This window comes from Reyranella sp. (genome assembly GCF_044224635.1).
Taxonomy (GTDB): domain Bacteria; phylum Pseudomonadota; class Alphaproteobacteria; order Reyranellales; family Reyranellaceae; genus Reyranella.
The window spans coordinates 56228-111061 of the sequence record NZ_JBGAKA010000018.1; the positions used below are offsets into that span (position 1 = coordinate 56228).

Here is a 54834-nt window from a genome sequence, read left to right on the forward strand (position 1 = left end):
CATCATCGACGAGCTGGAGTTCGACGCCGACCGCTGGTACTCCATCATCGAGAGCCAGAAGGTCAGCGTCTGGTACACCGCTCCCACCGCCATCCGCATGCTGATGAAGGTGGGCGCCGAGGTCGCGCACAAACACGACCTCGGGTCGTTGCGCTTCCTCGCCAGCGTCGGCGAACCCCTCAATCCCGAGGCCGTCGTCTGGAGCAAGCAGACGTTCGGCCGGCCGTTCCACGACAACTGGTGGCAGACCGAGACCGGCGGAATCATGATCGCCAACTTCGCCGCATTACCCGTCAAGCCGGGCTCCATGGGCAAGCCGCTGCCGGGAATCGAGGCCGCCATCGTCGAGCGCACGGCGCAGGGCATCAAGGTCATCGGGGAGCCCGACACCGACGGCGAATTGGCGCTGAGGGCAGGCTGGCCATCGATGTTCCGCGAATATCTCGGGGAAGGCGAGCGCTATCGCAAATGCTTTGCCGACGGCTGGTACCTTACGGGCGACCTCGCCCGCCGCGACCGCGACGGCTACTACTGGTTCGTCGGCCGGTCCGACGACGTGATCAAGACCGCCGGCCATCTGGTCGGCCCGTTCGAGGTCGAGAGCGCGCTCATGGAGCATCCCGCGGTCGCCGAAGCGGCGGTCATCGGCAAGCCCGACGAGGTCGCCGGCAATACCATCAAGGCCTTCGTCGCGCTCAAGGCCGGATGCAAGCCAGGCGCTGCGCTCGAACGTGACCTGATGGCCCATGCCCGCCGGCGCCTGGGGCCAGCGGTGGCGCCGCGAGAGATCGCCTTTCGCGACAATCTGCCCAAAACGCGCAGTGGCAAGATCATGCGCCGTCTGCTGCGCGCACGCGAGCTCGGCCTGCCTGAGGGCGACATCTCGACCCTGGAAAGCGATGAGCAGAAATGACCGCCAAACCGCACCTGAACCGCAGCCACGCCCGCCATTTGCTGGGGCAGATGCTGCGCATCCGTCTGTTCGAGGAGAAGTGCGCGGAACTCTACACTCAACAGAAGATCCGCGGCTTTCTCCATCTCTATATCGGCGAGGAGGCGAACGCTGTCGGCGTCGTGGGCACCTTGTCGGCCGACGACAGCATCGTCGCCACCTACCGCGAGCACGGCCACGCTTTGGCCCGCGGCATTCCCATGGGACCGCTGATGGCGGAAATGTACGGCAAGTCGAACGGCACGAGCCGCGGCCGCGGCGGCTCCATGCACGTCTTCGACGCGGCGACCCGCTTCTGCGGTGGCAACGCGATCGTAGGCGGCGGCTTGCCGCTCGCCATCGGATTGGGCCTCGCCGAGAAGATGCGCAAGGGTTCGGGGGTGGCCGTCTGCCTGTTCGGAGAGGGAGCTGTCGCCGAGGGCGAGTTCCACGAATCGCTCAATCTTGCGGTCGTGTGGAAGCTGCCCGTGCTGTTCGTGTGCGAGAACAACCTCTACGCCATGGGCAGCGCGATCGAGCGCACCGAGTCCGAGACCGACATCCATCGCAAGGCCGAAGCCTATCGCATCGACTCGCATCGTGTGGATGGCATGGATGTCGTCGCGGTCGAGGCCGCGACCCGCAAGGCCCTCGAGCATATCCGCGCCGGCGCGGGTCCGCAATTTCTCGAATGCATGACGTATCGCTTCCGGGCCCATTCGATGTTCGATTCCCAGCTCTATCGCGACAAGGCCGAGGTCGAACGCTGGAAGGAGCGCGACCCGATAAAGCGCTTCAGCGCATGGGCCGTCTCCAGCGGGCTTCTTCACGGTGAAGACGTCGTCGAGCTGGAGAAGAAGGCATCGGCTGAAGTCGATGCCGCCGTCGCCTTCGCCGAAGAAGGTGCGTGGGAGCCGGTGGCCGACCTCTGCCGCTATACGCTCATGGATGCGGTGCCGACATGACCACGGGCGGTGATCGACAAAGGACCACCTATCGCGAAGCCATCAGGCAGGCCATCCGCGAGGCGCTGACGCGCGATGAACGCGTGTTCCTGATGGGCGAGGATGTCGGCCGCTACGGCGGCTGCTACGCCGTGACCAAGGGCCTTCTGCAGGAATTCGGAGAGGAGCGCATCCGCGACACGCCGCTGTCGGAAGCGGCGTTCGTCGGCGCCGGCATCGGGGCGGCCATGGCCGGCATGCGGCCGATCGTCGAGATCATGACCGTCAATTTCAGCTTGCTGGCGCTCGACCAGATCGTCAACAACGCGGCGACCATCCCGCACATGTCCGGCGGCCAATTCGCCATTCCCCTGGTGATCCGCATGGCCACCGGAGCAGGGCGCCAGCTTGCCGCCCAACACTCGCACAGCCTCGAGGGCTGGTACGCGCACATTCCCGGCTTGAAGGTCGTCGTCCCGGCGACACTCGAGGATGCGCGCGGCATGCTGTGGAGCGCGCTGCAGGACCCCAACCCGGTACTGATTTTCGAGCACGTGAATCTCTACAACATGGAAGGCGAGCTTGCAGCCGATGCCGGTCCGGTGCCGCTCTCCGGCGCAGTGGTGCGCCGGTCGGGGCGCGACCTCAGCATCATCACCTATGGTGCCAGCCTGCACAAATCGCTGGCGGCAGCCGAGCAGCTCGCAGCCGCCGGCATCGAGGCCGAAGTGATCGACCTTCGCTCCCTGCGGCCGCTCGACGACGAGACCATAAAGACCTCGTTGGCGCGCACGCGACGCGCCTTGATCGTCGACGAGGGCTGGCGCTCGGGAGGCATCTCCGCCGAGATCTGCGCGCGCGTGGCCGAGCAGGCCTTTTACGACCTCGACGCTCCTCCGGGTCGGCTTTGCGGCGCCGAAGTGCCAATCCCCTATCCCAAGCATCTGGAAGATGCAGCCATTCCCCAAGTCGGCACCATCCATGCTGCGGCCCTCGAGCTGGTGAGGCCGCAGGGGAGGATGGCTTGAGCGATTTCCTCATGCCGTCCCTGGGGGCCGACATGGAAAAGGGCACGGTCGTGGAGTGGCTGAAGAAGCCCGGCGATCGCGTCGAACGCGGCGATGTCGTGGCCGTCGTCGAGACCCAGAAGGGCGCCTTCGAGATCGAGGCCTTCGAGCAGGGCGTCCTGAGCGAGGTACTCGTGCCCGTCGGGACCGAAGTGCCGGTCGGCGCCGTGCTGGCCCGCATCGACGGGAAGGCGGCGCCCAAACCGGCCGCGGCCTCCCTGCCAGCGGCCCTCCCTCCAGCCGAACAGCCTGCTGGCCAGCCTGCCATGCCCCGCCAGGCGACGCCGGTATCGGTCGAGCGGCTCCGCATTTCCCCGGCGGCGGCACGTCGCGCGGCCGAGCTCGGCGTCGACGTGCGCGGCCTCATCGGCAGCGGACCACACGGGGCCATCGCCATCGCCGACGTCGAGGCAGCTGCGGCGAGAGCGCCGGGCCCGCCGCCGCGGCGCGGCTTCGACCCGGCGGCCATGCGCCAGGCGATCGCTGCGGCCATGGCACGCTCCAAACGCGAGATCCCGCACTACTACCTGTCATTGCCCATCGACCTGGGGCGTGCGACGGAATGGCTGACGGAAGAGAACAATCGGCGCGACATCGAACATCGCTTGTTGCCGGCGGCCCTCCTGCTGAAGGCTGTCGCCTTGGCCCTGCGCGAGGTGCCACAGCTCAACGGCTTCTGGATCGACGGCGCGCCCAAGCTGTCGCCGGCGATCCATGTCGGCTGGGCGATCTCGCTGCGCGGCGGCGGCCTGATGGCACCGGCGATCCACGACGCCGACCGCCTCACCCTCGATCAGGCAATGGCGGCCCTGCGTGATCTGGTCACGCGTGCGCGAACCGCGCGCATCCGCGGCTCGGAGATGATGGACCCGACCGTTACCGTCACGAGCCTTGGGGAACGGGGTGCCGAGAGCGTGCTCGGCATCATATACCCACCGCAACTGGCGATCGTGGGTTTTGGCGCGCCGCGCATGAAGGCATCGGTCGTCGACGGCGAGATCAGGCAAAGGCCGGTGGTGCAGGCGACGCTGAGCGCCGATCATCGCGCCAGCGACGGAGCCATCGGCGGCCAGCTGCTGGCAGCGATCGATCAGCACCTGCAGACGCCGGAGGCCCTATGAGCGACGCCGAGATCATCGCGAGGCTTCGCACGATCCTGGGCGAGATTGCGCCCGACCTCGACGTGGCAGCCGTCGGACCGGAGGATGATCTCCGCAACGATATCGGTCTCGATTCGATGGATTTCCTGAACTTCGTGATCGCGGTCCACAAGCAACTCGGCGTGGATGTCCCGGAGGCCGACTACGGCAAGATCACTTCGCTCCTGAAGTTCGCCCGATACGTCGCGGCACCCTGATCAACCCGCCGGAACGCCTTTGTCAGAGCATTCGGGCAAGCCCGGCCGGCTTGAACAGCATCAGCAGCACCAGCGTCCACACGACGATCCAAAAGATCCAGGTGATCACCGGATGATCGGCCTGCCATTGCAGAATTTGCCGATGGAATGTCATTGATAGCTCCTTGCTGTCTTTCTTGCCGATGAACCGCCGGTGGGGCGTTGATCTCGATCAAGGAGGCGCCGAGCCCCCAGTGGTCAGCTGCACCGTCTTCTCATGGCGGAAGAGAGGTCGATCCATGCCACGTCCTGCTCGAGAAGCCGGGGCAACGCCTCCGCCTCCTGACCTGACCATCCCGGTCGAGAAGGTCTGCTTCATCATCGTCAAGGCGCGCGAGTTCGACGCCAAGGATGCGACCACCGAACCCGATCCGGCATCGAATCCGAGCGATGACAAGGGCGTCGCCGTGCTCGAGGAGCACGCGGACGATCCCGTCGCGGAAGAGCTCGTGTCGTCCATCGAGGCGCTGTCGGAGGACGAACAAATCGACCTGGTAGCGCTTGCCTGGCTGGGGCGGGACGGGACCGGGGCGGACGATTGGCCGGAGACACGGCGCGAGGCTGCGCGGGCCCACAACAATCGAACGGCGAGCTATCTGCTCGGCATGCCGATGCTGGCCGACTTCGTCGAGGAGGGTCTTTCGATGCTCGGCCGATCGTGCGAAGAATTCGAGATCGGACGTCTTTGAGCCGACCAGAGATGAGCGATACACCGGCTATCGACCCCGAGGCGGTTCCGAAGGCCTTGCCGCCGGACAAGCTCTTCCGTCGCGCCGATCTTTCCGCCCTCGCCTTCAACACCACGCGCGAGCTCACGCCCGCGCCCATGCTTGCCGGCCAACGGCGGGCTGAAGAAGCGATAAGACTGGGAGCCGGCCTGGCGGCTCGCGGTTTCAACATCTTCGCGACCGGCCAAACCAAGGCCCGAATCTCATCATCGCTGCGCCAGATGCTCGAGACGGTGCCGCCGCCCGGCAAGCCGCTGCAGGATTGGGTCTACGTCAACAACTTCGCCGTCTCCCACCGGCCGACCGCCATCGGTCTGCCTGCCGGCCGTGCCGTGGTGCTGCAGCAGGCGATGAGGAAGATGATCGAGGACCTTCGCGTCACCCTGCCGGCCCTGTTCGAAAGCGACGACTACCAACGTCGGCGAACCGCCATTGACGAAACCTTGCGCGCCAATACGCAGAAGGTCTTCCAGGCTCTGGGAGAGAAGGCGACCTCGCGGGGATTGGCCATCATACGCACTCCCATGGGCTTCACGGTCGCCGCCATGGACAAGGGCGAGATCATAGAGGCCGAGGCGTTCAGCAAGTGGCCGGAGGCGCGGAAGAAAGCGACACAGGAGGCGATCGCAGAGATCGAAAGCGAGATGGAGGAGAGCTTGCGATCGATCCCCAAGCTCGAGAAAGAGCGTCGCGATGCGATCAACGCCCTCAGCCAGGAGACGGCGCGCTTCGCCATCAACCAGGAGATCGACGAGCTTCGCGCCAGCTTTGCCGAGCTGCCCGAGGTCCTCGATCACATAGAAGCCGTTCGGAACGACGTGCTGCAGCATGTGCAGCTCTTCCTGGGTCAATCCGAAGGGGAGTCTGTGACGCGCCTCGATGCCATGCCCCTGGGACATCCATTCGAACGCTACGACGTGAACGTTCTGGTCAGCAACGATCCCGACAACCATTCCCCGGTGGTCGAGGAGCTCAATCCGACGCTGGGCAACCTGCTCGGCCGTGTCGAGCACATGTCCTTCCAAGGCGCGCTGGTGACGAACTTCAGGATGATCAAGGCTGGGTCTCTGCACCGCGCAAACGGCGGCACGATCGTGATCGACGCGCGCAGCCTCTTCACGGAGCCATACGCCTGGTCGGCATTGAGGCGGGTGCTGGTCCGCCAGGAGATCGTGATCGAGGATCTCGCGCATATCGTCGGCCTGATGTCGACGGCGACGCTGGAGCCGAGCCCCATCCCGTTGAACGTCAAGGTGATCCTGTTTGGCGAACGGCTGATCTATTACCTGCTGGCCGCTCTCGATCCGGAATTTCAGCAGCATTTCAAGATCCTTGCCGATTTCGAGGACGAGCTCGAGCGCTCGACCGAGGGCGAGGCGCTGCTGGCACGGCTGATCGGCGGGATGGCGACCGAGGCAGGGTTGCGCGCCCTCGATCGCAGCGGCGTCGAAGCGGCCATCGAACGTGCCGCACGGCTGACCGACGACGCCTGCAAGCTGTCGTTGATGATCGAGGACATTCACGACCTGGTCATCGAGGCGGACCACTGGGCAGGCGCCGCCGGGCGCGACATCATCACCCGCACCGACGTCGAACAGGCGCTGCGGGCTCAGCGCCGGCGCGTTTCCCGGCTGGAAGAGCGCAGCCGCGAGATGATCATGCGCGAGGTCTCCCTCATCGCTACCGAGGGCAGCGAGGTGGGTCAGATCAACGGACTATCGGTGATGACCCTCGCCGGCCATGCGTTCGGCCGGCCGTCGCGCATCACGGCGCGGGTCGGGCCGGGCAGCGGCAAGATCGTGGACATCGAGCGCGAGGTCGAGCTGGGCGGGCCGATCCACTCGAAAGGTGTGCTGATCCTGTCAGGCTTCATCGCCGGACGCTTCGCCTTGGACAATCCGATGTCCCTGCAGGCGAGCCTGGTGTTCGAGCAGTCGTACGGTGGCGTCGAAGGGGACAGCGCGTCGGTTGCCGAGCTTTGCGCCCTGCTTTCTGCGCTGGCCAACCTGCCCCTGCGCCAGGAGCTCGCCGTCACCGGCTCCGTGAATCAGCGCGGCGACGTCCAGGCGATCGGCGGCGTCAATGAGAAGATCGAGGGCTTCTTCGACATCTGCGTCGCGCGGGGACTGAGCCGCGGCCAAGGTGTCCTGATTCCGGTTGCCAACGTACAGCATCTCATGCTCCGCCAGGACGTGGTGCAGGCATGCAGGGACGGCGATTTCAACGTCTATGCGGTTCGCACCATCGACGACGCGATCACGCTGCTGACCGGCCACCCTGCCGGAAGCCGTGGTCGAGACGGGCATTATGCCGAGGGCAGCGTGAACCACGCCGTCGAAGCGTGCCTGGCGCGGTTCGCTGCCGCCCGCAGGGCATTCACGGCCGACGGCGAGGAGCGCAAGCGTTGACGTCGAAAGCTTCATCCCGATATCGCCGGGCGGTGCTCGGATTGGGAACCGGCAGCATTGACCGTCACCTGCTGAGGGCGGCGGGCGAATTCGCACGTTTGCTCGAGCTGGAGATGCTGGGCGTCTTCATCGAGGACAGGTCGCTGCTGGGTCTTGCCGCCCTGCCCTTCTCCCGCGAGTTGCGCCTGCCAGGCCATGACTGGCAGACGCTGAAGCCGCAACGTGTCGGGGACGAGCTGCGCGCAGCCGCGCAGCAGGCGCAACAGCTTTTCCGGCAAGAGATCGCCTCGCAGGGCGTGGCGTGTCGGTTCGAGGTGCGTGCTGGCGATCCAGCCACGGCAGCGAACGAGGTCGCGCAGACCGGCGACATCCTCATCGTCGTGGAGCCGACGGCGATAGATGCGCTCGCCTCCAGAAGCAAGCCGGCGCGGCGTGCCGCCCTGTCGTCAGCCGCCGCCGTCCTGCTTCTGCCGCGCTCGGGGATGCCACGACGGGGCCCTGTGGCAGCCGTGGCGACCGGACCTTCAGACTCCTGCTTCGAGCTGGCCTCGCGCATTGCCGAAGCAGCAGGTGAACAGGCCGTCACCATACCTGGGGAGCCGTCCTCGGCAGCCACGTTGCTGCATTCGCTGCAGCGTGTGCTTGGCCCCCATCGCGAACGCCTGCTCATTCTGCCGCGCAGGCTTGCAATGAACGACGACGTGCCACAGGAAGTAGCCAGCCTGCGCAAGGTGCCGGTTCTGGTCGTCGCTGCCGAGCACGGTCAGCCGGCGACAGTTGCATGATGGCTCAGGATCCTGCGTACGTCTTCATCGCCGACCTGTGAGAAATCGGCGTAGTGAACGCCGATGGCGAAGAGATCGTCGCACTCCTCGAGGCAGACCACCTTGTCGAATTCACGTCGCAGGTCGGCGGCGATCTCCGAGCTCGCCACAGGAGCGGCGACTACGACCCGGCTTGGCCGCTGCAAGGCTGTCGCCCGACCGGCGGCGCGCATGGTCATGCCTGTTGCGATGCCGTCATCGACCAGTATTGCGACGCGCCCGGCAACATCGACCCGCGGTCGGTCGCCAAGATAGGCCCGGCGGCGCCGCTCGATCTCGATCAGCTCCCGATCCCGGACCGCTTCGAAGTCGCTGTCGGCAATGCCAAGGGCATGGACGACCGGCTCGTTGCGCAGCGTGACCAGCGGTGCGCCCTCGGCGACGGCACCCATGGCGAACTCCGGCTGTCCGGGCACGCCGATCTTGCGCACGAGCACCAGATCCAGCGGGGCGCCAAGGCTGTCGGCGACTTCGCTCGCGACCGGCACGCCACCACGTGGCAGCGCCAGGATCACCGGCCGTTCCTTCCTGAAGGAGGCCAAAGCCGCGGCGAGCCGCCGACCCGCCTCCTGCCTGTTGCGGAACATCACCGAGTGTTCCCGGGCAACCGGCCTCACCTGTCGGGTCCTTGCTCCTCGTCCGCCAGCAGCTCGATGATACGCGCGGCCGCCACCGGAACATGATGACCGCTCTTGGCCAGGACGTCATGGTCCCCTGCCATGCAGACGGCGACGTCATCCAGGTCGGCCAAGCTCGGCCTCAAGGCCAGGATCTCGGCAATCCTGGCGTCGTCGAGATCGCCCAGGATCTTGCGGATGTCGGTCGAGGTCGCAGGACGCGCACCGTCGTTTGTCGGTTGCCTGTTCATGATCATCCTCCATGGCCGACGATAATGCGAGCCGGCATCGCAACCTTGATCAAGATCAACGGTGATCTTCCGCAAGCCCTTTAGATTTCGTCATTCGAGGAGGTATACGATGTTTCAGCACATTCTTATCGCCACCGACGGGTCGCCGCTGTCGGAGTCGGCCGTCGATCAGGCGATGACCCTCGCGCGCGAAGCCGGCGCGAAGGTCACCGTCGTCACCGTGACCGAACCCTTCCACGTGATGGCAACGGACTCGAAGCAACTGTCCGAAACCAGGGAAACCTACGACAGGCACATGAAGGCCGAGGCGGGCCGCCATCTCGCCAGTGCCGAGCACAAGGCCAAGGCGCAAGGCGTGCAATGCCACGTGATCCAGGTCGAAGACGAGCATCCCTACAAGGCGATCATCGATACGGCCAAGAAGGCCGGTTGTGATCTGATCGCCATGGCGTCGCACGGGCGACGGGGCGTTTCCGCTCTTGTCATCGGCAGCGTGACGAACAAGGTGCTGACGCACAGCTCCATACCGGTCCTGGTCTATCGCTGAATGGCCACCGCGGCGCGCGATCTCCGTTGCGGACGGGATGAGGACGCCGTCGCGAGCGGGGCGCGGGACGTGCCGCTCGATGCCAAGGTGGCCTTCCTGGCGACGCCCCGAGCATTCGGCTGCGTGTCGGGCCCCATCCGCTGTCGCGAGACGCACATGTCCTGGCTCTTCTCGACGGCGGATGAGGTTTACAAGCTGAAAAAGCCGGTTCGCCTTCCCTATCTCGACTTTTCCTCCGTGGAGCGCCGGCGGGTCGCCTGTAGTGCCGAGCTCGTTCTGAACAGGCGGCTGGCGCCGGATGTCTACAAACGCCTGGTGCCCCTGACATGCCGCTGCGACACGCTGGCGATCGGTGGTCCCGGCGAGGTCGTGGACTGGCTGGTCGTCATGCGGCGACTCGACGAAGGCCGCACGCTGGAGCGCCTTCTCATGGCGGGCGGATTGACCTTTCGGCAGCTCAATCCGCTGGCCATCCTGCTGACGAGGTTCTATCGGCGTGCATCCCCGGTCGGGGTTGCTCCGGCCACCTACCTCGAGCGTTGGCATCGCAACCTCGCCGTCAATCGATCAATCCTCCTCGACTCGAGGCTCGGCCTGCCGGCCCCCTTGGTGCGGCGCATCGACCGGCAGCAGAGGGAGTTCCTGCGGCGTCACGCGGATCTACTGTCGGCGCGGGCGCGCCGCCACCTGATCGTCGACGGACACGGCGATCTTCGGCCGGAGCACATATGGCCCGAGCCCCCCGTCATGATCATCGACTGCCTGGAATTCGACGCCACGCTCAGGGCGATCGATCCGCTCGACGAGCTCTCCTTCCTCCATGTCGAATGCCGCCTGCTGGGTGCCGCTCGACACGGCGCTTATGTCGTGCGGCGAGTGGCAAATTCGCTGCCCGGCGGATTCGTGCCCGCACTCTTCGCCTTCTACTCCGCCTACCGCGCCACGTTGCGGGCACGCTTGGCGATTGCCCACCTCCTGGAGAAGACGCCGAGATCGCCGGCGAAGTGGCGACCGGTCACCCTTCGCTACCTGCAGATGGCGGATCACGAAGCGAGGAGGCCATGAGCAGACGACCGTTGGCACTGTTCGGCCTGGAGGGTTCCCGGCCGTTTGCCGAGCAGGTCGCCACGCGCCTTGCGACGGCGCTGGCGCCGCACGAAGAGCGCAGCTTCGAGGACGGCGAGCACAAGGCTCGTCCGTTGCGCGACGTGCGCGGAACGGATGCCTACGTGTTGCATTCCCTGCACGGCGACGATGCTCAGAGCGCAAACGACAAGCTCTGCCGCCTGCTGTTCTTCTGCGGCGCCTTGCGCGATTCGGGCGCCGCCAGCGTCACGGCCGTGACGCCCTACCTTTGCTATGCCCGCAAGGATCGCCGCACAAAGCCCAATGATCCGGTTACCACCCGTTATGTCGCGTCGCTGCTCGAGGCGGTCGGCGTCGGTCGCGTCATCACGGTGGAGGTCCACAACGTCGCCGCGTTCGAGAATGCCTTCCGCTGCCCGACCTGGCACGTCGAGTGCGCCCCGATCCTCGCCGCGCATTTCGCGCCGTTGGTTCGTGACCTTCCGGTGGTCGCCGTTTCTCCGGATGCCGGCGGCGCCAAGCGGGCCCAGCGTTTCCGCGAGGAACTGCAAGCCCTGACCGGCCAGGAAGTGGGTTCGGCTTTCATGGAGAAGAGCCGCAGCTCGGGCGTCGTCCGGGGCGAGGTGCTGGCCGGCGACGTGCGCGATGCGACCGCCATCATTGTCGACGACCTGATCAGCACGGGCGGAACCCTGGTGCGGGCCGCGCGAGCCTGCCGCGCCGCCGGCGCCAGGCGCATCTTTGCCGCGGCGGGACACGGGCTCTTCATGGGCGGGGCGCGGGAACTCATGACTGAAGATGCGTTCAGCGGCATCGTCATCGCCAACACCGTTCCCAGCTTTCGCCTCTCGCCGGAACACCTCGGGCGACTCACGACAGTCGACGCCAGCAACGCGGTGGCAAAGGCCATCGCTGCCTGCCACGAGGCAAGCTGAGCGACGCGCATCCTGGCCGACGCCGACAAGGTGGCGCAAAAGCCCGACGCCCGCCTATGCCACGGCAGGCGCACTTCCACCTGCCTGCGAGCATCCTGGGCCTCGAAGCCACGGCGACCTTCGCATCCGATCCAGCAACCCCGCTCACCGCTTCGTACGTCGGTCTCAGATGCCAAGGCCGCCTGCGCCCTCCGCGGCTGGCGGGCCTTGACGGGAGCCGACGCCGCGGACAGGGGCGTCGACCTGCACGGTGAACGACCCGCTTGGATCTGCTTCCCCGCAAGGCGGTTCAAGACCGGGGGGCTCGCGATTGGCCGCCCCCACCGCGCTGGCCAGCCTGCATACAGCCGAGGCGAATGCACAAAGCGCATCGATCGCGCCGTCATTCTGGCTGAAGGCCGTGCGAATGAAGTCGAACGCGGCGCCTGGCACGCGGTCGGGCCGCTCCAGGCAAAGAGCCTCGACGATGATCGCCATCAGACCGGCAACGGGAATAGGCTGTCCACCGGGCAACGGAACGTCGTGCTGCAACCAGACGTCGAGATCGACGCCGAGCTGGTGCCCCTCATCGCGACCGAGCGTCACATCGAAGGCCGACGTCACCCAGGTCACCGGCTCGCTGGTTCGCGCAGGGGGCGCCATAGGAGCGTAGACGACAAGAGGTGCATCGACCAAGCCGGCACACCATTGCAGCAGCGGCTCGTTGCGTTGGCCGCCGGCAACCAGCCGCGCAAGCTCGGCGACCAGGCCGGCCAGGTGATGGCGTCGTCCCTGGCGCACCATCTCGGCGAGATCGGCAATGACCCGACCTGCCGTGGCGAGCGAGGTGAACCAGCTCTCGACCCGGGCCTTCCCGGGGCCCAGCCGGGCACACATCAGCTCGACCCGTTGGAGCCGGGACGCACGTGCTCGCTGGTTGTCGACATGGTCCGCCAGGGCTTCCGTCCGCTCGATATCGGCTGGCGTCACGACCCCTTCGGGGAAGACGTCGCTGCTCGTTCCGATGATCTGGCCATTGGCTGCCACGGCAGCTTCCGTCCCGCGCCATACGACGTTCAAGCGCAACAGGGTGGGCGTACGGACATAGAGATGCTTCGATCGAATCACCAAAGGCTGGTAGCCTTGGCGGGTGAGCTCGACGCGCAAGCGTCCCGAAGGCTTTGCGCGTATCGTGAGGTCGAGCCGCCCGTCACTCTTGCGCAGAACCGTCTGGGTGACTGGCGGTGGCCAGGACGACACTTGGAATTCAGTGAAGACGCTGCCGTCGTCCAAATCGTTCGCCATGTGCGAGCCCTTGCTGCGATTAGCCAGGACGATACTTGGAGGAGCCTGATCATCGGACCTTGATCTGGCTCAACCCAAGGAAGACGCCGCTTCCGGCAGCTTGCCAGCTGAGCTTGCGCGCAGCTGCGGCGAGATCCAGCACGGGCGCGATGGAAGGAATGAGCGCAATGGCCCGCGCACTGCCGACCGCTCTTGCGCCAGGTTTGGCTGCCGTCGCCTTGAGCCAAATCAAGGTTAAGCTTTCGCGGAACCTTAGAATCTCTCGCAGGCACACACGTACTTCCGCGACGCATCGCTCTGCGTGAGGCATCATGTCGATCCTTGCATCTCTTCGTTTGGCGATGATCCTCGCGGCTCTCTCGGTCGGCGCCGCAACTGGCAGCGCCCGTTCCGAGCCGGTGCCGGAACTGACCAAAGTCGATGAGATTGTCATTCGCGGCACCATCCTGGCCATCGATCCGGCCAAGCGCACGCTTGTCGTCCAGAGCCCGGAGCGCGACACACTCGCGTTCAAAGCGATTGATCGCGTCACCAATTTCGCGGGCCTGAAACCGGGCCAGCTGGTCGACGTGCGCTATTACCGCATCACCGACTACCTCATTGCCAAGACGACGCCCGAGGTGATCGACATGGCGCGCGAGATGGTTCGCGATCCTGCCCGTGGGCCCGGCCTCCCGGGCACCGAGATGCGGGCCAAGCTGTGGTTGCTCGAAGGCATGGTGGTACGCACCGACTTGGCGGCCAGGAAGGTCGACATCGTCGATCCCAACGGCGGCGCCATCGTCCGTTCGCCATGGATCAAGACGCCCGAAGGATTGTTCGAGCTGGAAAAGCTCAAGCCCGGCGACATGGTCACCATGGTCTTCAGCGAGCGCTCGGCGTACGCGGTCACGCCCATTCGCTAAGTCGGCCGAACCCCACCCTGCCTTGTGGCGCAGCGACCGCTGCAAGGATGCCAGAGACCGTTCGCGGTGAGCTCAGTAGCTCCAGGTACCGACGATCACTCTTCCCCGGGATCTCACGGGACGCGGTCCTCACGTTCCGAGGCCAGCCTCCCCGTCCTTGGATCGACAAGATGGATTTCGCCGCACGCGATGCATCGTACTGGCACATAGCGCGTCCGGCCGTTCGGCGGAACTATATCTCGTTCCGAATCGCCTTGAACTTGCATGCCCGTCGTCGGGCATCTGAACAAGAAGTACTCAGACATGCGCTTTTCCAGTGGTCGGCCAATCGACCATGCGTCCCAATATGCGCTTACGCAGAAGTTTCATCTTGACGAGAATCAAGAGGCTCTGCCAGGCGGTCGGTGCCCGTCGTCGCGCCGGCCTCAGCCCTTGTGCGCAGAATCGAGGAGTTTGCGAATACGATCTATCAACACCGCTCCCAGGAACGGCTTGACGACGAGCGACACGCCAGCGTCGGACGCCCGCTTGCGGATCGCCCCACTAGCTCCTCCGGTTACCAGAAGCGCTGGAATGGAGCTCCGCCGGCGCATCTCGAGGATGAGATCGAGGCCATTCATGGATGGCAAGTGATAGTGGGCGATCAGGACCCCCGCCCGGGGCAGGTCATTCTCCGCCAAGAGCTGATTCGGGGTCTCGTAAGTGCGCACCTTGAAACCTTCGATCTCGAGCGCGAACTTGAGAGATTCTCGAACCGCGGCATCTGCCTCGACCACCATGATCACGGGGTCCGTCTTCTCGGCATCTCGGCCCATGAGAGAATTATGGCACCAGCCCGTCGCCGGGCTTTGATCTAGCTCAACGGACCGGTGCCGATAGACCGTCGCCGAACGAGTGTCCTCGTCGCCTCAGATCCGAAAGTCGTTTCCAGGATCCAGTGATTTCTGCATCTACTCGGGGAACCCCGCAGACCCGGGCATGAAAGCGGGGAAATCTCGTATGGCGTCGTCATCGTCGATGACATCTATGCGGGATCATCGGCCATTCGGGCGTTCCTCGGACACGACCCGGCGGAGCGTAAACCGGAAGATTGTCCCGCCGCCGGGATTGGGTTCAACCGTTATGCGGCCGCCGTGCGATTCGACTATGGTCCGTGAAAGAGACAGGCCAACCTCCATTCCTTTCGATTTCGTGGTGACGAACGGCTGAAACAGCCTTGCAGCAACATCCGGCGCAATCCCGCTTCCCGTGTCAGCCACGCTGATCGTCACCATGTCCTCCCCTGTCGGGGCAGACGTGACGACGATTTCACGCTTCTCGGAGAAGCGCATCGCCTCGATCGAGTTGCGCAGCAGATTGAGCAGGACTTGCTGGATCTGAACCTTGTCGACAAGCACAAGATCGACTGATTGGTCGAGCCTCAAATCAAGACGAATCGACTGCTCGCTCGACACGACAAGGGCCAGAGCGCTGGTTTCCTCCACCAGGGTCTTGAGGCTTTCGGTCTGTTTCTCCGTCTCGCCACGCGCAACGAAGTCACGCAGCCGTTGAATCACCTTGCCTGCACGCAGGGACTGCTCGGCCGCCTGTCCAGGCCATTTCTGGCCATCGCGGCACGATCGTCCCGAACGTCCTCGAGCAGCCGACGTGAACCTCGAAGATAGTTGGTCATCGCGGTCAGAGGCTGATTGAGCTCATGCGCCAGGGCAGACGCCATTTCTCCCATGACGCTAAGCCGGGAAACGTGAAGCAATTCCGATTGTACCTCGTGAAGCAGACGCTCCCGCTCCTGCCGTTGGGTCAGGTCCCTTACAAAGCCAACGAACTGCTGTTCGCCCTTGAGCCGGACTTCGCCGACCGACAGCTCCATCGGGAATGTCGTTCCATCCTTGCGCTGACCGACGACGACACGGCCGACACCGATGATGCGCCGTTTGCCGGTCGTGAGATAGCGAGACAAATATCCGTCATGCTCTTCCCGGTAGGGAGAAGGCATCAACACCGATACGTTCTGCCCTCGCAGCTCCCGCGCCGCGAAGCCGAACTGTCTTTCGGCAGTGGGACTGACAGACTGAATGATGCCGCTCTCGTCGATGATCAAGCTCAACCGCTTGTTTCAATTGAGCCAATCTCTCGAGGATTACCGGCCGCAATTCTTCCAGCTGGGTGATCTGACTGGGACTATCGGCAATTTTCTCTCGCAATTGATCCAGCAACGCGGAGACTTCCGATTGCGCTCGATACTGCTGCGCCCTCCTCGGGCTCGTTTTCAAGACGCAGCGACATCCCTTGCTCCTGTCGCATACTCCATTGCAAGAGATGTCATCATGATTCGCCGGCGCCGGCTTTGGGCCATCCCGAGCGCCTGCTGGATGCCCTGATGTTCCCGACCATCGCCCGGAGGCGCGGTTGCGGATCAGAGTTGCCCTGCCATTCTCTGCAATCGCTGGCAATAGAGTGGATCATCCGGAGGCCGCCCCGTATCACTTACCAATCTATCACTTCTCCCGGACGGAGACAGACGGAAGGTGCATGACGGTCACGAAGGCGGCGGCGGCACTATGCCGAGGGCCCGCCCTGGAATCATTGATTTCGTGGGATGAATTTGGAGCGGGCGAAGGGATTCGAACCCTCGACCCCAACCTTGGCAAGGTTGTGCTCTACCCCTGAGCTACGCCCGCGCTCCGATCCGCCGCGGGGCCGCGGCAGAAGGCGGTGTGGATAGGGCTTTTCCGTCGCCTTGGCAAGAGGTTCGCGCGAGGGGCCCCGCGCCCGCCACGGCACTGCCGCCGCGGTCAGCCACACTCACCCGCGGGCCAGCAGGCGCTGCAGGTACTTGCCGTATTCGCTGTCGCGGATCGGCTCGATCAGCCGGCCGAGGCCCGAATCGTCGATATAGCCTTTGCGCCAGGCGACCTCTTCAGGGCTGCCGATCTGCAGGCCCTGGCGATCCTCGACCGTCTCGACGAACTGGGCGGCCCGCAACAGGCTCGACGGGGTGCCGGTGTCTAGCCAGGCATAGCCGCGGCCGAGCTTCTCGACGGTCAGCCGGCCCTGCTTCAGGTAATGGGCGTTGACGTCGGTGATCTCGAGCTCGCCGCGGGCGGAGCGGGGAATTTGCGCGGCGACGTCGCAAACATCGGCATCGTAAAAATAGAGCCCAGTCACCGCCCAGTTCGAGCGCGGCTCCGTGGGCTTCTCGACGATGCTGACGGGCCGGTCCTGGGCGTCGAACTCGATCACGCCGTAGGCCGAGGGGTCGGCCACCCAGTAGGCGTAGATCACCGCGCCCGAGCCGGTCGCGCCACGCTCGGCCACCGCGGGCAGCGAATCGCCGTAGAACAGATTGTCGCCCAGGATCAGGCCAACCCGGTCCTTGCCGATGAAGTCGCGGCCGACCAGGAACACCTCGGCGATGCCGCCGGGTTTCGGCTGCACGGCATAGTCGATTGCGAGGCCCCATTGCCGGCCGTCGCCGAACAGCCGGCGGTAGGACTCCTCGTCTTGCGGGTTGACGACCAGCAGGATCTCCCGGCAGCCGGCCAGCATCAGCGTGGTCAGCGGGTAATAGACCATCGGCTTGTTGTAGACCGGCAGCAGCTGCTTGTTGGCTGCCCGCGTCATCGGGTAAAGCCGCGTACCGCTGCCGCCCGACAGAACGATGCCCTTCATGCCGGTCCTGTAACCCGATGCTCGATCCCCAACAACTCTTCTCCCGGCTGGCCGAGCTCGGCCTCTCTCACCAGAGTGTCGAGCATCCGCCGGTCTTCACCGTCGAGGAGGCCAAGGCGCTGCGCGGCAATCTGCCCGGCCATCACGTCAAGAACCTCTTCCTGCGCAACAAGAAGGAGGAGATGTGGCTGGTGGTGGCGATCGAGGATCGCGCGGTCGACCTCAAGCGGCTGGGCGAGGTGCTGGAGGCAGGCCGGCTGTCGTTCGGCAGCCCCGATCGCCTGCGCCGCCATCTCGGCGTCGAGCCGGGCTCGGTGACGCCGCTCGCCCTGATCAACGACACGAGCCGGAGCGTGCGCCTCGCCCTCGACCGCGGCCTGATGGCGGGCGGGCCGGTCAACGTCCATCCGCTGGTCAACACCATGACCACGGCGATGACGGCGGCCGACCTGCTGCGCTTCTTCGCCGCCACCGGACACGAGCCTCGCTGGCTCGACTTCCCGCTCTGATGTTATAATATAACAAGATGCTGCGTCGCTCTCTCCTCGCGGCGGCGACGCTTCTCGCCGTGCGCCTGGTCCATGCCGAGGCCCGGCTGCGCGTCGTGGCGACCTTCTCGATCATGGGCGATCTCGTCAGGGAGGTCGGCGGCGATCGCGTCGACCTCGCCGTCCTGGTCGGGCCGGATATCGATGCCCATACCTACCAGCCGAAACCGTCCGACGTCCGCGTGCTGCCGGGCGCCCAGGTGCTGGTGAGCAACGGGTTGGGGTTCGAGGGCTGGATCGACCGTCTCGCCGAGTCGGCGCCCTTCAAGGGCAAGCGCGTGGTGGCGAGCAGCGGCGTGGCGACCCTGGCCGCCGGCGGCCACAGCCACGGTCATGGACCCGACCCGCATTGCTGGCAGGATGCCGGGCGCGTCAAACGCTACGTCGCCAACATCGCCGAGGGACTGGCGGCGGCCGACGCGGCGAACGCCGGGCTCTACCGCGACCGCGCCGTGGCCTACAGCCAGCGCCTCGACGCGCTGGATCGCTGGGTCAGGGCCGCCATCGCCGAAGTGCCGGCAGGCCAGCGCAAGGTCATCACCGGTCACGACTCGTTCCGCTATTTCACCAACGCCTATGGCGTGCAGTTCCTGGCGCCGCGCGGCTTCAAGACCGACAGCGAGCCCACCGCCAGGGACGTGGCGGCGCTGATCCGCCAAGTGCGCGAGCAGAAGATCAGGGCGCTGTTCGTGGAGAACATGACCAACCCCGGGCTGGTCGACCAGATCGCGCGCGAAGCGGGCGCGGCGGTTGGCGCCCGCCTCTACAGCGATGCGCTGTCGGCAACCGACGGCCCGGCGGCGACCTACGAGGCGCTGATGCGCCACAACGTGACGGCGCTGGTTGCCGGGATGATGAAGAATTAGTTGGCGGGATCTTCTCTGGCCGAAGCACCATGGAAAAACCTCGCCCTGAGGAGCCACGCGTAGCGTGGCGTCTCGAAGGGTCGGCAACAGGCACGGCGTTTGGGGCCCATCCTTCGAGACGCGCCCTGCGGGCGCTCCTCAGGATGAGGTCATTCCTTGGCGCTTCAGCCAAAGTAGATCGCGCTCTAGTCCGCGGCCGAAAACTTCAAACCCGAGGCGCGCCACGCCTCCTGCAGGGTGTTGAGCATCAGGCAGGCCACCGTCATCGGCCCGACACCGCCCGGTACCGGCGTGAGATGGCCGGCGACCTTGGCCGCTTCGCCGAACGCGACGTCGCCGACCAGCCGGGTCTTGCCGTCGGCCGCCGGCAAGCGGTTGATGCCAACATCGATCACCACCGCACCGGGCTTGATCCAGTCGCCGCGCACGAGCTCGGGGCGGCCGATCGCCACCACCAGGATATCGGCCGTGCGGCCGAGTCCGGGCAGGTCGCGGGTGCGGGAATGAGCGACCGTCACCGTGCAATTGGCGCGCAGCAGGAGCTGCGCCACCGGGCGGCCGACCAGGTTCGAGCGGCCGATGACCACGGCGTTGCAGCCGTCCAGCTTGCCCAGCGTGTCCTGCAGCAGCATCGACACGCCGAGCGGCGTGCAGGGCACCGGGAAATCGAGCGGCGCGCCCGGAGCCACCGTGCCCAGGCGCCCGACATTGAAGGGATGAAAGCCGTCGACGTCCTTGGCCGGGTCGATCGCCATCAGGATCTGCGTCGTGTCGATGTGCGCCGGCAGAGGCAGCTGGACCAGGATGCCGTGCACGCGCTCGTCGGCATTGAGCTCCTCGATCACCGCCAGCAGCTCGGCCTCCGTGGCTGAGGCGTCGAGGCGGAAATCGAAGCTCGCCATGCCGAGCTCCGCAGCGAGCTTGCCCTTGCTGCGGACATAGACCTGGCTCGCCGGATCGGCGCCGGCCAGCACCGTGGCGAGGCCGGGCGTCGGACCGCCTCGGGCGATCAGGCTGGCGACGCCGTCGCCGACCCGCTGCCGCAAGGCCGCGGCCGCTTCCTTGCCATCGATCAGCTTTGCTTCACTCATGCGTGTCGGCGTGCTCTTTCAGCCAGTGGGAGATGCGGCCGGCGAGCTCGGCGGGCTCGCCGGCAAGCTTCACCACCTTGTCGCGGTTGGCCGCACCACGTGTCACCGAGAGGGTCGATTTCGCCAGCCGCCATTCGCCGGCGAGCAGGTCGATCACGGCGCGATTGGCCTTGCCGTCCTCGGCCGGCGCCGTGACCGCGGCTTTCAGGCCGCCATCGCCGCTGCATTCCAGGGCGGTGCGGCGGGCCCGCGGATGGACGCGCAGCTCGATTGTCACGCCGTCGCTGGCGCGGCGCAGGAAGGCAGGATCGGCCATGGCGTCAGTGGCCGACGACGGCCGGCCATACGTATTCCCACAGCAGGCTGCGGATGAAGAACAGGGCGAGCAGCAGGACGACCGGGGAGATATCGACGCCGCCCAGGTTGGGCAGGATGCGGCGGATCGGCCGCAGCACCGGTTCGGTCAGCCGATAGAGCATGTCGACAATGATGCGGATGAACTGGTTGCGCACGTTGACGACGCCGAACGCTACCAGCCAGCTCATGATTGCGCCGGCGATCACGACCCAAGTGTAGATGTCGATCACCGAGTCGATCAGCTTCGCAAGCGACAGCATCGTCTCTCCGTTCCCCAGACCCCGGCGGCCGCCGGCCGCGCACCCTACTCGGCGGGGATTGCCGATCCAAGCCTATTTGGAGGGCTCTTCCCCCTCCCCAGCTCCGCTGGGGAGGAGAAAAATCATACCCGCGACAGCACCAGATCGACGCTGCCGATGCGGATGATGCGGGCGGCGCTGATGTCGCGCGGGCCGTGCTCGGGCAGCAGGCGGGCGCCGTCGATCAGGGTACCGTTGGCGGTTCCGAGATCCTCCAGGCCGATGCGCCCGGTGGCGGTCAGGATGCGGGCGTGCGGCTGGCCGACCGACGGATCGGGCAGCGACAGCTCGGTCGGGCTCGCGGTCGCAGCGCCCGTCAGGACATAGGCCGGCACGCCGTCGTTGACGACCAGGACGACATCGCCCGCCGCGCCCATGACCTTGCCGCTGAGCCGCCAGCTGCGCCGATCGGCCAGCGCGGCCGGCGGCGCGGCCAGCGCCGGCGGCGCGGCAGGCGTCGGCGCCCCGCCCGGTTGGGGGCCCGGCGGACGCGCCAGCGCGCCCGCGGCGGTGTCGCGCGGCCAGTCCATGAAGGCGAAGATCCAGAGCAGGACCAGCGGCACGATCGAGCCGATGCCGGTCAGGGTGAGCAGCATGGCCCCGAGCCCCAGCCAGCCCGGCAGGCCGGTCTTCTCGACGATGCGCCAGGCCATCCAGCCGGCAAAAGCCGCAGCGACCACGGCAAAGATGCTGGTCAGCCCGAAGAAGCCCGAGAGGGCTGCAATCTCCCCGCCCATGGTCAGCGTCCCGGCCCGGCTTCGCCCTTGGGCCAGGTACTGAACGCCAGGATGGCCATGACGATGAACGAGCCGACGACCGGCACGAGGTGGAACAGCGACAGGGCGCCGGAGAATCCGGCACGGACGCAGATGCGCCAGGTCGGGATGATCAGGACGAGGGCGATCAGGAAATGTCCGATCGCCAGGGCCAGGAGGACGAGGGCGCCGAGGCCCAGGAGCCAGCTCATCGGGTCATTCATTGCTTCGAATTGGGTATCGGTCGGAGGTGGGCTCGATCAGACAAGGGCGACGATCTCGATTTCGACCAGGACGTCGCGCGGCAGGCGCGCCACCTCGACGGTCGAGCGCGCCGGCGGATGGGCGCCGAAATATTCCGGTCGGCCGTAGATCTCGTTCATGGCTGCGAAGCTGTCCATGCTCTTCAGGAACACCGTGGTCTTGACTGCGCGACCGAGATCGCTGCCGGCCGCCTTCAACACCGCCCGCAAATTCTTGAGCACCTGGTGCGTCTGCTCGGCGATGCCGCCTTCGACCAGCTCGCCCGATGCCGGATCGAGCGGGATCTGGCCGGCGCAGTACACCATGCCGTTGGCGACAATGGCCTGCGAATAGGGACCGAGCGCCTTGGGAGCGCTATCCGTCTGAATGGTCCGCTTGCTGCTGCCCTGATTGTTGCTACCCGTCACTGACCAAGTCTCCCTTGCAAGGACGCTGGACGCTATCACAGGCGGCCTTGCTTGACAGGTGACCCGCCAACCATTATCCGCGCCTCCTCGGGCCCTGAACCGGTTGTCAGGGGCTGTAGCTCAGCTGGGAGAGCGCCTCGTTCGCAATGAGGAGGTCAGGGGTTCGATCCCCCTCAGCTCCACCAACCGGCGGCCCGGGAATGCATCCTCTGGCCGACAGGCTGCCGGCGCGGCACAATTGCAGACGATGCGTCACGTCGACAAGCCAACGCCAGCCGACCTCGGCCTCGATGCCCGGGAAGGCAGCCTCCTGCGCTCCCTGGCCACGCCGGAACAGGTCCAGGAATACGTCACCGGGCTTCCCGCCAATCATGAGGAGAGCGGAGCGACCCTCTATTCGGTGCGCAGCGTGCTGCGCCACGGCAAGGGGCACTGCATCGAAGGGGCGTTCGTCGCCGCCTGCGCGCTGTGGCTGCAGGGCCGTCCGCCGCTGGTCGTCGACATGACCGCCCGGGGCGATGCCGACCACGTCATCACGGTGTTCCGCCGCGACGGCTACTGGGGCGCCATCTCCAAGACCAACCATGCGTGGCTGCGCTGGCGCGATCCGGTCTACCGGTCCTTGCGCGAGCTGATCATGTCGTACTTCCACGAATATGCTTACAAGGCGCATAAATCCCTGCGCGCCTACTCGCGGGCAATCGACATGCGGCGCTTCCCCGGCACCGAATGGATCACCAACGAGGACGATTGCTGGGAGGTCGGCGCGGCAATCGACGATGCGCGCCACTATCCCGTCATCACGCCGGCGCAGGCGCGCCGCCTGCGCCCCCGCGACGCGTTCGAAGTGAAGATCGACGGGATCGTCGAATATCCGCCGGGCACGGCCAACCGCAAAGAGGCAGCATGACATTCGGGAGATCGACCATGAAAATCCTGATCGCGCTGGTGCTGCTCGCCTTCATGGGGGCCGGCAAGGCATTTGCGCAGATTCCCGCCGAATGGCAGGCCGCTGCCCAGGCGGTGATCGGCGATCTCGAGCGCGACACGCCGCTGGCGTCCAAGCCGTGGACCAACGAGACCACGCAGGGCTGGCACCTGGCGCGCGCCTGGCGCAAGCACAACAACGGCAATATCGAGATCATCCTGGCCGAATACCTGACCTTCGTCGCGGTCTGCCGCAGCGGCTGCGCCGGCAGCACGATCATGGGGCAGGGCTACGTCGCCGTGGCCGAGCAGGCCAAGGCACTGCGCGCGCAACAGGGCGGGCCCTATGCGCTGGTAGCCAACTCGAATGCGTGGCTGGCGGGCATCGCCGATCCGACCGGGGCAGCGGCCAAGAACGCCGCGCTGTGGGGCAAGGATATCGACATGGCGGCGGCCGACTACGCGACCAGCAACATCTACGCGCTCTTCTGGCTGCTGGCGCGCGCCAAGGGCACGCCCGTCGAGCAGGCCGACACTTTCGCCAAGTACGCGATCTTCGTGCAGCTGCAGGGTTGGATCGGTGCCCGTTGTCTCGACATCTCCAAGGTGGCCACCGTCATCGGGGCACCGCCCAAGATCGAGAGCTGCAAGTAGATCAAGCTGGGGGGCGCCACTCCAGTGGCGCGATCATCCGCGATCACACAGAAAGACGCGCCACTGGAGTGGTGCGCCCCCAGCAGAAATGAAAGGTCCCTCGCTGCGCTCGGGATGACACCAATACTGTCATCCCGAGCGCAGCGAGGGGACCTTTAATCTTCGCTTGGGTCCCGCCCTACTCCGCCGCGACGGCCTGGTGGACGAACTTCTTGGCGTCGAAATCCTCGGCGACCTTGAGGTCGTTGCCGATCAGCTTCTCGACGTCGATCTTGGCGTATTCCATGACACCCATGTCGCCCAGCGCCTTCTGCACCTTGGGTCCGAACAGGCCGATCTCCTTCAGGATCGGCACGATGCGGGTGAACAGGCGCGTGCGGAAATTCTGCATGGCACCCGAGTTGTAGGCGTACTCCATCAGCTTATCGACCGGCAGGCCCGAGCGCATCCACACCTCAGCCTGGTTGAAGCGGTCGCGCATGAAGTAGAGCGCCTCGACGGTGAACTCCTCGCGCTCGGCGCGTTCGTGGTCCGACAGCTGCGGATAGTACTCGCGCAGCGCCATGCGGCCGAACGTGACGTGGCGCGCCTCGTCCTGCATGACGTAGGCGTTGACCGCGGCGGCGAGATTGTTCTTGGCGGTGTCGCGGATGCGCTGGAAAGCGGCGAGCGCCAGCCCCTCGATCAGCACCTGCATGCCGAGATAGGTCATGTCCCAGCGCCGGTCGCTGAGCGTCTGCTCGAGCAGGTTCTTCAGCGACTCGGTGATCGGATAGGCTTCCTTGAACTTCTCGTGGATCAGCCGCTTGTAGGTCTCGACGTGGCGCGCCTCGTCCATCACCTGGGTGGCGGCGTAGAACTTGGCGTTCATGTCGGGCACGGTGCCGACGATCTTGGCGGTCGCGATCAGCGCGCCCTGCTCGCCGTGCATGAACTGACAGATCGAATGGCACTGCAGGTTGAAGCGCAGCCAGTCCTTCTCCTTGTCGGTCATCTTGTCCCAGAACGGCGAGCCGTAGATCGGGATCGACTCGTCGGACATGCCCATCGGGTTGCCCTCGAACAGCTCCTGGCTCCAGTCGAGCCGGGTGCTGGTGTCCCACTGCTGCTGCTTGCCCTTCTCGTAGAGGTTCAGCAGGTCGGCCGAGCCGTCGTCATATTCCCAGTTGAACTGGATCTCGGTGGCGCCGTCGAACTTCCAATTCGTGACCTCGACCGGGAGCTGATAGATCTTTTGCGTCGTCATGGCCCTTGCCTCCTGGCGCTGAACGCTGTCCCATTCCTTTCGCCCGGAACGGCAAAGTTGACGCTCCGGTCATTTTTCTCAGCGGAACCTATCACACTCTGCTGGAAGAGTCTTGCACGGAAATTGCAGCTATCCTGAAGATGGATTTATCGATGGCATACAACCAGTTACGCGTCGCCAAGGTCATCCAGGAGACGCCCGACGCGCGCTCCTTCGTGCTCGAGGTGCCGCCCGACCTGGTCGAGAAGTACCGCTACAAAGCCGGCCAGTTCCTGACCTTCCGCGTTCCGCATGACGAGGGTGCCTTCAATCGCTGCTACTCGCTGTCGAGCGCACCCGAGATCGACGGGCTGCCCAAGGTAACGGTGAAGCGGGTCACCGGTGGCAAGGGCTCGAACTGGTTTCACGACGCGCTGAAGGAAGGTCTCACGCTCGAGGTGCTGCCGCCGGCCGGTCGCTTCGTGCTGAGCGACAGCGCGGCTCCCCTGCTGCTGTTCGGCGGCGGCAGCGGCATCACGCCGATGATGTCGCTCATCAAGTCGGCGCTGAAGAACTCCCCGCGCAGGATCCGGCTGTTCTATGCCAACCGCGACAAGCCCTCGATCATCTTCGATGCCGAGTTCGAGGCGTTGCAGGCGGCGTATCCCGGCCGCCTCGAGGTGATCCATCATCTCGACGTGACGCAGGGACTCACCACGGTCGAGGAGATCACGGCGACGTTGAAGGGCTTCGAGACGGCGGAAGCCTATCTCTGCGGCCCCGGTCCGTTCATGACCCTGGTCGAGAACACGCTGCTTGGCGCCGGCATGCCGCGCGAGCGCGTGCGCATCGAGCGTTTCGAGGCCTCGGGCAACGATGCCGTGCCGATCGAGCCGACCGAAGAAGGCGACGTGATCCCCAGCGAGATCACCATCCATTTCGAGGGCAAGGTGCACAAGGTCCCCTACCGCAAGGGGCTGAGCATCCTCGAGGCGGCGCGCGGCGCCGGGCTCAACCCGCTGTCGTCGTGCGAGGAAGGCTTCTGCGCCTCGTGCGCGGCCAAGCGCATCAAGGGCAAGATCGTGCTGGCCAAGAACGACATCTATACGCCGGATGATCTCGCCAACAACTGGATCCTCACCTGCCAGGGCCACTGCTTCGGCGCCGAGGTCGAGATCACCTACGACGTGGTGTGACGATCGCCGGCCAGCCGACGCTCCAGGCGACGCTCCTCACCGTCGTCGCCGGCATCGCCGACGCGGTGGGCTACATCACGATGGGCGCCGTGTTCGCCGCCAACATGACCGGCAACACGGTGCTGGCCGGCATCGCCGTCGCCGAGAAGCGGTACTCCGACGCCGCCCGCCATCTGTCGCCGCTGGTGACGTTCTTCATCGGCGCCATGCTGGCCCGCCTCATCCTGCGCCTGTGGCACAGGCCTGCCATCGCGATCGCGATCGAGGCACTCTTGTTGGCCGGATTGGATTTCCTGCCTCTCGGGGCGGAGTCGAAGGTCCTGATCGTCGCCTTCGCCATGGGCCTGCAGGCCTCGGCGATCACCCAGTTCGGCGGCGCCTCGATCAGCACGGTCGTGGTGACCAGCACGCTCGCCCGCACCGCCGACGCCGCGCTCGATGCCCTGCTGCCCGGCGCCGCAAAAGCGCCGCCGGCCAAGACGACGCCGCGCCTGCTCCTGCTGACCTGGCTCGGTTACCTGGCAGGCGCCGTCGCCGGCGCCCTGCTGCTGCACGTCATGCCCTACCCGCTGATCGTGCCGGCGGTGCTGCTCGTGCTGGTGATGTTTCTCTGACGCCCGCGTGGCGCTCTTTTTCTTCTCCTCCCTAGCGAAGCTGGGGAGGTGTCCGCGTCTTCGCGGACGGAGGGGTCATGAGCCTCAGTCCCGTAGCTCATGACCCCTCCGTCGCCGTAAGACGGCGACACCTCCCCAGCTTCGCTAGGGAGGAAAACAGTCATCACATCGGCGGCGTGAGCCCGTCCTTGCCGTAGGTGATGCGCGGCGCTTTCACGCTGCCGTCGGCCTGCTTCTGCGCCACCGAGATGAAGACCTTGGTGCCCGGGCCAATTTCCGCCGCATCGCCCGGCGCGAAGGTGACGACGACCGTTTGCGGCGTGACCACGAGCTTCTTCTCGCCGTCCTTGTACTTCATGGTGAGCGTATGGCCATCGACGCCGGTGACCATCGTTTCGACATTGGCATTGGTCATGGTCGATTGCGGCTTGAGATCCCATGGCCGATGGCCTTCTCCGGCGCCGCGCATCGCCTCGGGAAAGATGTGCACCTCCATCGCCTGCAGGCTGTCGCCGGCGCCCGGCGTCGCGGTCGCCCCAACGAACATACCGGGCTTGAGGTCGCTCATCGACGCCTTAACCACGGCAGTGAAGAGCGGCTTGTCGGCAAGCTCGACCCGAAACGTTTCACCATCGCGTGTCTTCACGATGTAGGCGGCGCCATCCTTCTTCTCGATCGCGCCGCGCACGCGCACCGTCTCCTGCGCGGCGAGCGGCTGGGCGAGAACGGTCAGGCCAAGACCAAGAACGACAAGTTGGCGGCGCGGCAGGTGAGGCATCGAATCCCTCCGACGTTGCCGCCTTCTACCACCCGCACGCCGGCACTTCGGCTGCAATCAGCCAGTCCGCACGGAATTGTGACCTGGGGTTAATCGACGGACAGGGAATGCTCGCCGTGAAGTGCGACCGGATGGCCGCCATTCTGTCGTCCTGAGCGCAGCGAAGGACCTCATCGCCGCTCGCCACGAGTGTGCTTCGAAACTTCTGGCGATGAGATCCTTCGCTGCGCTCAGGATGACAAGAAAGATGCGGGTAGGGTTGGTGTCGGCTCCACGCAGGCTTGCCCAGCCGACAGTCAACAGCCTCGACGCGCCTGTGCCGTCACTCCGCCGCGATGGCCTTCTCGACGAACATCTTGCGGTCGAATTCCTCGGCGACGCGGCCGTCGTTGGCGAGCTGCTCGGCGACGTCGATCTTGGCGTACTCCATCACGCCCATGTCGGCGAAGGCCTTGCGCACGCGCTCGCCCCACAGGCCGATGTCCTTGACCGTCGGCACGACGCGGCTGAACAGGCGGCCGCGGAACGAGTTCATCTGCTTGGAATTGTAGTGGATGGCATCGAGCACGTCGGCCGGCAGGCCGAGCCGCTCCCACACTTCCGACTGATTGAAGCGGTCTCGCATGAAATAGAGTGCCTCGACCACGAACTCCTCGCGCTCGTCGCGCTCGGCGTCGCTGAGCCCGGGATAGTACTCGCGCAGCGCCAGGCGGCCGAACGAGACGTGGCGCGCCTCGTCCTGCATGACATAGGCGTTGACCGCGCCGGCCAGCGTATTGCCCGCCTTGTCGCGGATCGACTGGAAGGCGGCGAGCGCCAACCCCTCGATCAGCACCTGCATCCCGAGATAGGTCATGTCCCAGCGCCGGTCGCTGAGCGTCTGCTCGAGCAGCGCCTGCAGCGCCTTGTTGATCGGATAGGCGAGCTCGAACTTCTCGTGCAGCAGGCGCTTGTAGGCCTCGACGTGGCGCGCCTCGTCCATCACCTGGGTGGCGGCGTAGAACTTGGCGTTCATGTCCGGCACCGTGCCGACGATCTTGGCGGTCGCGATCAGCGCGCCCTGCTCGCCGTGCATGAATTGGGAGATCGAGTTGGCCTGCAGGTGGCGGCGCAGCCAGCCCCGCTCCTGGGCATTCATCTTGCGCCAGTAGTCGGTGTCGTAGATCGAGATCGCCTCGTCCTTGAGCTGCATCGGGTTGTCCGGGTCGAGCTCGAGCGACCAGTCGAGCCGCGTGCTGGCATCCCACTGCTGCTTCTTGCCCTTTTCGTAAAGCTCGAGCAGGGCGTCGGAGCCGTCGTCGTACTCCCAGTTGAACTGCAGCTCGGTGGCGCCGTCGAACTTCCATTCGGTGATGTCGACCGGCAGCGCGTAGAGGCGTTGGGTGCTCATGAAGAGCCCTCCGGGGTGATTGTCGCAGGGTTGGATCGAAAAGATGACGCTTCGGTCACCTTCTGGCAAGCACTGCCATTCAGTCTCCTCCCCAGCTTCTCTGGGGAGGAAAATGCTACGGCTGCAGCCGGTAGCCGCCGCGGTCGGTGATCAGGATGGCCGCGGCGGTCGGGTCCTTCTCGACCTTCTGGCGCAGGCGGTAGATGTGGGTTTCCAGGGTGTGGGTGGTCACCCCGGCGTTGTAGCCCCAGACCTCGTTCAGCAGGACGTCGCGCGCCACCGGGCGGTCGCCGGCGCGGAACAGGTACTTCAGGATCGACGTCTCCTTGTCGGTCAGCCGCACCTTCTTCTTGCCGCCCTTCTCCACCAGCATCTTGGCCGCGGGATGGAATTCGTAGGGGCCGATGGTCATGACCGCATCCTCGCTGCGCTCGTGCTGGCGCAGATGGGCCCTGAGGCGGGCCAGCAGGACATTGATGCGGAACGGCTTGGTGACGTAGTCGTTGGCGCCCGATTCGAGGCCCAGGATGGTGTCGGCGTCGCTGTCGGCGGCGGTCAGCATGATCACCGGCGCGCGCACGCCCTGGCGGCGCATCAGCTTGCAGAGCTCGCGGCCGTCCATGTCGGGCAGGCCGATATCGAGCAGGATGGCGTCGTAGTGGGCCAGCTTGGCCTTCTCCAGCCCCTCGGCCGCGGTGCCGACCTGGATGGTCGTGAAGCCGTCATAGAGGTCGAGCTGCTCGGCGAGAACGGTGCGCAGAGTCTGGTCGTCGTCGACGAGCAGGATCTTCTTGCCGCGATTATTTTGGGTCATGCTGCTTCCTGCGGGCGCCTCGAGACACTTTATCTGGTACGCAGCAGCGGCAAAAGCGGTTCTCTTCGACCGGGGGCTGCGGCATGCTAAGGGTAAGCAAGCTATGAGTCCGGCACAGGTCCATTCCCGCACGGCCACTGCACTGGCCGCCGTCGAGCGCGCCATGGCTGAGCTGCGGCGTGGCGGCATCGTCGTGCTGCGCGACGAGGAGGGTGCCGGCGGTTTGGTCGTCGCCGCCGAATCCTGCGGCCCGCGCGCCCTGCAGCGCCTGCAGGGCCTCGCCCAGGACGCCCCGACCCTGGTCACGACTCGCCGCCGCGTCGAGGCGATCGGCATGGAGATTCCGCCCCACATCGCCGGCGGGCTGGGCGAGACCAACAAGCCGATCACGCTGGACCTTCCCGAGGGCGTTCCGGTCGACATCATCCTGCGGCCCCACGAATACGCCCCCGGCGACGGCCCCGGCGTGCCGATGCGCCACGCCGCCCTTCGGCATCTGTCGCGGCCGGTGGTGAACCGGGCCGAGCGCATCGCCCAGACCGCCATCGAGCTCGCCAAGCTCGCCCGCCTGCTGCCCGCCGTCGTGCTGGGGCCGCTCAGCCGTGACCCTCGCAACAAGCGGCGCGACTGGGCGCGGGATCAGGATCTGGTCTACGTCGACGCTACCGACGTGCTGGCTTACGAGGAGACCGCCTCGCGCAACCTCCAGCAGGTTGCCCAGGCCTATGTGCCGCTGGAAGGCGCCGAGAACGCCCGTATCCTGGCGTGGCGGCCGAGCGACGGCGGCAAGGAGCATCTCGCCATCGTGGTCGGCGAGATCGACCCGACCGAGCCGGTCCTGATTCGCCTGCACTCCGAATGCTTCACCGGCGATCTTCTCGGGTCGCTGCGCTGCGATTGCGGCGTGCAGCTGCGCGGCGCCATTGCCGAGATCGCCAGGCGCGGCTCGGGCGTCCTGCTCTACCTGGCGCAGGAGGGCCGCGGCATCGGCCTGGTCAACAAGCTGCGCGCCTACGAGCTGCAGGACGAGGGCTTCGACACGATCGACGCCAACGAGCAACTGGGCTTCGACGCCGACGAACGCATCTATGCCCCGGCGGCCACCATGCTGTCGCGCATGGGCATCAAGCGCGTGCGGCTGATGACCAACAATCCGGAGAAGATCGCCCAGCTCGAACGCTACGGCATCGAGGTGGCCGAGCGCGTCGCGCATTCGTTCCCGTCCAATGGCCACAACGAGAATTACCTGCGCACGAAGGCCGAGCGGGCCGGGCATCTGCTGTAGGGCGACTCGGTGAGCCTTTCTTCTTGTCATCCTGAGCGCAGCGAAGGATCTCATCGCCAGAAGGTCCGCCGTGCTCCGGTTGCATCCGGCAATGAGATCCTTCGCTGCGCTCAGGATGACAGAGAAGCCCGCTTGAACCACAACCCGGAGCCTCCATGCGCATCGGCGTCCCAAGGGAAATCAAGGATCACGAGGATCGCGTCGGGCTGGTGCCGTCGTCGGTCGCCGAGCTGGTGCGGCACGGCCACGAGGTGCAGATCGAGCTCGGCGCCGGCCAGGGCTCAGGCCTCGAGGACGAGCAATACGTCGCCGCCGGCGCCACGATCGTCGCCGATGTCGAGACGCTGTTCGCGACCAGCGAGCTGATCGTCAAGGTCAAGGAGCCGCTCGCTTCGGAGCGCAAGCGGCTCAGCCGCGGCCAGGTGCTGTTCACCTACCTCCATCTGGCGCCCGACCGCGAGCAGACGGTCGACCTGCTGAAGAGCGGCGTGACGGCGATCGCCTACGAGACCGTCACCTCGCCGAGCGGCGGCCTGCCCCTGCTGACGCCGATGTCGGAGATCGCCGGGCGCCTCGCGCCGCAGGTCGGCGCGCACTATCTCGAGCGCGCCCAGGGCGGGCGCGGCGTGCTGCTGGGCGGCGTGCCCGGCGTGCCGCCGGCTGAAGTCGTGGTGCTGGGCGGCGGCGTGTCGGGCACGCATGCCGCCACCATTGCGCTCGGCATGGGCGCCACGGTGACGGTGGTCGATCGCTCGGCCGAGGTGCTGCGGCGCGTGGCGGCGCAGATGCCGACCGCCCGGACCATCTTCTCGACCCATGACGCGGTGAGCCAGATCCTGCGACGCGCCGACCTGGTGATCGGCGCCGTGCTGGTGCCGGGGGCGGCCGCACCCAAGATCGTGACGCGCGACATGGTGAAGGCGATGAAGTCGGGCAGCGTGATCGTCGACATCGCCATCGACCAGGGCGGCTGCTGCGAGACCTCCCATCCGACCTCGCACTCGCATCCGGTCTACAGCGAGGAAGGCGTGACCCATTACTGCGTCACCAACATGCCGGGCTCGGTGTCGCGCACCTCGACCTTCGCCCTGAACAACGCGACTCTGCCGTTCGCGCTGGCGCTCGCCGACAAAGGCTGGAAGAAGGCCATCGCAGACGATGTGCATCTGCGCAACGGCCTCAACGTCCATGACGGCAGGCTGACCTGCCGGCCGGTCGCCGAGGCGCTCGACCTGCCCTTCTCGCCCCTGGAGGCCCTGGCGGCCTAGCCGCCTGGCGGTAGAAGCAGCTAATCTTCCGGCCGCACCCCTGAAAACAGGGGGCGTTCCAGGAGGAAACATCATGTCCAGGATTCGGCGTCGTGCGCTGCTCGCGAGCAGCGCTGCTTTCGCGTTCGCTCCCGCCATCGTGCGCGCCCAGAAGAAGTACGATCCCGGCGTCTCCGACAAGGAGATCAAGCTCGGCCACACCAATCCCTACAGCGGGCCGCTGTCGGCCTATGGCGTGATCGGCAAGGGCATCGCCGCCTACTGGAACATGGTGAACGACGGCGGCGGCATCAACGGCCGCAAGGTCACCTTCATCACCTACGACGACGGCTTCCAGCCGCCCAAGACGGTCGAGATGGTGCGCAAGCTGGTCGAGGACGATGGGGTCTTCTCGACCTATCAGCTGCTCGGCACGGCGACCAACACGGTGGTGCAGAAATACCTCAACCAGAAGAAGGTGCCGCAGCTCTTCGTCGCCACCGGCGCGTCGAAGTGGGGCAATCCCAAGGAGTTCCCGTGGACCATGGGCTGGCAGCCCGACTACGTCTCCGAGGCGACGATCTACGCCAAGCACATCCTGGCCAATCACAAGGGCGCCAGGATCGGCGTGCTCTACCAGAACGACGATGCCGGCAAGGACTACCTGCATGGCTTCCAGAGGGGCCTCGGCAAGGACAACGAGAAGCAGGTCGTCGCCGCGATGAGCTACGAGGCCACCGACCCGACCGTCGACAGCCAGGTGATCCAGATCAAGAGCTCGGGCGCCGAGGTGTTCTTCAATGCCTGCGCGCCCAAGGCGGCGGCCCAGGCGATCCGCAAGGTGGCCGACCTGGGCTGGAAGCCGGCGCATTATCTCGCCAACGTCTCGGCCTCGGTCGCCTCGACCCTGAAGCCGGCCGGGCTCGAGAACAGCAAGGGGATCCTCACCGCCTACTACCTCAAGGATCCGACCGACCCGCAATGGGAGACCACGCCCGACTTCGTCGAGTGGAAGGCCTTCATGACCAGGTACATGCCGGGCGCCAACATGTCGGACGCCTCCTACGTCTACGCCTACTCGGTATCGACGACGATGCGGCACGTGCTGGCGCAATGCGGCAACGAGCTGACGCGCGCCAACCTGATGAAGCAGGCCGCCAGCCTGAAGGATCTCGTGGTGCCGCTGCTGCTGCCCGGCATCAAGATCAACACCAGCCCGACCGACTTCTATCCCATCCAGTCGCTGTGCCTGGCGCGCTTCGACGGCGAGACCTGGAAGCTGTTCGGTGACGTGATCTCGGGCGATACCGCGTAGCCGGTCTTTCTCGCTCTCCGCAGAGGGGGGACCTGCCCTACAAACGGCTGTCATCCCGAGCGCAGCGAGGGATCTTTGACGCCTCGCCAAAGATCCCTTGCAAGCGACGCTTCCTCCGCAAGCGTTGAACCCGGGATGACAAGAATGTCGTCGCAACATTCATATCCAGGGATTGAGAACGGGAACGCGGGCGCGCTCGTACTCGCGCGTATCCCGCGTCACGACCGTGAGTCCGTGATGCATCGCGGTCGCTGCGATGAACAGGTCGGGCTGCGAGTAGGTGTGGCCCGCCTTGCGGCCCGCTTCGACCAGCATCCGCCATTTGAGGATGACGTCCTCGCTTACGTCGAGAATGCGTTGCTCGAACATCGGCCGGACTTTGTGCGTCAGCCAGTCGTTCAGCTCCGCACGCCGCGCGGCGTCGGCCAGAAGCTCGATGCCAAACCGAATCTCCGCCAGCGTCACCGCACTGACATGGAGCAGGTCGAGCGGCTGCCCGTCGACGAACGCCACCACTTTCTTGTCGGGCCTCGACCGCCGCAGTTCGGACAGGACGTTAGTGTCGAGCAGCCACCCCGTCACAGATCGACGTCGCGCACGGGCATCTGCCCGCGCCTCGGCTCGATATCGACGTCGCGATAAGGCGACGCTTGCAGGGCGTCGACCAGTGCTCGCCCTGTGCGCTCGCCCTTGAGGCGGCGGAATTCGTCCGCAGCTACGACGACGACCTCGTCGCGCCCGTGCACGGTCACAAGCTGCGGCCCTTCGCTCCGCACGCGGCGCACCAGCTCGCTGAAGCGAGCCTTGGCATCCTGAAGTGGCCAACGTCCCGGCGGACGTGGCAGCTTGGGCGGCAATTGGGATTTTCTAGTCATACTGACTAGTATATCGGAGAGGCCGTCTGTTTCAAGATACTTGATGCCCACGACGATGCGGCAGGTGCCGACGCAATACGGTGACCGAGCTGACGCGCTCCGATCTGACGGGAGCCGACGCACCTCGACGGCGAACCATGGAAGCTGTTTGCCGACGTCATCTCGAGTGAAGCAGCTGAGCACGACACGCTCGATGTGCAGGGCGGAAGAGTCGTCTGCCGGATCCTGGAAGGCCGGCGGCGGGAGTCGCTAGTCTCGCCTCGAGCAACCCCGAGCAGTGTAAGGGGTGCCTCGAGGAGGAAGTAGTATGTCCAGGATTCGACGCCGCGCGGTGATCGCCGGCAGTGCCGCCTTCACCTTCGCCCCCGCCATCGTCCGCGCGCAGAAGAAATACGATCCGGGAGTCACCGACAAGGAGATCAAGCTCGGTCACACCAACCCCTACAGCGGGCCGCTGTCGGCCTACGGCGTGATCGGCAAAGGCATCACGGCCTACTGGAACATGGTCAACGACCAGGGCGGCATCAACGGCCGCAAGATCAACTTCATCACCTACGACGACGGCTTCCAGCCGCCCAAGACGGTCGAGATGGTGCGCAAGCTGGTCGAGGACGACCAAGTCTTCGCGATCTACCAGCTGCTCGGCACGCCGACCAACACGGTGGTGCAGAAATACCTCAACCAGAAGAAGGTGCCGCAGCTCTTCGTCGCCACCGGCGCGTCCAAGTGGGGCAATCCCAAGGAGTTCCCGTGGACGATGGGCTGGCAGCCCGACTACGCGACCGAGGCCGCTCTCTACGCCAAGCACATCATGGCCAACCATCCCAATGGCAAGGTCGCGATGCTTTACCAGAACGACGATTCCGGGAAGGACTACCTCAACGGCTTCATCGCCGGCTTCGGCAAGGACAAGGACAAGTTCCTGATCAAGACGGTGAGCTACGAGGTCACCGATCCCACGGTCGACAGCCAGATCATCCAGCTCAAGGATTCAGGCGCCGACGTCTTCTTCAACGATGCCGCGCCGAAGGCGGCCGCGCAGGCGATCCGCAAGGTCGCCGACCTCGGCTGGAAGCCCGCCCACTACCTCGCCAACGTCGCGGCATCGGTGGCGTCGACCCTCAAGCCGGCCGGCCTCGACAACAGCAAGGGCATCATCACCGCCGCCTACCTCAAGGACCCGACCGATCCGCAATGGGCCAACGCGCCCGACTTCCTCGAATGGAAGGCGTGGATGGCGAAATACATCCCCCAGGGCAACATGGCGGACGCCTCGTACACCTATGCCTACTCCGTGTCGTCCACCATGCGCCACGTGCTGACGGCCTGCGGCGACAATCTCACGCGCGCCAACCTGATGAAGCAGGCCGCCAGCATGAAGGACCTGGTGGTGCCGATCCTGCTGCCCGGCATCAAGATCAACACCAGCCCAACCGATTTCTACCCCATCCAGTCCGTCCAGCTGGCGCGCTTCGACGGCGAGACGTGGAAGCTGTTCGGCGAGGTCCTGAGCCACGAAGGCTCCTAAGGACACTGCCCAGCCGATCCAGTGAGCATGGATCGAGCCGAGATTGGGCGGGCGGAGCTGCAGGAACAGGCGCATGAGCGGGTCCTGCAGCCGGGCGCCGACGACGTTTCGGTGCTTGCCGTCGCCAGTGGGGCGGCCGAATGCCACGAGCTCGCCGAACGCGGCGGCGACAACGGGCTGCCTGGTCGAGCTCAACGGCGACAGCGGCGCGGCCCTGGCCGTGGCACGGAAATCGCTCGGGTACGACCGGCGGCGCGGCGTGGTACGCTGGGTATGTCATGCCATGCCGCGACCCGATCGACACGCCGTCGACCTGACTGAGGACAGGACCATGCAGACCGACCTCCAGACCGCCAATCCGCTGCCGATGCCCGCACCCCGTCCGGGCCGTTGGGCCAATGCCAACGAGCTGCCGGTGATCGATTTCGCGCCGGTAAGCGGCAAGAACGAGGAGGCAATCGAGCGCGTCGCTCGCGAGGTCCACGACGCCTGCCGCGACATCGGCTTCCTCACCATCGTCAACCATCCAGTGCCGCCCGAGAAGATTCGCGCGATCTTCGAGGCGTCCAGGCGCTTCTTCGCCTTGCCGCTCGCCGCGAAGATGCACGCCTACATGGGCAACTCAAACCTGTTCCGCGGCTACCTGCCGATGGACGAGCCCGGCCAGCAGCCTGATTTTCGCGGCAAGGCAATCGAGGGCTTCCAGCCGCATCTCGATCCGGCGCGCATGAAGGCACGCAAGCCGCATCTCAACGAGGCCTTCCAGGCCTCGCTCGAGCTGCCGCCGGACGACCCTGATGTGCTCGCTGGCAAGCCGCTGCACGGCCAGAATCTGTGGCCGGAGAACTTGCCAGGCTTTCGCGAGACGGTGCTCGACTATCACACGACGATGACCGGCTTCGCTGCCTTGCTGGCGTCCGTCTTCGCGCGCGGGCTGAAACTGCCGCCGGACTACTTTGCCCAGTTCTACAGGAAGCCGCTGATCCAGGTGCGGCTGCTGCACTACCTGCCGCAGGACACGCAGGCGGCGCTCGAAGGCGGCGACAGCCGCGCCCACCAGGATGGCGGCGGCTTCACCATGCTGCAGCAGGACGATGTCGGCGGGCTCGAGATCAAGAGCAAGTCGGGCCAATGGCTGATCGTGCCGCCGGTCGAGAACAGCTTCGTCGTCAATATCGGCGACAGCATGCGCATGTGGACCAACAACCGCTTCGCCTCGACCCTGCATCGCGTCGTCAATCACTATGGCCGCGAGCGCTATTCGGTGGGCGTGTTCGCCAATCCCGACTACGACACCGTGATCCGTCCGCTGCCGACCTGCGTCGATACACAGCATCCGCCGACCTTCGACCAGATGCTGTCGGGCGAGGCCATGCTGTTCCTCTACAGCCGCGTCTGGCCGTCCAAGGGCGAGCCGGACAAGGTTTCGGGGTACTGATCGTCCACCTCCTATGAAAATCGGGGCGGGCACCGCCCCGATTTTCTCAGCATCGTGGTGCGCGCCGGCGTGCTGGGGGTCTCCCCAGCGGAGCTGGGGAGAAGGAGAAAGATCACCGCGCCAGCAGCGCGTCCATCACCAGGCGGCGCGAGTTCTCGAGGTGGTCGCGGGCGACCCGTTCGGCGGCAGCACCGTCACCCAGCGCCAGGGAGTCGATCAAGACGCGATGGTCGGGGCCCATCGACTTCACGCGGTCGAACACGAAGGTCAGCAGGTGCATGGTGCGCTGACTTTCCTCGAGCAGGGAGGCCACGATGCGGGTCAGGCGATCGTTGCCCGCCGCGCGCGTGATCTCGATATGGAAATCGTTGTTGGCCTCGATCCAGCGCCGTTCGCTGCGGCGGTCGCCGATCCTGAGGCCGCGCGTCACCCGGTCGTGCAGCTCCTCGAGGAGCGGGATATCGGCGCGGCCGGCCGCCAGCCGCGCCGCCGCCGGCTCGACGATGAGCCGGAGCCCGAACACCTCGTTGACCGACTCCAGCGTGACAGACGCCACGGTGTAGCCCTGACGCGGCCGGGCGATCACCAGGCCCTCGCGCGACAGCGCGGCCAGGGCCCAGCGCACCGGCGCCTTGCCGACACCATAGGCCTCGGCCAGCTGGCTTTCGCTGCACGATTCGCCCGGCACGTAGACGCAGCCCACGATATCGCGGCGGATTCGGCCGTAAATCTCCTCGCCGAGCGAACGCGGCGCGGCGGGTTTGCGCCGCCGCGCACCGGGCGGCCGGGCCATTCGCACCAGCGGGCTCGCGCGATCCAGTGACATGTCAGATGATTGCGGCCTCGCCATTGCAATGGCAAGAGCGAAACCGGCCCGGCACCCGCCATTGACTCGTGACATGTCACGATGCTTTCGTGTCGCCGATCGCCACGCCGGCTCGCGGATGGTTGTTCTCCAAAGCGCCCGAAGTTTGGAAATCGTTTCCGCCCATGAGCCCGATGGCCGCAACTATGAAAAATCCTGACGTGCCCGGCGTGCGAGGATGGGACATGCTGGGAGGCAAGAGGGGACTTCGATGACATTGCCAGTGCCGACGCTCGATCACGTGGTGATCAATGCGCGCGACGACATGGATCGCGCCGCCGACATCTACCAGCGGCTGGGATTCACCCTGACGCCGCGCGGCTACCATTCGCTGGGCTCGATCAACCATCTGGCGATGTTCGGTACCGACTATCTCGAGCTGATCGCGGTGCCGAAGGGCGCGACATCAGGACGGCTCGATCTTCTCACCTTCCCGTTCGGGCTGAATGGGCTGGTGTTCGGTTCCGAGGACTCCGCCATCACCTACGACTCGCTCGTCAAGGCCGGCGTGCCGATCGAGCCGCCCGTCGAGTTCACCCGCCCGGTCGATATCGGCCCCGAGAAGCGCGACGCGCGCTTCCGCACCGTGCGCATGAAGGCCGGGGTCGTGCCCTACGGCCGCGTCTACTACTGCCATCATTTCACCCGCGATCTGGTGTGGCGCGACGAATGGCGCCATCACGCCAACGGCACCGTCGCCGTGGCGCGCGCCCTGATCGTCGAGCCGGACCCGGCCGCCGGCGCCAAGCTCTACATCGACATGTTCGGCGCCGACTCGGTGCGCAACATCAAGGGCGGCAAGTCCGTCGTCATCGGCAATTCGCGCTTCGACATCGTGACCGAGGCCGAGCTGCGCGACCAGTTCGGCGATGCCGCGCCGGATCCGGAGGGTCGCCCGGCCTACATGGCCGGCCTCACTTTCCGGACGGCGTCGCTCAACAAGGCGGCGCACACCCTGCACACCGGCAAGATCGCCGACGTGCGCCCGGGCGCCGGGCGGCTGGTCGTGCCGGCCAAGCAGGCGCTGAATGCCGTGCTGGAGTTCGTCGAGTAGGCGCCTCTCGTATCATCGAGCAAGGGCGGATCATCGAGAAGGGTCGGATCGCCAAGACGGGTTGTTGGGAGCGGCGGGAATCCATGGAGTATTACGACTGCTTTGCCGTGAGCTATGCCGCGGCGCGCGCCAAGTTCCTGGCCGCGTCGGCCGGCTGCGGCGGCGACGTCCGCTCCTTCGTGCATCCCGACAGGACGGCGCCGGACGGGGCGCCGCTCGCCGTCGACGTCGCACGCTTCGGCGATCGCCGGGCGGCCCGCCAGGCGCTGATCGTCAGCGGCACGCACGGCCAGGAAGGATTCAGCGGCTCGGCGGTCCAGGTCGGCTGGATGAATTCGGGCGGGCCGGCGAGACTGCCGGCCGACCTCGGCGTCGTGCTGGTGCACGGGCTCAATCCCTACGGCTTTGCCCATCTCACGCGCACCACCGAGAACAACGTCGATCTCAACCGGAATTTCGTCGACCGGTCAGCAGCGCCGCTGCCCGCCAACCCGCACTATGAGACGCTGCACGAGGCGCTTCTGATGCGCCAATGGACCGCTGACGAGAACGCCCGCGTCGATGCCGCCCTGGCCGCCTTCACCGAGCAGAACGGCCGCGATGCCCTGTTCGACACCCTGGCGCGCGGCCAATACGCTCATCCGGACGGGCTGATGTATGGCGGCCACGAACGCGAATGGTCGAGCCGCACGCTCGAGGCGATCGTGCAGGAGACGCTCGGCGACGCCGAGAAGGTGGCCTTCATCGACTGGCACACCGGGATCGGCGACTACGGCAAGCCGTTCTTCCTCTGCTTCAACGATGCCGGCAGTCCGCTGTTCGCGCGCGCCTGCGACTGGTGGGGCAAGGACAACGTCGTCGGCGTCCGGCCGCACGGCATGGAGCGGCCGAACTATACCGGCCTGGTGTTCCACGGCGTGCAGCGCTTCCTCGGCAACCGCGAGATGTGCGGCGCGGTGATCGAGTTCGGCACGCGCGGCGTCAACATGCGCCGCGTGCTGCGGCTGGACCAGTGGCTGCGCCGCCAGAACGGCCTCGATCCGGATCTGCGCGCGGCTTTGCAGGCTGACATGATGGACGCCTTCTGCCCCTTCGACGGCCAGTGGCGTGCCGGTACGCTGGCCAGCGGCCTGGACCTTACCGACCGAGCGATCGCGGGACTTGCCTCATGGTGACCATCAAGTACGACAATCAGGGCGACGCGATCTCGCGTGACGTGCCCGCCGACAGCCTGGCGCTGATCGACGACGGCGGCAACGGCACCGAGCGGCGCTACACCTACGGAGACATGCTGCGGCTGAGCGGTGCGATCGCGCGCGGCCTGCTGAAGCGCGGGCTCGGCCGCGGCGATCGGGTCGCCATCCTGTCGGCCAATCGCGCCGAGTTCCTGCTGACCTTCCTCGGCACCATGCAGGCCGGGCTGGTCTCCGTGCCGGTGAACTACAAGCTGCCGGCCGAGACGGTGGGCTACATCGTGGGCGATTGCGACGCCAAGCTGGTGATCGGCGACGACACGCGCCTTACCCTGGCGCCGGACGGCGTGCCCAGGATCTCGTTCGATCGCGACTTTGCTGCCCTGCTCGACGAAGGCCCGTTCACGCCGCTCGCCATGAGGCCAGAGGAACCGGCGATGTTCCTCTACACATCGGGTTCGACCGGCCGACCCAAGGGCGTGGTGCTGTCCCACTATTCGCACCTGTGGGCGATCAGCCAGCGGGTGCGCCGGCCGGTGCCGATCGGCCAACGTTCCCTGATCGCCGCACCGCTCTATCACATGAACGGGCTGGCCATGAGCCAGACGACCCTGAGCCATGGCGACACCATCGTGTTGCTGCCGCAATTCACCACCAAGGCCTATGTCGAGGCCGCCGCGCGCCATCGCGTGGCGTTCCTGACCTCGGTGCCGACCATGATCGCCATGATCCTGCGCGAGCCCGACCTGCTGGCGAACAACGACCTGTCGGCCGTCGAAGCGGTGCGCATGGGCTCGGCGCCGATCACCCAGTCGCTGATCGACCAGGTGCGCGAGACCTTCCCCAAGGCGCAGATCAGCAACGGCTACGGCACGACGGAAGCAGGCCCCGTGGTGTTCGGCCTGCATCCCAAGGGCATTCCCCAACCCGAGCTGTCGACCGGCTATCCGCATCCCGATGTCGAGCTCAGGCTGATGCGCGATGGCAGGGAGATCATCGGGACGGATGGCGAGGGCGGCGTGCTCGAGATGAAGTGCGGCGCCCTGATGACGCACTATCACAATCTGCCGGAGGCCACCGCCAAGGCGATGACACCGGACGGCTACTACCGCACCGGCGACGTGTTCCGGCGCGACGACAACGGTTTCTTCTATTTCGTCGGCCGCGCCGACGACATGTTCGTGTGCGGCGGCGAGAACATCTATCCCGGGGAAGTCGAGAAGATGCTCGAGCGCCATCCCGCCATCCATCAGGCGGCGGTGCTGCCGGTGCCGGACGAGCTCAAGGGCCACAAGCCGATCGCGTTCGTGGTCAAGGCGCCCGGCGCCGAGCTCGACGAGCAGGCGGTCAAGAGCTATGCGCTGACCCATGCGCCAGCCTATCAGCATCCGCGCCGCGTGCTGTTCATCGCCGAGATGCCGCTTGCCGGCACCAACAAGATCGACAAGCGCGTGCTGGCGCGACAGATACCAACCGAAGGGGAGATCCAGGGATGAGAGCCGCAGTCGTCCGCGAGCATGGCGGGCCGGACCGTCTGAATTTCGAATCGAGCTTCCCCGATCCCAAGCCCGGCGAGGGCGACGTGATCGTGGCGGTCAAGGCCGCGTCGCTCAACTACCACGACGTTTTCACGCGCCGCGGCATGCCGGGCATCAAGGTGCCGATGCCGGCCATCATGGGCCTCGACGTGGCGGGCGAGATCGCCGAGGTGGGTCCCGCCGTGACGGGATGGAAGAAGGGCGATCGCGTCGTCGTCGACCCGATCAACCGCGTCGAGGGCGGGCTGATGGGCGAGACCATCCATGGCGGCTTGGCCGAGCTCTGCCGGACGCGGGCCCATCAGCTGATCCGCATTCCCGACGGCGTGAGCTACACCGATGCGGCGGCCCTGCCCTGCGCCTACGGCACCGCGCTGCGCATGATGACGACCAACGGCCATGTCGCGAAGGGCGAGAAGGTGGTGATCCTCGGGGCCTCGGGCGGCGTCGGCGTGTGCTGCCTGCAGATCGCCAAGATCGCCGGCGCCGAGGTGATCGCCTGCGCCGGCACCGACGCCAAGGCCCAGCGCCTGGCCCAGCTCGGCGCCGACAAGACGATCAACTACGTCACGCACGACTTCCAGGACGAGGTCTACAAGCTCTACGGCAAGCCGACGCGGCGCGGCGGCGGCACCGACCGCGGCGTCGACGTGGTGGTGAACTACACCGGCGGCGAGACCTGGGTGAAATCGCTCAAGGTGCTGAAGGTCGGCGGCCGGCTGCTGACCTGCGGCGCCACCGCGGGCTTCGATCCCAAGGAGGACATCCGCTTCATCTGGACCTTCGAATTGAAGGTGCTGGGCTCGAATGGCTGGGGGCGGTCCGACGTCGAGACGCTCCTGAAGATGGTCCAGGAAGGCAAGCTCAAGGTCCTGGTCGACAAGGTCTACAAGCTCGAGGATGCCCGCGAAGCGCTGCGCGTGATCGAGGATCGCGAGGTGTTCGGCAAGATCGTGGTGGCGCCATGAGCGGCAGGCTCGTGCCCCTCACCAAGGCGGAGCTGCAGGCGATGCTCGATCATTCGCCGTTCATCGCCTTCCTGGGGCTCACGGTGACGGAGGCCGATCCGGCCAACGACCAGCTCACCATGACCTGTGCCATGCGGCCAGAGTTCGAGCGCGGCGCCGGCACCGGCCAGTGGCACGGCGGCCCGCTTGCCGCGATCATCGACACGGTCGGCGACTACGCGCTGATCATGACGCTGCGCCGCGGTCTGCCGACGATCAACTTCCGCGTCGATTACCTCCGACCCGCCATCAAGACCGGACTCGTCATCACGGCCAAGGTGCGGCGGGCCGGCAAGAGCGTGGGCGTCGTCGACGTCGACGTGTTCAACGACCAGAAGGCACTGCTGGCGGTGGGGCGGGCGGCGTACTCGACGCTGGTGAATTAGCTCTTCAACGCCTCCCCAGCTTCGCTGGGGAGGTGCCCCGTCATACGGGGCGGAGGGGTCATGAGTCACAAGAGGCAGCGGGGCCATGACTCATGACCCCTTCGTCGCCGAAAGACGGCGACACCTCCCCAGCAGAGCTGGGGAGGGATCTGAGGGCGGTATAAACTTTGCTTCGGGGTGTGATCGGGGACGGAGGGGCTTATGACCAAGGGATTTTCACGTCGTTCATTCGGCGCCGGCGCGCTTGCCGCCGGCATCATCGGCAAGAGCGGTGTCTCGCTCGCCCAGGGAACGCCCAAGCGCGGCGGCACCTTGGTTGCGACCTGGGGCGGCGGCGAGCCGCAGGCCTGTTACGTGCCGGCGGGCGGCGGCTCGAGCCCGACCTTCTCGTCGTCCAAGCTGTTCGAGCGGCTGGGCAATCGCAAGATGGACGGTGCCTTCGTCGGCGAGCTGGCCGAAGCGTGGAAGCCGGCCGCCGACTTCAAGTCCTATGCCGTCAAGATCCGCAAGGGCGTGAAGTTCCACGACGGCAAGGAAATGACCGTCGATGACGTCGTCTACTCGATCGACGAGATCTGGAAGAAGTATGCCGCCGCCTCGGCGATGACCGACTTTGCCGGCGTCGAGGCGCCGGACAGCGACACGGTCGTCATCAAGTTCAACAAGCCGGTGCCGGAATTCTTCTTCTCGTCGCTGCTGTGCGGCAACGTCAACTACATCGTGCCCAAGCACGTCTATGCCGGCTCCGATCCGGTCACCAACCCCGCGAACAATGCGCCGGTCGCCACCGGGCCGTGGAAGTTCAAGGAGTGGGTGCGCGGCAGCCACTTCGAGTATGTCCGCAACGACGCCTACTGGCGGAGGGACATGCCCTACATGGACCGGCTGATCATCCGTTACGTACGCGATCCGGCCGGCCGTGCCGCCGCCATGGAGGCGGGCGACATCCATATCGGCGTGTTCAATCCGGTGGCGCCGCCCGACATCAAACGGCTGACCGGGACGGGCAAGTTCGTCGCCACGCCCAAGGGCTACGAGGAAGCCGTGTGGTCGACCTCCTTCGAGGTCAATATGCGCAACCCGATCTTCGCCAAGCGCGAGGTGCGGCAGGCGATGTTCTTCGCCGTCGACCGCAACCTGATCGCCAAGACAGTCTACTACGGCTACGCGCGGCCGGGCACGAGCCCGATCTTCTCGCCCAACAAGGAATTCTTCACCGCTGACACCTTCAAGACCGCCTTCGATCCCAAGAAGGCGGCCGCCCTGCTCGATGCGGCGGGCTACCCGAAGCAGAAGGACGGCAAGCGCTTCACCCTGAACCTGCTGGCGGCCGGCTGGTTTGCCGAGAACGGCAAGATCGGCGCCATCGTCAAGCAGGGGCTGGAGGATGTCGGCGTCGGCATCAACCTCACCGTCCCCGACCGGCCGACCTCGATCAAGCGCATCTACACCGACTACGATTTCGACCTGGCGATCTCCAACCAGGCCAACCCGTCCGAGCCGGTGCCGTCGACGACGCAGTACTACACCTCCGACGGCATCAAGAAGGGCGTGCCGTTCCGCAACGCCTCGGGCTTCAACACGCCCGAGGTCGACGCCCTGGTCGAGAAGATCAAGGTCGAGACCGATCCGACCAAGCGCAAGGAACTGGTCATCGAGTTCCAGAAGATCACCACACTGGAATGCCCCAACCTGCCCCTGGTCGAGCTCGAATCGATCACCGTCGCCAGCACCAAGGTGCAGAACCATTCCAACGACCCGAACTACCTGGCGGCAAGCTGGTACGACATATGGCTGGCGTGAGGGCATCTTCCTCATCCGCTCCCAATGTACCTCCTCCGTCATACGGAGGAGGTGCCCCCGAACGGAAGCGGAGGGGCATTGGCATTAGTTTGCAAAAGGATCTCACCCTGAGGAGCGGCCCGAAGGGTCGCGTCTCGAAGGGTCTGCAACAGAGCGGGTGCTGCGACACACTATTTCAGAGACTCTGTGCGGCCCCTCCTTCGAGACGCCCGCGGAGTTTATGCCGAGGGAACTCGAGGGGCGGCCTCCTCAGGATGAGGACTTTGTTGGGCCTTCAACCAAATTCAACGCCTATAGGGCGGAAGGGGAAGGCCTCAGTCCTGATGCTTCCGATTCCGACGTCGGAATCATGCCAGTATCGTCTGAGGCTTTCCCCCTCCGGCCCTTCGGGCCACCTCCGCCGTAAGACGGGGGAGACAAGAGTTTCGCCGTGGCCGTAGCCGCCGCCAGCTCGCGCCAGCGGGCGGCGCTGCGACTCCTGCGGCGGCGGCTGATCCAGGCGGTGCCGCTGATGCTGGGCGTTGTCGTGATCAATTTCTGCCTGATCCAGCTGGCGCCCGGCAGCTTCCTCGACCTGATGACGGCGGAGAACCAGGTCAGCGACCCGGCGACGGTCGAGCTCCTGCGCAAGACCTACGGGCTCGACGATCCGGTGTGGCTGCAGCTGGTGAAATACATCTGGGCGCTGCTGCAATTCGATTTCGGCTTCTCATATCGCCAGAACATGCCGGTGATCCAGGCGATCTCGGTGCACCTGCCGGCGACCCTGCTGCTCATGACGTCGAGCATCGCTCTGGCGCTCGCCGTCGGCGTGGCCGCGGGCGTCGTCGCCTCGGTCAAGGTGCGCACGGTGTGGGACACGCTGGTCTCGGTCGCCGCCATGTTCTTCTTTGCCGCTCCGAGCTTCTGGCTCGGTATCATGCTGATCGTGCTGTTCGCGGTGAAGCTCGGCTGGCTGCCGGTCGGCGGCATGGCGACGATCGGCGGCGCGGGCGGCGGCATCGCCGGCGTGCTCGACATCCTGCACCATCTGATCCTGCCGACCCTGGCGCTCGGCCTGTTCTATGCCGCGATCTACGCCCGCGTCATGCGCTCCTCGATGCTCGAGGTGGCGCAGCTCGATTTCGTGCGTACCGCACGCGCCAAGGGGCTCAGCCGCAACAGGGTGACGGTGAGTCACGTGCTGCGCAACGCGCTCCTGCCCGTGGTCACCATCCTCGGCGTGCAGATGGGCACGGTGCTGGCCGGGAGCGTGGTGATCGAGAGCGTGTTCAGCTGGCCCGGCATCGGCTCGCTGCTGTTCGACAGCGTGAGCTCGCGCAACTATCCGGTCGTGCTCGGCATCATGGTGCTGGGCTCGCTGGTGGTGATCGGCGCCAACATCGCCGTCGACCTGGTCTATATGTGGCTCGACCCGCGCATCGAGATCCGCTGATGATGCGCCTCGATTTCCCCCGCTTCGAGTTCGTGGCCCGGTTTGCCCGCAACCGCGGTGCCCTGGTCGGCGCGGTGCTGATCTTCCTCGTGGCGCTGATGGCGGTGCTGGCGCCGGTGCTCTTTCCCACCGATCCGCTGCGCATCGTCGGCGCGCCCGAGCTGTGGCCGGGCGAGGATCCCGACTTCCCGCTCGGCACCGATTCACTCGGCCGCGACATCCTGGCGATGATCGTGCACGGCGCGCGCGCCACCCTGCTGATCGGGCTGTTCGCCTCGGCCGTCGCCACCCTGATCGGCGTCACCATCGGCGCCATCGCCGGCTATTTCGGCAGCTGGGTCGACGAGATCGTGATGCGAGCAGCCGAGCTGTTCCAGACCATCCCCAACCTGATCTTCGTGCTCACCATCGTCGTCATCCTGGGCTCGACGCTCACCAACATCGTGATCGCCATAGGCATCGTGAGCTGGACGTCGATCGCGCGCATGACCCGCGCCGAGTTCCTGGCGTTGCGCGATCGCGAGTTCGTGCAGGCCTGCCGCGCCATGGGCATGGGCAATGGCGGCATCATCCTGGGCGAGATCCTGCCCAACGCCCTGCCACCGGTGATCGTGCTGTCCTCCCTGGTGGTGGCCGGCGCCATCCTGTTCGAATCGGCGGTCTCCTTCCTGGGCCTTGGCGATCCCAACGTGGCGAGCTGGGGCCGCCTGGTCGGCGATGGCCGCCAGCTGATCCGCAGCTCGTGGTACATCTGCGCCATCCCCGGAGTCGCCATCATGGTGACGGTGCTCTGCCTCAACCTGATCGGCGACGGGCTGAACGACGCCCTCAATCCCAAGCTCAGGGATCGGTGATGGGCGGTCACGCGTGTCGCACCACTCCGTGGCGCCCTCATTCTCCTCCTCCCCAGCTTCGCTGGGGAGGTGTCCGCGTAATCGCGGACGGAGGGGTCAAGGGCCCCAGTCACGATGCTCATGACCCCTCCGTCGCCGAGATCCTTCGCTTCGCTCAGGACAGGCGGCGACACCTCCCCAGCGAAGCTGGGGAGGAATCGAGGGCGCCATGACCCGCCCTCTCGAAGTCACCGGCCTCAGCACCACCCTGTTCACGCGGCGCGGCGAGATGAAGGCGGTCGAAGGCCTGTCGCTCTCGGTCGCTGCCGGCGAGACGGTGGCGCTGGTGGGCGAATCGGGTTGTGGCAAGTCGCTATCGGCGCTGTCGATCATGCGCCTGCTGCCCGACCCGCCGGCGCGCATCGTCGGCGGGACCGTGGCGCTGAACGGCCGCGATCTGGTGGCCCTGACCGAAGAGGCAATGCTGGCCATCCGGGGCAAGGAGATCGGCATGATCTTCCAGGACCCGATGAGCTCGCTCAATCCGGTGGCGACGATCGAGAAGCAGATCGCCGAGGTGCTGATGGCGCATGGCGAGCTCGGCCGCAGCCAGGCGCGCGTCCGCGCCCACGAGCTCCTGGAGCTGGTCGGCATGCCCGATGCCGCGCGCCGGCTCGATGCCTATCCGCACCAGCTCTCCGGCGGCATGTGCCAGCGCGTCATGATCGCCATGGCGATCGCCTGCAGCCCATCGGTGCTGATTGCCGACGAGCCGACGACGGCCCTCGACGTCACCGTGCAGGCCCAGGTGCTGGCGCTGCTGAAGCGCCTGCAGGCCGACGCCGGCATGGCGATGATCTTCATCACCCACGATCTCGGCGTGGTGGCGGAGACGGCCGATCGTGTCGTGGTGATGTATGCCGGCCGCAAGGTCGAGGAGGCGCCGGTCGATGCGCTGTTCGAGACGCCCTTGCATCCCTACACGGCCGGCCTGATCGGGGCGACGCCGGTGCCGGGTGCGGCGCGCGCCGACCGCCTGGCCGACATCCCCGGCATGGTGCCGCCGCTCAACGCCCTGCCGCCGGGCTGCGCCTTCGCGCCGCGCTGTCCCCGGGTGATGGAACGCTGCCGGCACGAGCGGCCAGCGCTCACCCGGCCGGCGGCGGACCGCCTGGTCGCCTGCTTCGCCGTCGAGCAGGATTGAGCCCCGTGTCGCTGCTCGCGCTCGACGACGTCCATGTCCACTTCGCCACCGCGGGCGGCCTGGTGCGCGCGGTCAACGGCGTCAGCCTCGAGCTCGCCGTCGGCGAGACGCTGGGGCTGGTGGGCGAGTCGGGCTGCGGCAAGTCCACGCTCGGCAAGGCGATCGTCAAGCTGGTGCCGATCGCCGGCGGGGCCATCGTGGTCGACGGCGTCGATATGGCCCCGCTCACCGGCGAACGCCTGGCCGAGATGCGCCGCAAGGTGCAGATGATCTTCCAGGACCCCTACGGCTCGCTCAATCCGCGCTCGCCGGTCGGCCGCTCGGTCGCCCAGCCGCTGCTGGTCGCCGGCTGGAAGAAGGATGCCGCGGCGGCGCGCGTCGACACGCTGCTGGGCTGGGTCGGCCTGCCGGCCGACGCCAAGCAGCGTTATCCGCACGAGTTCTCGGGCGGCCAGCGCCAGCGCATCGGCATCGCCCGCGCGCTCGCCCTCAACCCCAAGCTGATCATCTGCGACGAGCCGGTGTCGGCGCTCGACGTCTCGGTGCGCGCCCAGGTGATCAACCTGCTCGAGGACCTGAAGAGCGAGTTCGGCGTCTCCTACCTGTTCATCAGCCATGATCTGTCGGTGGTCGAGCACATCGCCGACCGCGTCGCGGTGATGTATCTCGGCACGCTCGTCGAGATCGGCGGGCGCGACCAGATCTGGCGCAACCCGCAGCATCCCTACACCAAGGCGCTGCTGGCGGCCGCGCCGATTGCCGACCCCAAGGCGGCGCGGGCGCGCCAGCGCACCATCCTGCAGGGCGAACTGCCGAGCCCCCTCGATCCGCCGCCCGGCTGCCCGTTCCAGTCGCGCTGCCCGATCGCCGAGGCACGCTGCCGGCACGACAAGCCCGCGCTGCGCCCGACCGCCGACGGCGGCCTCACGGCGTGCCATTTCGTTTGATTGGGCTATGATCGATTCATGAGACTACGCCTCGTCGCGGCATTGCTCGCCGCCCTGGCCCCTGGCGGCCTTGCCGCCCAGACCATGGACTTTGCCTGCCCTGCCCCGGGCACCACCTTCATCTACGACAGCGGCACCAAGGTCATCGCGCGCGAGCGCGACGGCATGGACTGCCTGATGGACAGGGTCGGCGGCGCACCCTTCAAGCTGCGTGCCCTCCTGTTCGACAATCCCTCGGCGAACGGCGCCGACATCTCGGCCTTCCTGGCCGCGCTGAAGCCCGAGCGGCTGTGGCCCCTGGAAGTCGGCAAGAAGATCGAGGCGCGCTACAGCGCCGGCGGCCAGACCTGGAGCTACGTGCTGGCGGTGGCGCGCTTCGAGAAGCGCACTGGCCCGGGCGAGGCGCTGATCGACACCTTCGTCATCGAGATGAACGAAAGCGGCGAGCGGGGCCAACGCTCGATCTCACGCTGGTGGATCTCGCCGGCCGACAAGTTCGCCATCCGCTACGACTACAGCGACGGCGCCGGCCAGGCCAACCGCGCCGTGGTGACCAGCGTCACGCGCTGACCAGCAGGAGGTTCTCCTTCTTCAGGGTGGCATAGTCGGTCGCCGACATGTCCGCGATGCCGACCAGCGTGACGGCGTCGCCCGCCTCGATGGTGCCGTCCGTACCGTGACGATCCTGGACAATGCCGATCGCCAGGTCGGTGTTGGTCTGGTCGTACAAGATGAAGAAATACGACCTGTCGGCGACGAGGCCGGTCACCTTGGCGCTGCCGATGGCGTTGTCGAAGGCCTGCTGCAAGGTGAGACCCGTGGTGGCAACTCCGGTCGCGAGCTTTATGACCTCCGCCGCCGCGAGGGCGATGTGTGTGCCGCTGTTGCCGATGGTCTGCAGCACTGGCGCGCCGGGTGTGTAGGCCGCCAGCGGGTCTCCGATATTGGCGTAGGCGGCGCTGGTCGGGGAGAGGCCGATTGTGTCGGTGGCGACGACGAAGTCGGTGATCTGCGAGGCCTTGGGATAGAGCGTGGTGATCGCCTCGTCCTTCACGTCGCCGCGCAGGATGAACAGGTCGCTGCCGCCGTTGCCCGTGAAACTGCCGCCGATGCTGGTGCCGCCCGCCCCGTTGGCCAGGATGTCGTTGCCAGGGCCGCCGACACGGCCGGCAATGTAGGCGCTGTCGGCAGCGCTGGTGAAATCGAGCTGCACCACCAGATCGTTGAAGTCGTGATCGCCACCGCCGAAGCCGTCCTCCCAACCCCACGTGTTGAGACCATAGCTCCACAGGTGCGTGACACTGCTGCCGTCCGAGCTTTCGTTGGCGCCCGCGAACGCCCAGTAGGTATGGCCATGGGTGACATCGATGAGACGCATGGCGAGCATGTCGCCCTGATCGACGTCCTTGATCTGGACCTGCTCGAATTGGCCATAGCCCGGCGCGATGATGACCGTCGCGCCGGTCTCGGTGTGATAGGCGCGCGCTGCCGCCGCGGCGGCATAGCCCGCCTGGCCCGGAGTGAGGCCGCCAATCGTGCCGTTGAGATCGTCGACCCGATAGATCTCGAGCTGCAACGTGTCGATGCCGTTCTGGCGCATGCGGACGATGACGTCCTGGTCATCGTGGCCGCCCACCGTTGCGGCGATCGCCACCGGCCGCGCCACGTCGAACACGGCACCTGGGCCGCCATACTGGACGAAGCCGTAATCCCCGGTCAGGGCCTGCTGATAGAGCGGCAAGTCGAGACCGCCAACCGAAAGACCGAGCAGGCTTCCGGCGCTGGCCCCGACCGTCGTGACGTTGGCTTGGCCCGCGCCGTCGAACAGGGTGACCAGGGCGGGATCGAAATCGGCCTGCAGAGATTGCTGCGCCAGCGCGGCTGTCCACGCATAGGTCGCGCCGGCTGTGGTGGTGCCGACCGTCGAGCCGGCGAACTGCACGACCAGCCCGCTGGCGCCGATGCCAAGCTCATTCTGGACCAGAAGCGTTTGCGCCACCGCGCTGGTGCCGGAAAAGGTGCCGACCTTGTCCATGATCTCCGTCGCCTTGGAATGCATCTGGGCCTGGGCGACGGCAGTCAGGGTGCGCGCCAGCAGGAGCCCGTTGGGCGTGCCCAGGCCGGTAACGAGGTCGTAGCCCGGACCAGCCGAGAAACCGAAACCGGTCGGCGTGATGGCCGTGTTGTCGGACGTGTAGGAGCCACCCAGCGTGAAGGACGAGGTGTTGGTGCCCATCGTGACGTCGTTGAACGACGCCGGCGCAATCGCCGAGGCGAGATAGAGCAGGTCGTTCATGTAGCCCAGGTCGGGCAGACCCTGGTCGTGGAAGATGGTGTTGAGCTGCACGGCGAGCGACGCCCACAGCGGCGACGCCGCACTGGTGCCGAAATCGTCGTAGATCCCGGCCATGTCGGGTGACGGCACGATGTACTGCATGTTGCCGCCGGCATTCGCCGACACATCGGGTGCACCGCGGCCGGACGCGGCCGTCGGATCGGTCGTAGCTGGGTGGAGGCCAGAATCGACCTGATAGCTTGGCGTCGGCTGTGTCGGATCGACGCCGCCCGATCCGGTATTGTTGCTGAGGTAGCCGCCGCCCACACCCGAAATCTGCGTGCCCGTGACGAAATACTGGTTCCACACGGTTTCGACGAAGCGCTGCAGCGCAGTGCCGCTGGTCGGCAGCACGGCGAGACCGCCGGCGACCAGCTGCCAGAGGATCGCCGGGTTGCCGGCCAGCGCCGGCGCGACAATCGACGACAGGATGGTCGGATCGCTCTTCGCCGACGTGAAGTTCGACATCGACGTGCCGCCGACCAGCACGCCGTACTGGCTGGTGATGTTGTATTCGAGATTGGTCAGGCCGTTGCCTGTCTGATTGCCCGAGCCGCCATCCCCCAGTGCATCGAAATAGCTCTGGTTATGCAGCGCCGCGTCGACGAAGAGCTGGGCATAGGCCTCGTAGAACGGTGAGCCGGGGCTCATGCTCTGATCATCGCTGAACGAGCTCGAGATCACCGCGGTCGGGTGCTGCTTCTCCCAGATCGCACTCTGCATCGCCGTGAAGTTGGTCGAATCGGCATTCCCGTTGTAGCCGGAGCCGTTGTAGAGCGTGATGTCGCTGTTGGGATTGGCAGAGGCCACGACGCCGACATCGAGCGAACGCTCGAGCGCGTCGTCGTTGTACGACTGGCCGTTTTCGCCCTGGACGAAGACCTTGCCGCTTCCGGCCTGCCTGATCTTGGCGAGAAACTCGGTCAGGAGTGTCTGGAAGGATTTTGTCTCGGAGGCCGGCAAGGCCGAGCCGATGCCGCCTTCCGCAAGGCCGATCGGTTGGGTTTTCACGTCGAGGCCGAGCAGCGGGAAGTTGTAGAGGGACGAGATGGTCTGGGATGAAAGGTTCTGAATCGTGCTTGTGCCGTTGCCCAGGCTCTGATGGCCCTGCGGCAGCGTCACCGACGCGCCGGGCGTCATGTTGGAGGGCGGTGGCGCATTTTCCGTATCGATCCATAGGCCTTCGACGTGCCACTCCGACGGCAGGGAGAGATTGCCGTTCCAGAAAACGAAGTCGTTGTCGTGGTGGCCCGGATCCGCGTACTGCTGCAGCGTCGTACCGAAGAGCGCGTTGAACTGCGCCGCCGTGTCGACCTCGATCCAGATGGTTCGCGATTCCGCCGAGGTGACGTAGTCGCCGCTGGTCGCGCTGTTCGTCCCGTCGAGGATCGTGAAGCCGTAGGTCGTTTCCAGCTGATGGCGAACGGTGTCGAAAAGAGCCTTGTCGGCGCCGTAGGTCGTCCACAGCGTGCCCGAGGCCTCGAGGCTGGCCAGGGCCTTCTGCCGGGTCGCCCAATTCTCGGCGAGCAGGCTCGTCGGATCCTGGTTGCGCTCGAGCACGATGGCGACGTTGATCTTGGCATGCACTGCCGGCGTGACGGTGCCGGCACCGAGCTGGTAGGCGGCTTCGACGGTCGTCTGATCGGTGATGCGATAGCCGGTGAAATCCAGGTAGCTGGACTTGTCGAGCTGAACGTTTGCCATGCCACACCTCTACGCTCTACGCCTTGGCGAGCCGGCTCAGGCAACATCAGGTTACCACCAACGCCGTGCTCTCGATCGAACTATGCATGCGTGGCCGAGCCGCCCCCCGGCCCATAGCGCATTACCCATCGCTCCGTTGGCCCATTGCGCGCCCGGCACCCGGGGATCGGCCATGCCGCGCGAATTGCCCGAGCATTGGTTGACGGCCGCCAGCTCGACGCGCGGCATGGCGAGCAGCTCGTCGAGCGTCAGCGACAACGGGCGCTCGACACGGCCATGCACGGCGAGGCGGAACCGGCCGACATCGATCTCGGGTCGGGATGACCGCCCAGTGCCAGCGCACGTGGTGCCGGTCGTTTGGCGTGAACACGCCCTGGTCGAGCACCTCGAACGGCGTCTCGAGCAGCGGCGACCGGGTCCGTTGCAGGATCATCGCGCCCTTGTGCGGAAACGCCGTGGTGATCGGCCGATCGCGCAGCCCGCTGGCAAAGGGCAACCGGACCTCGCCCCGGGCCCGGACCGGATTGGCCAACACCGTGGCAACGAAAGATCCTTCCGCTATGCCGCGCCGGGCGCGGCTCCGGTCGGGATGACGGCATTTTTCCATATCAGAATGCTCTGCCCCTCCCTCCATTCCTGCCTATCACGAATGGGTGGCGGCGCAAGTCGACGCGACGTCAGCCGATGGACGCCAGCTCGGTATTGGCGCCGCAGATCAATGTGGCGACACGTTCGCCGGCGGCCGGGCGGTAGGCGCCGGCCATCAGCGCGGCGAGCCCGGTGGCGCCGGCCGGTTCGGCGATCACCCTGAGCTCGTCCCACAGGGCACGCTGCGCGGTCCGTACGGCGTCGTCGCTCACCAACACCGACTCACGCACCAGCTTCCGCGCGATCTCGAAGTTCGGCGTGCCGATGCGGCTGGCGCCAAGGGCGTCGGCGGCGATGCCCGAGATCGCCACGTCGACCGGCTGCCCGGCGCGCAACGCCTCGTGCAGGGTCGGCGTGCCCTCGGTCTCGACGGCGACGATCTTCACGTCCGCGCCGATCGCGGCAGCGCAGCCG

General features: G+C 66.1%; 58 protein-coding genes, 2 tRNA genes and 1 pseudogene (2 of these 61 only partly in view). 36 read left to right on the forward strand and 25 right to left on the reverse strand.

Annotated elements, in window-relative coordinates:
* The 5 genes in view from acsA to ACILR9_RS17405 are tightly spaced (each overlapping or abutting the next) and all read left to right on the forward strand, a layout consistent with a single transcriptional unit that may run on beyond the window.
* Positions 1 to 913 carry the 3' portion of an acetate--CoA ligase gene (gene acsA, locus ACILR9_RS17385; protein ID WP_395711210.1) on the forward strand. 848 nt of this gene lie to the left of the window's left edge, so the window shows 913 of its 1761 coding nt (coding positions 849-1761); the start codon falls outside the window, past its left edge; the stop codon is at positions 911 to 913.
* Complete coding sequence (pdhA, locus tag ACILR9_RS17390) at positions 910 to 1896, forward strand: pyruvate dehydrogenase (acetyl-transferring) E1 component subunit alpha (protein ID WP_395711211.1); 987 nt, start codon at positions 910 to 912, stop codon at positions 1894 to 1896. The genes acsA and pdhA overlap by 4 nt, the downstream gene beginning before the upstream one ends.
* A complete protein-coding gene (locus ACILR9_RS17395) occupies positions 1893 to 2903 on the forward strand; it encodes an alpha-ketoacid dehydrogenase subunit beta (RefSeq protein ID WP_395711212.1) in 1011 nt (336 codons plus the stop codon). Before pdhA ends, ACILR9_RS17395 begins: the two co-directional genes overlap by 4 nt.
* The gene (locus ACILR9_RS17400) at positions 2900 to 4063 is read left to right on the forward strand and encodes a dihydrolipoamide acetyltransferase family protein (RefSeq protein WP_395711213.1); all 1164 of its coding nucleotides are present in this window, start codon (positions 2900 to 2902) and stop codon (positions 4061 to 4063) included. Before ACILR9_RS17395 ends, ACILR9_RS17400 begins: the two co-directional genes overlap by 4 nt.
* Positions 4060 to 4299, forward strand: a complete 240-nt coding sequence (locus ACILR9_RS17405) for an acyl carrier protein (RefSeq protein ID WP_395711214.1) — start codon at positions 4060 to 4062, stop codon at positions 4297 to 4299. Before ACILR9_RS17400 ends, ACILR9_RS17405 begins: the two co-directional genes overlap by 4 nt.
* Before the next feature lie 22 nt (positions 4300 to 4321).
* Here ACILR9_RS17405 and ACILR9_RS17410 read toward each other — a convergent pair whose 3' ends face one another.
* Positions 4322 to 4453, reverse strand: coding sequence for a hypothetical protein (locus ACILR9_RS17410; RefSeq protein ID WP_395711215.1), 132 nt, complete (start codon positions 4451 to 4453; stop codon positions 4322 to 4324).
* A 124-nt stretch (positions 4454 to 4577) separates the two neighbouring features.
* Between ACILR9_RS17410 and ACILR9_RS17415 the strand changes: the two genes are divergently transcribed.
* The 3 genes from ACILR9_RS17415 to ACILR9_RS17425 are packed head-to-tail and all read left to right on the forward strand — an operon-like array spanning position 4578 to position 8259.
* Complete coding sequence (locus tag ACILR9_RS17415; protein WP_395711284.1) at positions 4578 to 5027, forward strand: DUF3775 domain-containing protein; 450 nt, start codon at positions 4578 to 4580, stop codon at positions 5025 to 5027.
* Positions 5028 to 5038: 11 nt separating this feature from the next.
* Entirely contained in the window at positions 5039 to 7474 is a 2436-nt protein-coding gene (locus tag ACILR9_RS17420) for a Lon protease family protein (RefSeq protein ID WP_395711216.1), read from the forward strand.
* Positions 7471 to 8259 (forward strand): hypothetical protein, encoded by a 789-nt coding sequence (locus ACILR9_RS17425; RefSeq protein WP_395711217.1) that lies wholly within the window; start codon positions 7471 to 7473, stop codon positions 8257 to 8259. Before ACILR9_RS17420 ends, ACILR9_RS17425 begins: the two co-directional genes overlap by 4 nt.
* Here ACILR9_RS17425 and ACILR9_RS17430 read toward each other — a convergent pair.
* Positions 8238 to 8885: a phosphoribosyltransferase gene (locus ACILR9_RS17430; RefSeq protein WP_395711218.1), complete on the reverse strand. Its 648-nt coding sequence runs from the start codon at positions 8883 to 8885 to the stop codon at positions 8238 to 8240. The two genes, ACILR9_RS17425 and ACILR9_RS17430, sit on opposite strands and share 22 nt — an antisense overlap.
* A gap of 26 nt (positions 8886 to 8911) precedes the next feature.
* Positions 8912 to 9166 carry a hypothetical protein gene (locus tag ACILR9_RS17435; RefSeq protein ID WP_395711219.1) on the reverse strand — a complete coding sequence of 85 codons (255 nt, stop codon included), beginning with the start codon at positions 9164 to 9166 and terminating at the stop codon, positions 8912 to 8914.
* Between the two features lie 109 nt (positions 9167 to 9275).
* Between ACILR9_RS17435 and ACILR9_RS17440 the strand changes: the two genes are divergently transcribed.
* From ACILR9_RS17440 to ACILR9_RS17450, 3 genes are all read left to right on the forward strand, one after another.
* Positions 9276 to 9713, forward strand: coding sequence for a universal stress protein (locus tag ACILR9_RS17440; protein ID WP_395711220.1), 438 nt, complete (start codon positions 9276 to 9278; stop codon positions 9711 to 9713).
* 156 nt (positions 9714 to 9869) lie between these two features.
* Complete coding sequence (locus ACILR9_RS17445) at positions 9870 to 10778, forward strand: hypothetical protein (protein WP_395711221.1); 909 nt, start codon at positions 9870 to 9872, stop codon at positions 10776 to 10778.
* Positions 10775 to 11734, forward strand: a complete 960-nt coding sequence (locus tag ACILR9_RS17450; protein ID WP_395711222.1) for a ribose-phosphate diphosphokinase — start codon at positions 10775 to 10777, stop codon at positions 11732 to 11734. The genes ACILR9_RS17445 and ACILR9_RS17450 overlap by 4 nt, the downstream gene beginning before the upstream one ends.
* Positions 11735 to 11899: 165 nt before the next feature.
* On the opposite strand, the gene ACILR9_RS17455 is transcribed toward ACILR9_RS17450, so the two are convergent.
* A complete protein-coding gene (locus tag ACILR9_RS17455) occupies positions 11900 to 13006 on the reverse strand; it encodes a hypothetical protein (protein WP_395711223.1) in 1107 nt (368 codons plus the stop codon).
* 347 nt (positions 13007 to 13353) lie between these two features.
* Here ACILR9_RS17455 and ACILR9_RS17460 point away from each other — a divergent pair, with 347 nt between their 5' ends.
* Positions 13354 to 13923: a hypothetical protein gene (locus ACILR9_RS17460; protein ID WP_395711224.1), complete on the forward strand. Its 570-nt coding sequence runs from the start codon at positions 13354 to 13356 to the stop codon at positions 13921 to 13923.
* A 425-nt stretch (positions 13924 to 14348) separates the two neighbouring features.
* Here the strand turns inward: ACILR9_RS17460 and ACILR9_RS17465 are convergent, their stop codons facing one another.
* The 3 genes from ACILR9_RS17465 to ACILR9_RS17475 form a co-directional block, all read right to left on the reverse strand.
* The gene (locus ACILR9_RS17465) at positions 14349 to 14702 is read right to left on the reverse strand and encodes a response regulator (RefSeq protein ID WP_395711285.1); all 354 of its coding nucleotides are present in this window, start codon (positions 14700 to 14702) and stop codon (positions 14349 to 14351) included.
* A gap of 255 nt (positions 14703 to 14957) precedes the next feature.
* Positions 14958 to 15479 (reverse strand): sensor histidine kinase, encoded by a 522-nt coding sequence (locus tag ACILR9_RS17470; protein WP_395711225.1) that lies wholly within the window; start codon positions 15477 to 15479, stop codon positions 14958 to 14960.
* Positions 15476 to 16024 (reverse strand): PAS domain S-box protein, encoded by a 549-nt coding sequence (locus tag ACILR9_RS17475; protein WP_395711226.1) that lies wholly within the window; start codon positions 16022 to 16024, stop codon positions 15476 to 15478. The genes ACILR9_RS17470 and ACILR9_RS17475 overlap by 4 nt, the downstream gene beginning before the upstream one ends.
* Between ACILR9_RS17475 and ACILR9_RS17480 the strand changes: the two genes are divergently transcribed.
* Positions 16017 to 16304 (forward strand): hypothetical protein, encoded by a 288-nt coding sequence (locus ACILR9_RS17480; RefSeq protein ID WP_395711227.1) that lies wholly within the window; start codon positions 16017 to 16019, stop codon positions 16302 to 16304. The two genes, ACILR9_RS17475 and ACILR9_RS17480, sit on opposite strands and share 8 nt — an antisense overlap.
* Before the next feature lie 225 nt (positions 16305 to 16529).
* On the opposite strand, the gene ACILR9_RS17485 is transcribed toward ACILR9_RS17480, so the two are convergent.
* A tRNA-Gly gene (locus ACILR9_RS17485) sits at positions 16530 to 16604 on the reverse strand.
* Between the two features lie 124 nt (positions 16605 to 16728).
* Entirely contained in the window at positions 16729 to 17595 is an 867-nt protein-coding gene (gene rfbA / locus ACILR9_RS17490; protein ID WP_395711228.1) for a glucose-1-phosphate thymidylyltransferase RfbA, read from the reverse strand.
* A gap of 17 nt (positions 17596 to 17612) precedes the next feature.
* Between rfbA and ACILR9_RS17495 the strand changes: the two genes are divergently transcribed.
* Both ACILR9_RS17495 and ACILR9_RS17500 read left to right on the forward strand, forming a co-directional pair.
* Positions 17613 to 18104, forward strand: a complete 492-nt coding sequence (locus tag ACILR9_RS17495; RefSeq protein WP_395711229.1) for a prolyl-tRNA synthetase associated domain-containing protein — start codon at positions 17613 to 17615, stop codon at positions 18102 to 18104.
* Between the two features lie 17 nt (positions 18105 to 18121).
* Entirely contained in the window at positions 18122 to 19009 is an 888-nt protein-coding gene (locus ACILR9_RS17500; protein WP_395711230.1) for a metal ABC transporter solute-binding protein, Zn/Mn family, read from the forward strand.
* Between the two features lie 185 nt (positions 19010 to 19194).
* On the opposite strand, the gene folD is transcribed toward ACILR9_RS17500, so the two are convergent.
* The 6 genes from folD to ACILR9_RS17530 all read right to left on the reverse strand — a co-directional run bounded on the left by folD (position 19195) and on the right by ACILR9_RS17530 (position 22182).
* Positions 19195 to 20100 (reverse strand): bifunctional methylenetetrahydrofolate dehydrogenase/methenyltetrahydrofolate cyclohydrolase FolD, encoded by a 906-nt coding sequence (folD, locus tag ACILR9_RS17505; RefSeq protein ID WP_395711231.1) that lies wholly within the window; start codon positions 20098 to 20100, stop codon positions 19195 to 19197.
* Entirely contained in the window at positions 20093 to 20416 is a 324-nt protein-coding gene (locus ACILR9_RS17510) for a DUF167 domain-containing protein (protein ID WP_395711232.1), read from the reverse strand. Before ACILR9_RS17510 ends, folD begins: the two co-directional genes overlap by 8 nt.
* Positions 20417 to 20420: 4 nt before the next feature.
* Complete coding sequence (locus ACILR9_RS17515; protein ID WP_395711233.1) at positions 20421 to 20717, reverse strand: YggT family protein; 297 nt, start codon at positions 20715 to 20717, stop codon at positions 20421 to 20423.
* A 122-nt stretch (positions 20718 to 20839) separates the two neighbouring features.
* A complete protein-coding gene (locus tag ACILR9_RS17520) occupies positions 20840 to 21493 on the reverse strand; it encodes an FHA domain-containing protein (RefSeq protein WP_395711234.1) in 654 nt (217 codons plus the stop codon).
* Between the two features lie 2 nt (positions 21494 to 21495).
* On the reverse strand, positions 21496 to 21723 hold the full coding sequence (locus tag ACILR9_RS17525) for a hypothetical protein (protein WP_395711235.1): 228 nt from the start codon (positions 21721 to 21723) through the stop codon (positions 21496 to 21498).
* A 48-nt stretch (positions 21724 to 21771) separates the two neighbouring features.
* Positions 21772 to 22182 (reverse strand): RidA family protein, encoded by a 411-nt coding sequence (locus tag ACILR9_RS17530; protein WP_395711236.1) that lies wholly within the window; start codon positions 22180 to 22182, stop codon positions 21772 to 21774.
* Between the two features lie 109 nt (positions 22183 to 22291).
* Here ACILR9_RS17530 and ACILR9_RS17535 point away from each other — a divergent pair.
* From ACILR9_RS17535 to ACILR9_RS17545, 3 genes are all read left to right on the forward strand, one after another.
* Positions 22292 to 22367 (forward strand) — tRNA-Ala (locus ACILR9_RS17535).
* Positions 22368 to 22429: 62 nt separating this feature from the next.
* Positions 22430 to 23092 carry a hypothetical protein gene (locus ACILR9_RS17540; protein WP_395711237.1) on the forward strand — a complete coding sequence of 221 codons (663 nt, stop codon included), beginning with the start codon at positions 22430 to 22432 and terminating at the stop codon, positions 23090 to 23092.
* Between the two features lie 17 nt (positions 23093 to 23109).
* Complete coding sequence (locus ACILR9_RS17545) at positions 23110 to 23763, forward strand: hypothetical protein (RefSeq protein WP_395711238.1); 654 nt, start codon at positions 23110 to 23112, stop codon at positions 23761 to 23763.
* A 178-nt stretch (positions 23764 to 23941) separates the two neighbouring features.
* Here the strand turns inward: ACILR9_RS17545 and ACILR9_RS17550 are convergent, their stop codons facing one another.
* The gene (locus ACILR9_RS17550; RefSeq protein ID WP_395711239.1) at positions 23942 to 25009 is read right to left on the reverse strand and encodes a ferritin-like domain-containing protein; all 1068 of its coding nucleotides are present in this window, start codon (positions 25007 to 25009) and stop codon (positions 23942 to 23944) included.
* Between the two features lie 152 nt (positions 25010 to 25161).
* Here ACILR9_RS17550 and ACILR9_RS17555 point away from each other — a divergent pair, with 152 nt between their 5' ends.
* Positions 25162 to 26184, forward strand: a complete 1023-nt coding sequence (locus tag ACILR9_RS17555) for an FAD-binding oxidoreductase (RefSeq protein WP_395711240.1) — start codon at positions 25162 to 25164, stop codon at positions 26182 to 26184.
* Entirely contained in the window at positions 26181 to 26798 is a 618-nt protein-coding gene (locus tag ACILR9_RS17560; protein WP_395711241.1) for a YoaK family protein, read from the forward strand. Before ACILR9_RS17555 ends, ACILR9_RS17560 begins: the two co-directional genes overlap by 4 nt.
* A 163-nt stretch (positions 26799 to 26961) precedes the next feature.
* On the opposite strand, the gene ACILR9_RS17565 is transcribed toward ACILR9_RS17560, so the two are convergent.
* From ACILR9_RS17565 to ACILR9_RS17575, 3 genes are all read right to left on the reverse strand, one after another.
* On the reverse strand, positions 26962 to 27576 hold the full coding sequence (locus tag ACILR9_RS17565) for a hypothetical protein (protein WP_395711242.1): 615 nt from the start codon (positions 27574 to 27576) through the stop codon (positions 26962 to 26964).
* 322 nt (positions 27577 to 27898) lie between these two features.
* A complete protein-coding gene (locus tag ACILR9_RS17570) occupies positions 27899 to 28966 on the reverse strand; it encodes a ferritin-like domain-containing protein (RefSeq protein ID WP_395711243.1) in 1068 nt (355 codons plus the stop codon).
* A gap of 115 nt (positions 28967 to 29081) precedes the next feature.
* Positions 29082 to 29780 (reverse strand): response regulator transcription factor, encoded by a 699-nt coding sequence (locus ACILR9_RS17575; protein WP_395711244.1) that lies wholly within the window; start codon positions 29778 to 29780, stop codon positions 29082 to 29084.
* Positions 29781 to 29883: 103 nt separating this feature from the next.
* Between ACILR9_RS17575 and ribA the strand changes: the two genes are divergently transcribed.
* The 3 genes from ribA (at position 29884) to ACILR9_RS17590 (ending at position 33627) form a co-directional block, all read left to right on the forward strand.
* Positions 29884 to 31065 carry a GTP cyclohydrolase II gene (gene ribA / locus ACILR9_RS17580; protein WP_395711245.1) on the forward strand — a complete coding sequence of 394 codons (1182 nt, stop codon included), beginning with the start codon at positions 29884 to 29886 and terminating at the stop codon, positions 31063 to 31065.
* A 155-nt stretch (positions 31066 to 31220) separates the two neighbouring features.
* On the forward strand, positions 31221 to 32333 hold the full coding sequence (ald, locus tag ACILR9_RS17585) for an alanine dehydrogenase (RefSeq protein ID WP_395711246.1): 1113 nt from the start codon (positions 31221 to 31223) through the stop codon (positions 32331 to 32333).
* A 73-nt stretch (positions 32334 to 32406) separates the two neighbouring features.
* Positions 32407 to 33627, forward strand: a complete 1221-nt coding sequence (locus ACILR9_RS17590) for an ABC transporter substrate-binding protein (protein WP_395711247.1) — start codon at positions 32407 to 32409, stop codon at positions 33625 to 33627.
* A 159-nt stretch (positions 33628 to 33786) separates the two neighbouring features.
* Here ACILR9_RS17590 and ACILR9_RS17595 read toward each other — a convergent pair whose 3' ends face one another.
* Together ACILR9_RS17595 and ACILR9_RS17600 are read right to left on the reverse strand one after the other, a co-directional pair.
* The gene (locus ACILR9_RS17595; RefSeq protein WP_395711248.1) at positions 33787 to 34209 is read right to left on the reverse strand and encodes a type II toxin-antitoxin system VapC family toxin; all 423 of its coding nucleotides are present in this window, start codon (positions 34207 to 34209) and stop codon (positions 33787 to 33789) included.
* The gene (locus ACILR9_RS17600) at positions 34206 to 34502 is read right to left on the reverse strand and encodes a type II toxin-antitoxin system Phd/YefM family antitoxin (protein WP_395711286.1); all 297 of its coding nucleotides are present in this window, start codon (positions 34500 to 34502) and stop codon (positions 34206 to 34208) included. The genes ACILR9_RS17595 and ACILR9_RS17600 overlap by 4 nt, the downstream gene beginning before the upstream one ends.
* Before the next feature lie 307 nt (positions 34503 to 34809).
* On the opposite strand from ACILR9_RS17600, the gene ACILR9_RS17605 reads away from it, so the two are divergent.
* Both ACILR9_RS17605 and ACILR9_RS17610 read left to right on the forward strand, forming a co-directional pair.
* Positions 34810 to 36030 (forward strand): ABC transporter substrate-binding protein, encoded by a 1221-nt coding sequence (locus ACILR9_RS17605; RefSeq protein ID WP_395711249.1) that lies wholly within the window; start codon positions 34810 to 34812, stop codon positions 36028 to 36030.
* Positions 36031 to 36103: 73 nt separating this feature from the next.
* The gene (locus ACILR9_RS17610; RefSeq protein WP_395711250.1) at positions 36104 to 37468 is read left to right on the forward strand and encodes an isopenicillin N synthase family dioxygenase; all 1365 of its coding nucleotides are present in this window, start codon (positions 36104 to 36106) and stop codon (positions 37466 to 37468) included.
* A 112-nt stretch (positions 37469 to 37580) separates the two neighbouring features.
* Here ACILR9_RS17610 and ACILR9_RS17615 read toward each other — a convergent pair whose 3' ends face one another.
* Positions 37581 to 38294 (reverse strand): GntR family transcriptional regulator, encoded by a 714-nt coding sequence (locus tag ACILR9_RS17615; protein ID WP_395711251.1) that lies wholly within the window; start codon positions 38292 to 38294, stop codon positions 37581 to 37583.
* A gap of 250 nt (positions 38295 to 38544) precedes the next feature.
* Between ACILR9_RS17615 and ACILR9_RS17620 the strand changes: the two genes are divergently transcribed.
* The 11 genes from ACILR9_RS17620 (at position 38545) to ACILR9_RS17670 (ending at position 50303) form a co-directional block, all read left to right on the forward strand.
* Positions 38545 to 39387, forward strand: coding sequence for a VOC family protein (locus ACILR9_RS17620; protein WP_395711252.1), 843 nt, complete (start codon positions 38545 to 38547; stop codon positions 39385 to 39387).
* Between the two features lie 83 nt (positions 39388 to 39470).
* Positions 39471 to 40562 (forward strand): M14 family metallopeptidase, encoded by a 1092-nt coding sequence (locus ACILR9_RS17625; RefSeq protein WP_395711253.1) that lies wholly within the window; start codon positions 39471 to 39473, stop codon positions 40560 to 40562.
* Positions 40556 to 42076, forward strand: coding sequence for a class I adenylate-forming enzyme family protein (locus ACILR9_RS17630; protein ID WP_395711254.1), 1521 nt, complete (start codon positions 40556 to 40558; stop codon positions 42074 to 42076). Before ACILR9_RS17625 ends, ACILR9_RS17630 begins: the two co-directional genes overlap by 7 nt.
* Complete coding sequence (locus ACILR9_RS17635; protein ID WP_395711255.1) at positions 42073 to 43086, forward strand: zinc-binding dehydrogenase; 1014 nt, start codon at positions 42073 to 42075, stop codon at positions 43084 to 43086. The genes ACILR9_RS17630 and ACILR9_RS17635 overlap by 4 nt, the downstream gene beginning before the upstream one ends.
* Entirely contained in the window at positions 43083 to 43511 is a 429-nt protein-coding gene (locus ACILR9_RS17640) for a PaaI family thioesterase (protein WP_395711256.1), read from the forward strand. Before ACILR9_RS17635 ends, ACILR9_RS17640 begins: the two co-directional genes overlap by 4 nt.
* Before the next feature lie 201 nt (positions 43512 to 43712).
* Positions 43713 to 45314 (forward strand): ABC transporter substrate-binding protein, encoded by a 1602-nt coding sequence (locus ACILR9_RS17645; RefSeq protein ID WP_395711257.1) that lies wholly within the window; start codon positions 43713 to 43715, stop codon positions 45312 to 45314.
* Positions 45315 to 45744: 430 nt separating this feature from the next.
* The gene (locus ACILR9_RS17650) at positions 45745 to 46749 is read left to right on the forward strand and encodes an ABC transporter permease (protein WP_395711258.1); all 1005 of its coding nucleotides are present in this window, start codon (positions 45745 to 45747) and stop codon (positions 46747 to 46749) included.
* The gene (locus ACILR9_RS17655) at positions 46749 to 47603 is read left to right on the forward strand and encodes an ABC transporter permease (RefSeq protein WP_395711259.1); all 855 of its coding nucleotides are present in this window, start codon (positions 46749 to 46751) and stop codon (positions 47601 to 47603) included. Before ACILR9_RS17650 ends, ACILR9_RS17655 begins: the two co-directional genes overlap by 1 nt.
* Before the next feature lie 208 nt (positions 47604 to 47811).
* Positions 47812 to 48786, forward strand: coding sequence for an ABC transporter ATP-binding protein (locus tag ACILR9_RS17660; protein WP_395711260.1), 975 nt, complete (start codon positions 47812 to 47814; stop codon positions 48784 to 48786).
* A gap of 5 nt (positions 48787 to 48791) precedes the next feature.
* Positions 48792 to 49733, forward strand: coding sequence for an ABC transporter ATP-binding protein (locus tag ACILR9_RS17665; RefSeq protein WP_395711261.1), 942 nt, complete (start codon positions 48792 to 48794; stop codon positions 49731 to 49733).
* A gap of 18 nt (positions 49734 to 49751) precedes the next feature.
* Positions 49752 to 50303: a hypothetical protein gene (locus tag ACILR9_RS17670; RefSeq protein ID WP_395711262.1), complete on the forward strand. Its 552-nt coding sequence runs from the start codon at positions 49752 to 49754 to the stop codon at positions 50301 to 50303.
* Here ACILR9_RS17670 and ACILR9_RS17675 read toward each other — a convergent pair.
* The 3 genes and pseudogenes from ACILR9_RS17675 to ACILR9_RS17685 all read right to left on the reverse strand — a co-directional run.
* Positions 50293 to 53772 (reverse strand): hypothetical protein, encoded by a 3480-nt coding sequence (locus ACILR9_RS17675; protein WP_395711263.1) that lies wholly within the window; start codon positions 53770 to 53772, stop codon positions 50293 to 50295. The genes ACILR9_RS17670 and ACILR9_RS17675 overlap by 11 nt on opposite strands.
* Positions 53773 to 53868: 96 nt before the next feature.
* Positions 53869 to 54379 (reverse strand): annotated as a pseudogene (locus ACILR9_RS17680) (molybdopterin-dependent oxidoreductase); the annotation flags it as partial.
* A 70-nt stretch (positions 54380 to 54449) separates the two neighbouring features.
* Positions 54450 to 54834 carry the final stretch of a serine/threonine dehydratase gene (locus tag ACILR9_RS17685; protein WP_395711264.1) on the reverse strand. Its footprint extends 539 nt past the window's final position, so 385 of the gene's 924 nt are visible here — the last part of the coding sequence; its start codon lies beyond the right edge, outside the window; it ends in the stop codon at positions 54450 to 54452.

Bases quoted from the DNA above. Each gene is read 5' to 3' on its own strand.
- ACILR9_RS17550 (WP_395711239.1), bottom strand. From the start codon at position 25,009: ATGACGACGCAAAAGATCTATCAGCTCCCGGTCGAGGTCACGAATTGG.
- ACILR9_RS17520 (WP_395711234.1), bottom strand. From the start codon at position 21,493: ATGGGCGGGGAGATTGCAGCCCTCTCGGGCTTCTTCGGGCTGACCAGC.
- ACILR9_RS17590 (WP_395711247.1), top strand. From the start codon at position 32,407: ATGTCCAGGATTCGGCGTCGTGCGCTGCTCGCGAGCAGCGCTGCTTTC.
- ACILR9_RS17515 (WP_395711233.1), bottom strand. From the start codon at position 20,717: ATGCTGTCGCTTGCGAAGCTGATCGACTCGGTGATCGACATCTACACT.
- ACILR9_RS17670 (WP_395711262.1), top strand. From the start codon at position 49,752: ATGAGACTACGCCTCGTCGCGGCATTGCTCGCCGCCCTGGCCCCTGGC.
- ACILR9_RS17620 (WP_395711252.1), top strand. From the start codon at position 38,545: ATGACATTGCCAGTGCCGACGCTCGATCACGTGGTGATCAATGCGCGC.
- ACILR9_RS17565 (WP_395711242.1), bottom strand. From the start codon at position 27,576: ATGCCTCACCTGCCGCGCCGCCAACTTGTCGTTCTTGGTCTTGGCCTG.
- ACILR9_RS17420 (WP_395711216.1), top strand. From the start codon at position 5,039: ATGAGCGATACACCGGCTATCGACCCCGAGGCGGTTCCGAAGGCCTTG.
- ACILR9_RS17395 (WP_395711212.1), top strand. From the start codon at position 1,893: ATGACCACGGGCGGTGATCGACAAAGGACCACCTATCGCGAAGCCATC.
- ACILR9_RS17465 (WP_395711285.1), bottom strand. From the start codon at position 14,702: ATGGTGGTCGAGGCAGATGCCGCGGTTCGAGAATCTCTCAAGTTCGCG.
- ACILR9_RS17430 (WP_395711218.1), bottom strand. From the start codon at position 8,885: ATGTTCCGCAACAGGCAGGAGGCGGGTCGGCGGCTCGCCGCGGCTTTG.
- ACILR9_RS17610 (WP_395711250.1), top strand. From the start codon at position 36,104: ATGAGCGGGTCCTGCAGCCGGGCGCCGACGACGTTTCGGTGCTTGCCG.
- ald (WP_395711246.1), top strand. From the start codon at position 31,221: ATGCGCATCGGCGTCCCAAGGGAAATCAAGGATCACGAGGATCGCGTC.
- ACILR9_RS17445 (WP_395711221.1), top strand. From the start codon at position 9,870: ATGTCCTGGCTCTTCTCGACGGCGGATGAGGTTTACAAGCTGAAAAAG.
- rfbA (WP_395711228.1), bottom strand. From the start codon at position 17,595: ATGAAGGGCATCGTTCTGTCGGGCGGCAGCGGTACGCGGCTTTACCCG.
- ACILR9_RS17405 (WP_395711214.1), top strand. From the start codon at position 4,060: ATGAGCGACGCCGAGATCATCGCGAGGCTTCGCACGATCCTGGGCGAG.
- ribA (WP_395711245.1), top strand. From the start codon at position 29,884: ATGAGTCCGGCACAGGTCCATTCCCGCACGGCCACTGCACTGGCCGCC.
- ACILR9_RS17545 (WP_395711238.1), top strand. From the start codon at position 23,110: ATGAAAATCCTGATCGCGCTGGTGCTGCTCGCCTTCATGGGGGCCGGC.
- pdhA (WP_395711211.1), top strand. From the start codon at position 910: ATGACCGCCAAACCGCACCTGAACCGCAGCCACGCCCGCCATTTGCTG.
- ACILR9_RS17640 (WP_395711256.1), top strand. From the start codon at position 43,083: ATGAGCGGCAGGCTCGTGCCCCTCACCAAGGCGGAGCTGCAGGCGATG.
- ACILR9_RS17480 (WP_395711227.1), top strand. From the start codon at position 16,017: ATGATCAAGCTCAACCGCTTGTTTCAATTGAGCCAATCTCTCGAGGAT.
- ACILR9_RS17655 (WP_395711259.1), top strand. From the start codon at position 46,749: ATGATGCGCCTCGATTTCCCCCGCTTCGAGTTCGTGGCCCGGTTTGCC.
- folD (WP_395711231.1), bottom strand. From the start codon at position 20,100: ATGAGTGAAGCAAAGCTGATCGATGGCAAGGAAGCGGCCGCGGCCTTG.
- ACILR9_RS17510 (WP_395711232.1), bottom strand. From the start codon at position 20,416: ATGGCCGATCCTGCCTTCCTGCGCCGCGCCAGCGACGGCGTGACAATC.
- ACILR9_RS17625 (WP_395711253.1), top strand. From the start codon at position 39,471: ATGGAGTATTACGACTGCTTTGCCGTGAGCTATGCCGCGGCGCGCGCC.
- ACILR9_RS17645 (WP_395711257.1), top strand. From the start codon at position 43,713: ATGACCAAGGGATTTTCACGTCGTTCATTCGGCGCCGGCGCGCTTGCC.
- ACILR9_RS17410 (WP_395711215.1), bottom strand. From the start codon at position 4,453: ATGACATTCCATCGGCAAATTCTGCAATGGCAGGCCGATCATCCGGTG.
- ACILR9_RS17525 (WP_395711235.1), bottom strand. From the start codon at position 21,723: ATGAGCTGGCTCCTGGGCCTCGGCGCCCTCGTCCTCCTGGCCCTGGCG.
- ACILR9_RS17575 (WP_395711244.1), bottom strand. From the start codon at position 29,780: ATGACCCAAAATAATCGCGGCAAGAAGATCCTGCTCGTCGACGACGAC.
- ACILR9_RS17435 (WP_395711219.1), bottom strand. From the start codon at position 9,166: ATGAACAGGCAACCGACAAACGACGGTGCGCGTCCTGCGACCTCGACC.
- ACILR9_RS17605 (WP_395711249.1), top strand. From the start codon at position 34,810: ATGTCCAGGATTCGACGCCGCGCGGTGATCGCCGGCAGTGCCGCCTTC.
- ACILR9_RS17615 (WP_395711251.1), bottom strand. From the start codon at position 38,294: ATGTCACTGGATCGCGCGAGCCCGCTGGTGCGAATGGCCCGGCCGCCC.
- ACILR9_RS17600 (WP_395711286.1), bottom strand. From the start codon at position 34,502: ATGACTAGAAAATCCCAATTGCCGCCCAAGCTGCCACGTCCGCCGGGA.
- ACILR9_RS17660 (WP_395711260.1), top strand. From the start codon at position 47,812: ATGACCCGCCCTCTCGAAGTCACCGGCCTCAGCACCACCCTGTTCACG.
- ACILR9_RS17635 (WP_395711255.1), top strand. From the start codon at position 42,073: ATGAGAGCCGCAGTCGTCCGCGAGCATGGCGGGCCGGACCGTCTGAAT.
- ACILR9_RS17495 (WP_395711229.1), top strand. From the start codon at position 17,613: ATGCTCGATCCCCAACAACTCTTCTCCCGGCTGGCCGAGCTCGGCCTC.
- ACILR9_RS17500 (WP_395711230.1), top strand. From the start codon at position 18,122: ATGCTGCGTCGCTCTCTCCTCGCGGCGGCGACGCTTCTCGCCGTGCGC.
- ACILR9_RS17440 (WP_395711220.1), top strand. From the start codon at position 9,276: ATGTTTCAGCACATTCTTATCGCCACCGACGGGTCGCCGCTGTCGGAG.
- ACILR9_RS17675 (WP_395711263.1), bottom strand. From the start codon at position 53,772: ATGGCAAACGTTCAGCTCGACAAGTCCAGCTACCTGGATTTCACCGGC.
- ACILR9_RS17450 (WP_395711222.1), top strand. From the start codon at position 10,775: ATGAGCAGACGACCGTTGGCACTGTTCGGCCTGGAGGGTTCCCGGCCG.
- ACILR9_RS17630 (WP_395711254.1), top strand. From the start codon at position 40,556: ATGGTGACCATCAAGTACGACAATCAGGGCGACGCGATCTCGCGTGAC.
- ACILR9_RS17570 (WP_395711243.1), bottom strand. From the start codon at position 28,966: ATGAGCACCCAACGCCTCTACGCGCTGCCGGTCGACATCACCGAATGG.
- ACILR9_RS17555 (WP_395711240.1), top strand. From the start codon at position 25,162: ATGGCATACAACCAGTTACGCGTCGCCAAGGTCATCCAGGAGACGCCC.
- ACILR9_RS17415 (WP_395711284.1), top strand. From the start codon at position 4,578: ATGCCACGTCCTGCTCGAGAAGCCGGGGCAACGCCTCCGCCTCCTGAC.
- ACILR9_RS17540 (WP_395711237.1), top strand. From the start codon at position 22,430: ATGCGTCACGTCGACAAGCCAACGCCAGCCGACCTCGGCCTCGATGCC.